Genomic DNA, 51,328 nt, shown 5'->3' with positions numbered 1-51,328 from the left:
CGGCCGAACCGCCCGGCCACCCTTCCCAGCTGGTTTAGACCAATGCTAGATCTGGTGGCGCACCGAGCCCGAACGGCTACCGAACGTCACCCACAGGAGGGGCGGCATGGCCCGCACCACCCCGCACGATCCCCCGCCGTCCGAGTCAGAGCCCCTGTACCACCGGATCGCCACGGAGCTGCTCGCCCAGCTGCGCGACGGCACCATCCCGCCCGGTGAACGGCTGCCGAGCGAACGGCGGTTGGCCGCTCACCTGGGAGTCAGCCGGGAGACCGTACGGCAGTCGCTGGAGCTGCTTCGCCGCGACGGCCTGGTCACCACCGACCGGCGCGGCAGCCACGCCACCCTGCCCGGCCTGCCGGTCGAGACCCCGGCGTCGCTCACCTTCCCGGTCGGCGCGGGCCCCGCGGCCCCGGGCGGCGTCGCCCGCGCCACCGTCACCTGGGAGGCTCCCCCGCCGGACCACGCCGAGGCCCTGGGGCTGGAGCCCGGTCGCCCGACCCTGATCCACCGCTACCGGTACGCGACCACCGACGGGCAGGGCCTGCGGAGCGCCGTGACATCGTTCTCCGCGGTGGCGCTGGCGGAGGTGGAGGAGCTGGCCCGCTACCGCGACCGCGCCGACGGCACCGCCGCCGCGCAGCTGCGCCGGGCCTACGACTGGATGCGCCGGGCCGGCCTCACCCTGCACCACCGCGACGCGATCAGCCGCCTCGCGAGCGCCCCGTCGGTACGGGTCACCCGGCAGGTGCACGACCAGTACGCCCGCCCGCTGGAGATCACCGATCTCGTGGTGGACGCCCAACGGGACGCGTTGGTCTACGAGTTCACCCTGCCCAGCCGCGCCGCGGCACCCGCCGCCGACCGCGGCCCGTCACCCGTTCGGCGGACTGCCCACGCGGGTTCCCGGAGATGACGGAGATCATCGAGACACGGCACGGCTCCCCCAGGCGACCCCCGAGAGGATCCCCATGACCACGTTCACGACCTCCGACGGCACCGAGCTCTACTACAAGGACTGGGGCGCGGGGCAGCCCGTGGTGTTCAGCCACGGCTGGCCCCTCAACGCGGACGCGTGGGACGGGCAGGCCAGGCTGGTCGCCGAGCACGGCTTCCGGGCGATCGCGCACGACCGCCGCGGACACGGCCGCTCGGGCCAGCCGTGGCAGGGCAACCACATGGACCGGTACGCCGACGACCTGGCCGAGCTGATCGAGGCACTGGACCTCACCGACGCGGTCCTGGTGGGCCACTCCACCGGCGGCGGCGAGGTGGCCCGCTACATCGGGCGGCACGGGACGGCGCGGGTCGCGAAGGTCGTGCTGCTCGGTGCGGTACCGCCGCTGATGCTGCGGACGCAGGCCAATCCGGAGGGCACACCGAAGGAGGCCTTCGACGGGATCCGCGCCGGGGTCGCGGCGGACCGCTCGCAGTTCTACTGGGAGCTGAGCGAGGCCTTCTACGGCTTCAACCGGCCCGGCGCCGCGGTGTCGGAGGGCGTGCGGCGGGCGTTCTGGATGTGGAGCATGCAGGCCGGCCTGAAGGGCGCCTACGACTGTGTCGCGCAGTTCTCGGAGACCGACTTCACTCAGGACCTGGGGCGCATCGACGTGCCGACGCTCGTCGCGCACGGGGACGACGACCAGATCGTGCCGATCGCCGCCTCGGCCCACCGGACCTCCCAGCTCGTCAAGGACGCGACGCTGAAGGTGTATCCGGGCGCCCCGCACGGCCTGGTCGGCGACTACGAGAAGGCGTTCAACGACGATCTGCTGAACTTCCTGCGCGGCTGAGCAGTAGTCGGTACCAGGGCCTAGGTCGGCAGCCGGGCCATGACCAGCCGCACCCGGGGGCTGCCGTCCGGCCGCCGCCCGAACTCCGGGAGCGGCTGGAGCTCCACTCCAAAACCGGCTGCCTCGAGTTCGCGCCGTACGTCGCCGAGGCGGAACGCGCGGTAGTACATGACGAACTCGGGCCGCCAGAGCGCGTTGCGCACCCGCATCACGGTGTCGAAGCCCAGCAGCGTCCAGTAGCCGAGCGAGCCCGGGCGGGGCGGCGCGACCAGCGGGAACGCGAAAGCGCCGCCCGGCCGCAGGACGGATCGGACCTGTGCGAACAGCCCGGGCAGTTCGCGGGGCAGGAAGTGCCCGAAGGCCCCGAAACTCACCACCAGGTCGAAGGCGGGGGCGAAGGGCAGGGCGCGGGCGTCGGCCCGGACCCAGGAGACCCGCGGGCCCTGCGGCCGCACGCGCTCCCGGGCGATGTCGAGCATGCCCGCGCTGAAGTCGACACCGGTGACGCGCTCCCGGCACACCCGCTCCAGCACCCCGACGCCCGCGCCGGTGCCGCAGCACAGGTCGAGCCCGGCGTCGAAGGGCCCCACCCGCCGCAGCGCCGACCCGACGGCGTCGAGGACCGCGCCGGATGTCCGGAAGGGCGTGTGGTCGAACTTCGGCGCGAGGAGGTCGTAGCCGCGCTCGACGGACGACAGTGCCTGGACGGCGAGTTCGCGCAGACTGGGGCCTTCGGGGCTGAACATCGGCTCAGCCTAGGGGAGCCCGCTGTTTCAGGACGGTGAGTACGCGCTCGCACCAGCGGAGGTTCTCCTCCTCGAAGCCGATGCCTCCCATCAGGGTGAGGTACGGGCCGACACGGTCGGTCTGCCGGAGGTACTCCTCCTCGCTGCGGCCCGCCAAGAGGCGCTCGCGCACCCGCCGGTAGCGGGCGAGCTTGCCGCGGGCCCAGGCCTCGCGCTCCTCGACCAGCGCACGGGTCGCGTCCGGGTCCGCGCCGTCCATGGCCTGGATCTTGATGAGGAGTTCGTCGCGGATGGCGGTGGGCCGCCGGGGCGGCGTGGCGGCGAACGCCCTCAGGTCCTCGCGGCCTGCCTCGGTCAGCGTGAACATGCGCTTGTCGGGGCGCCGTTCCTGGCGCACCACCCTGGCCTCGATCAGGCCGTCCTGCGCGAGGCGCTCCAGTTCGCGGTAGAGCTGCTGCGGGGTCGAGGCCCAGAAGTTGGCCAGCGACACGTCGAAGACCTTCGACAGCTCGTACCCCGAGGCCTCGCCCTCCAGGAGCGCCGCGAGAACGGCGTACTTGAGCGACATGTGGACACCGTATCAACGGGTGACTAGTCTACTCCACACCTACTCAACAAATTGACTAAGGCGGTTTCGATGCGTGCATTCCGTGAGGCGGTCGAGAAGCTCGACCTCGACGCCGCCGAGGCGCTGCTGGCGCCGGACGTCGTCTTCACCAGCCCGGTCGTCTTCAAGCCGTACGCCGGGAAGGCGATCACGGCCGCGATCCTGCGGGCCGTCTCCGGCGTCTTCCAGGACTTCCGCTACGTGCGCGAGATCAACGACGCGAACGGCCGCGACCACGCCCTGGTCTTCACCGCGCGCGTGGGTGACCGGGAGATCAACGGCTGCGACTTCATCCATCTCGACGAGGACGGGCTCATCGACGAATTCACGGTGATGGTGCGCCCGTTGTCGGGGGCCCAGGCCCTCGCGGCGGCCATGGGTGAGCAGTTCGAGCGGATCGCCGAGGAGGCGCGCGCCCGCTCGAACTGAGCGACACCTCCTCGGATCCGTTTCCCGCGTTCTCCCGGCGCCCGCGACCGGTTCAGGGTTGGATGTCCCCATGACGTCCGCCGAGCACGACCGGCTGATGCGGGCCAACCAGGCCAACTGGGACGCCCGCACGCCCGTCCATCTCGCCAGCCGCTTCTACGGCCTCGACCAGGACCTCGATCCCGAGCACTGGTTCGCCCCGTTCGAGTGGGAGGACCTCGGCGAGCTGGCCGGGCGTGACGTGCTGCACCTGCAGTGCCACCTCGGCACGGAGACCATCGCCTTCGCACGGCGCGGCGCCCGGGCCGTCGGCCTCGACTTCTCCGCGGCGTCCGTGGCGGCCGCCCAGGACATCGCGGCGAAGGCCGGCGCCGACGTGACGTACGTCCGGGCGAACGTGTTCGACGCCGTCGAGGCCCTGGACGGGCGGCGGTTCGACGTCGTCTACACCGGCAAGGGCGCCCTGTGCTACCTCCCCGACCTGGACCGGTGGGCGCAGACCGTCGGCCGGCTCCTGCGCCCCGGCGGCCGGCTGTACGTCGTCGAGTTCCATCCCCTGCTCAACGCGCTCGGGCCGAAGCCCGCCCCGGGCGAGGGACCCGAGCTGCTCCTGCGCCACGACTATCTGGGCGGCGCCGGGCCGGTACACCGCGACGGGACCCACACCTACACCGACGGCCCGGCCGTCGAGGGCGCCACGGACAGCTACGAGTGGATGCACGGAATGGGCGAGGTCCTCAACGCGTTGACGGATGCGGGACTCGCCGTGCGGCGGTTGCGGGAGGGCGACGAACTTCCCTGGCCGCGCTGGCCGCAGATGGTCCGTACGGAGTCCGGCTGGTGGCGCCTGCCCGAGCCCCGGATCCCGTTGCTGTACGGGCTGCTGGCCACGCGCTGAGGTAGCTCCCGGAGGTATCCGGCCCACATCCGCCGCTTTCGGTGGTACATTGCCAAGAGCACTCGTGCACGCCCCTCTTTGCGGGCGCCGGTGCCGTTCTTCATCTCTCTCCTTCATTTCCAGCACCACGACGTGTTCGTCGTATCCGAGGTGCTGTTCCCCCGCCGCCCGGAAGCGCGCCACAGGCCCTCCCTTCGCGGCACTCCCCCCTTCCCTTCGCACGTCTCATGCCTGCCGTCCGTGAAAGGACACCCACCACGATGACCACCACACTCGAAAACCAACGTGTACAGCAGCAGTCCCCCGCCCGGACCGTGTCCGGGATCCTGGACATCGACGCGAACGGCAAGGGGCACCTGCGCGGTGAGGACTGCCTGCCCACGCCCGCCGACGCCGCGGTGTCCCCCGCGCTGATCCGCCGGCACGGCCTGCGCAAGGGCGATCTCGTCGAGGGCGTGACCGGCGACCGGCGCGCCCTGACCGACGTCGCACGCATCGACGGCCGTACGCCCGGAGATCTGCGCGGCCGGCGCCACTTCCGGGACCTGACACCGCTGCACCCGCACGAGCGGCTGCGGCTCGAGCACCCCGCCGCCGGACTGGCCGGGCGCGTCGTCGACCTGATCGCACCCGTCGGCAAGGGCCAGCGCGGCCTCCTCGTGGCCCCGCCCAAGACCGGCAAGACCGTCCTCCTCCAGCAGCTCGCCGCCGCGGTCACCGGCAACCACCCCGAGTGCCGGCTGATGATGCTGCTGCTCGACGAGCGGCCCGAGGAGGTCACCGACATGCGGCGCTGCGTGCGGGGCGAGGTCTACGCCTCGACCTTCGACCGCAGCGCCAAGCAGCACATCGCGCTCGCCGACCTGGTGATCGAGCGCGCCAAGCGGCTCGTCGAGGCCGGTGAGGACGTCGTCGTCCTCCTCGACTCGCTGACCCGGCTGTGCCGGGCGCACAACAACGCGGCCGCCTCCGGTGGCCGCATCCTCACCGGGGGCGTCGACGCGTCCGCGCTGACCGGCCCCAAGCGGTTCTTCGGCGCCGCCCGGTCGGCCGAGGAGGGCGGTTCCCTCACGATCCTCGCGACCGCCCTGGTGGAGACCGGCTCCAAGGCCGACGACTTCTACTTCGAGGAGCTGAAGAGCACCGGCAACATGGAGCTCCGGCTGAGCCGGGACCCGGCATCGCGCCGCGTGTTCCCGGCCGTCGACATCACCCCGTCCGGCACCCGTCGCGAGGAACTCCTGCTGCCACCCGCCGAGTTGGCGACCGTCTACGGCCTGCGGCGCGTGCTGCAGGGCCGGGACGGGCAGGGCGGTCTGGAGACCCTCCTGGAGCGGATGCGCGAGACGCCGGACAACGCGACCTTCCTGCGGCGCATCCAGCCGACGCTGCCTGCGGGCTGACGCGACGGCTGCTCCCCATTAAGCCACCGAGCAGTCGAGGATGCGTCCGTCCACGGTGCCGATCAACAACCGGCGGAGATCGGTGAGTTCGAGAGACAGGGCCACCGTGGGGTGGCCGCCGATCCTCAGGCGGTGCCGCCACCGGACCGTACCGTCGGCGGCGTCGAGGGCCACCAGTTCGCCGGAGTTGAAGGCGACGTAGACCGTCTCGTCGTTCCCGTCGACGGCTGTTGCCGGCCGGTCGACGGAGAACTCCCAGCGGACGGCACCATCCGTGAGACTCCGCCGTACGACGAAGCCGCTGTGCGACAGGGTGCGGCCGGAGCCGTAGAACGATCCCGTGTGCACCAGCTCGCGGCTCTGCGGTGGGCCGACTTCGACGCCGGGCCCGCCGAAGACGTGCCGGGCCGGTGACTGCCAGTCGAGCGGGAACAGCCGCCGGGGCGCGTCGCCGTCCGGGTCGACCTCGACCACCCACTTGTCCTGCCACGAGGCGCGCTCCGCGCCGTCGAGGAAGAGCAGCCGGCTGCTGCGGCGGACCGGGAAGGCATGGTTCGAGGAGTCGAACTCGCCCAGGGGCACGGTCGGCCGCGGAGTCTGCGCGGCCGGCGGGATCAGGGCGACGGGCCGGGGGTGAGGTCCATAGCGCCTGTCGGGCGGGGTCGGGCGCAGCGCCAGCCAGCCGTCCCGGCGCGGGGTGAGCGTGACGGGCGAGTCGAGCGTCAGGGTGCCGAGCGTCTTGCCGTCGTCGAGGGACAGCCGGGCGACGAGCGGTGGCTCGGAGACCCATTCCCGGCCCACCCGGCGCCGCCGGCGCCGGTCGGCGTTCACCCAGACGTCGTGCTCCCGGACGACCAGTTGCCGCCCGCCCTCCCCGTCCGGGACACACCAGTCCAATCCCCCGTCCGGCAGCCACGCCTCGGCCAGCACCCCCTCCAGACAGGCCAGTACGCGCCCGTCCGGCAGGCCGCGCACGTCCCACACCTGCCGGCGGGGCGCCCAGCCGACGTCCCCGGCCAGCTCCTCGACGGTGCGGCGGACCTCGGCCGGGTCCGACACGGGCCGCTCGCACGCGACCCAGAGCCCGGTCAGCTCCCGCTGCTGCACCGAACCACGGGGCGCCGCACTCCAGTCGGGCCGCTCCACGACGACGTCGTAGGCGTGCTCGTGCGCCTCGTCGCACTCGTCGTCGTCGGTCCGGGCCACCAGGAGCCGCAGCGCCTGCTCGTCCTCCCAGCCGACCCGCAGGATCTCGCGGGGCGTGCGCATCATCGAGCGCGACCGCCCCGACGCCAGATCGATGAGGAGCAGCTCCCCCTCGAAGGCGTAGCCGCCGTCGTAGGCCCCGGTGCCGACCGCCACGAGCGGCAGTGTCGGGTGCACCGCCACGGAGTGCACGGGCCAGTGGGACTCCACGACCGCGTGGCAGCTCAGATCGTCCAGGCCGTAGACACCCACGCGATACGGCTGCCACCCGTACTGCGCGGTGCCGGCCCCCGACCACGCGAGGCGCCCCAGGTCCCCGCCCAGAACGGCGATCCCCCTCTCCGGGCTGACGGCGACGGCCGAGGGCACGCCGATCTCCGCGAAGGGATGGTCGCCGAGGACGCGGCGGGCGGTCGCGGGGTCGGGCACGGGAGATCCCCCATCCGGGTGCTGGAACGTGGAGTGCGGCCCCGTCGTCGCCGCGCGGAGCATCTCCGTTTCTACGTTGATCATATGATCATCGGATTCTCTTCCCGGGTGGCCTTGTCGGCCGGTGCGCTCTGCGTGGCGGGGCTGCTGGCGGTGACGCCCACGGCGATGGCCGACCCCGGCGGGGCGGAGCCCACTCCGCCGGGCGGCCCGAGGGCCGCGGCCCCGCACCCCTCGCTGCTGTACCGACCCGGCACCCAGGTCCGACCGCGTACCGGAGCGGCGCGCCTCCCGGAGCTCTCCGCGCTGTCCTGGCTGGTGGCCGACGCCCGGAGCGGAGAGGTGCTCGCCGCCCACAACGCCCACCGCAAGCTGCCTCCGGCCAGCACCCTGAAGACGCTGTTCGCCCTCACCGTGCTGCCCGGGCTGCCGGCGGGCGTCCGGCACACCGTCCGGGAGCGGGAGCTGCGGGGCATCGGTGCCGGCAGCAGCCTGGTCGGGGTCGCCGAGGGCCGCACGTACCGAATCTCCGACCTGTGGCGCGGTGTCTTCCTCAACTCGGGCAACGACGCCGTGCACGTCCTGGCGGAGCTCAACGGCGGCTGGCGGGTCACCGCCCAGCGGATGCAGGCCAAGGCCCGGTCCCTCGGCGCCCGCGACACCCACGTGGTGTCACCCGACGGCTACGACGCACCGGGCCAGGTGTCGTCGGCGTACGACCTGGCCGTGTTCGGCAGGGTGGGGCTGCGCAACCCCGACTTCGCCCGGTACTGCGCCACCGTCGAGGCCAGGTTCCCCGGCGGCGGCAACTGGTCGTACCCGATCCTCAACACCAACCGGTTGCTGAGCGGCGCCCAGGGGGTGAAGCCGTACCGGGGGCTGATCGGCATCAAGAACGGCTACACCTCCAAAGCGGGCAGCACACTCGTCGCGGCGGCCCGCCGGGACGGGCGCACCCTGGTCGTGACGGTGATGAACCCTCAGGAGGGCGGTGGGTCCGCCGTGTACGAGGAGGCCCGTTCGCTGCTCGACTGGGGCTTCAGGTCGGCCGGGAGGGTCGAGGCGGTGGGCTCGCTCGGCGCGCCGGGCACGTCCGTGGGGCCGGCCGTGACGACGCCTCCCGCGGTCGCGGCGGCGGTGCCGGAGGAGCACGGGTCCGTCTGGACGGAGGCGGGGATGATCGCGGGCGCAGCCGGTACAGGCGCGGCGGTCGTGGTGCTGGTGCTGCGGCTTCCGGTCCGCAGGCCCCGGCGGAGCTGACCCACCGGCAGCCACAGCAGCAGACCCAGGGTGATCCAGGCATAGGTGTTGCCGCCCAGGAACCCGTCCACGCCGGACGCGTCGTCGAACCACAGCCACACCACGCTCGTGCACAGCACGGCGTACAGGGCGCCCGCCACCCGCAGGCGCCCCGCGCGGACCAGCACGGCGAAGGAGGGCAGCAGCCACACGAGATGGTGCACCCAGGTGATCGGGCTGACGAGACAGGCGGCGAGACCGGTCAGGGCGAACGCCGCGGTCCAGTCCCCCGCCTCGACCGCCCGGCGGGCCCGCACCGCCCACACGCCGAGGACCAGCAGCACCGCCAGGGCCCACACCGCGCGGTCCGGTTCGCCGAGCCGGGCCAGGATCCCCTGCACCGACTGGTTCGAGACGTAACCGAGGCGTCCCACGCGGTTGGTGTCCCACAGCGCCTCGGTCCAGTAGAAGCGCGAGGCATCCGGGTCCACCCAGGCCGCGAGGGCCGTGGCGCCGACCGCCACGGCCGTGGCGACCGCCGCCGCGCGCCGGCGCCCGGCCACCAGCAGCAGGCCGATGAACAGTGCGGGCGTGAGTTTGGTCGCCGCCGCGAGCCCGATGCCGACGCCCGCCAGCCGTCCGCGCCCGGTGGCGAGCAGCGTCGCGTCGGTGAGGACGAGCGCCAGCAGCAGCAGATTGACCTGGCCGAAGCTGAGGGTGTCGCGGAGCGGTTCGAACAGGGCCAGCAGACAGGCGGTCAGCGCCCAGCCGAACCAGCCGTGACGCCGCCAGTACGGCCCGGCGAGCAGCCGCAGGATCACCGCCAGGGCCGCCAGATTGAGCAGCAGGGCCGCGGCGATCGCGGTGCGCAGACCCAGCAGCGCCATCGGCAGCATGGCGACCGCGGCGAACGGCGGGTAGGTGAAGCCGTACGTCGTGCCGGGCACCCGGTAGTCGTAGACGCGGCCGCCGTGGTGGACCCAGGAGTCGATGCTGCCGTAGTAGACGCGCAGGTCGAACCAGTCGCGCAGCAGCGGCACGGTCGCGGTGAAGACCGTCACCAGTGTGGCGAGGGCGAGCACCAGCAGCAGCCGGCCCCGGTCGGTGCGGGGCAGGGCCGGGGTCATGCCGCGCCTCCCAGCGCCGGGGCGAGTTGGGCCTGGTGGGCCTGCCACAGCACGACGACCGCGAGTGCGCCGCCGGAGACGGCCAGTACGAGTTGCCCCGTGTCCGCCGGGCCGCCGCTGGGCAGCACGCTCAGCGCGAGCACGCCGGTGACGGCCGCCGTGCGGTGGCGTACGGACGTGCTCGGCGCGGCGGCGGCGATGAGGAACAGGCCCCACAGGGCGTACCAGGGGCGGATCGCCGGCCCGAGCGCGGCCACCGCCGCCAGGGACAGGCCCAGCGCGTACACCGGGCTCAGGCGCAGCCGCAGCCAGATCAGCGCGATCGCGATCACGGCGGTCACGATGCCCAGCGCGTGCCAGGCGGGGACGGCCAGGGGCGCGAGATCGCTGCCGAGGTGCTCCAGCAGGGCCCGGGTGACACGGCCGAGGAGGGTGGTCAGGGCCCAGTTCTGGGGGGAGACGGGGGTGTTGAGGGCGCCGACCCAGCCGTATCCGGTGCCGGCCACGGCCGTCGCGGCGGCGGTGGTCCCCGCCGCCGCGGCGGTGGTCGTCACGAGGGCCTTCGCCGGGCTGCGGCCCGCGCGCACCTGGAGGGCGACGACGGCGGCGAGTCCGAGCACGGCGGGCGCCTTGACCAAGGCGGCGAGGGTGACGAGGACAGCGCCGAGGACCGGCCACCGGCCGAGCGCGGACACCAGTCCGACGCCGAGCATGACGGCGTCGTTGTGCGCGCCCGCGACCAGGTGCAGCAGGACGAGCGGGTTGAGGGCGCCCAGCCACAGCGCGGCGGACGGGTCGGCGCCGCTGTGCCGGGCGAGGCGGGGCAGCGCGGCCGCCATCAACGCCACGCCGGCGAGGGCGACGAGCCGCATCCCGAACAGTCCGGCGGGCAGTTCGCCGCGGGTCAGGCCCGACAGCGCCGCGGCGACGGCGAGGAACACCGGGCCGTACGGGGCACCGGTGTGCCGCCAGAGCGGGGCGACCTCGTCGGCGAGCGGACCGCCGAGCTGGGACGGTCCGTGCGCGTAGACATCGAGGTGCGCCTCGACCATCGCCCCCTGGGCGAGGTAGCTGTAGACGTCGCGGCTGAACAACGGCGGGGCGAGGAGCAGCGGGGCCGCCCAGGTGGCGAGGACGAGCAGCAGGGAACCGGGCGCCGGTGGTCGCGGCCCGCGGACCGGCCGGCCCAGCAGCAGCCAGGCCGCGATCAGCAGGACGACGCCGAAGTACACGCCGACCAGGCCGAGGGCTGCGCGGGCGGAGGCCGGGTGGAGCAGGTCCGCCACGGGCAGGGCGCCGGCCGTCTCACCGCCCAGGGCGAGGCAGGCGGTACCGGCCAGACCGAGTATCTGGCAGCGGCGGAGATCGACGGGGAAAGCCATGGCCAACACTCAGGCAGCGTGTCAACGGCGGATGGCCGGGAGGGGACGCGCCCGTCTCCGAAGGGCGGCCTGCTCGTGACCGGCCGGTGATCACGGGCCGACGCGTTTCCATCGGCGCGGCAGTCCTGCCGGCACCGGTGCACCGACGAACGGCGGCCGGCGCACCGGTTGGTCAGAACACCGACAGACCCGTCAGGGTCGTGAAGCGGTCGAGGGCCGCCACGCCCGCCACCGAGTTGCCCCGCTCGTCGAGGCCCGGGCTCCACACGCACAGGGTGCAGCGGCCGGGGACGACCGCGATGATCCCGCCGCCCACACCGCTCTTGCCGGGCAGGCCGACACGGTAGGCGAAGTCGCCCGCCGCGTCGTAGGTGCCGCAGGTCAGCATGATCGCGTTGATCTGCTTGGCCTGGCTGCGGGTGAGCAGACGGGTGCCGTCGGCGCGGATGCCGTGCCGGGCGAGGAAGCCCGTGGCGAGGGCGAGATCGGCGCAGGACGCGGCGATCGAGCACTGCCGGAAGTACTGCTCCAGGAGCGTCGGGACCGGATTGTCGATGTTGCCGTAGGAGGCCATGAAGTGGCCGAGCGCGGCGTTGCGGTCGCCGTGAGCGGTCTCGGACGCGGCGACCTCCTGGTCGAAGCCCAGGCCGGGGTTGCCGCTCTCCGCCCGCAGGAACGCCAGCAGTTCGCCCGAGGCGTCGCCGGTACGGGTGTGCAGCCGGTCGGTGACGACGAGGGCGCCCGCATTGATGAACGGGTTGCGCGGGATGCCGTTCTCGTACTCCAGCTGGACCAGGGAGTTGAAGGGGTTGCCGGAGGGCTCGCGGCCCACGTGCTCCCACAGGACGTCGCCCTCGCGGGCCAGGTCGAGCGCGAGGGTGAAGACCTTCGTGAGGGACTGGGCGGAGAACGGCTCCCGCCAGTCCCCCACCCCGTACACCGTGCCGTCCGGCTCGGCGACGGCCATGCCGAAGCTGCGCGGGTCGCGGGCGGCGAGCGCCGGGATGTAGTCGGCGGGCCGGCCGTGGCCCGGGGTCCGCTCGATCTCCTCGGCGATGCGCTCCAGGACCGGCTGGAAGGTCGACGACGACGTCATGATCACCATTCTCCCTCTGCCGGTCCCGGTGCGCTCCGGCAGGTCAGGCCGATGCCTGGCCGCTGCCTGCCAGGACCTCGGGACGCAGCAGGCCGGCGAGGGTCTCGGCGGGGAGCAGGCCCTTCTCCAGGACGAGTTCGGCCACGCCCCGGCCGGTGGCGAGGGCCTCCTTGGCGATGTCGGTGGCGGCCGTGTAGCCGATGTGCGGGTTGAGGGCGGTGACCAGGCCGATGGAGTTCTCGACGCTCGCGCGCAGTGCCTCGGTGTTGGCGGTGATGCCGGAGACGCAGCGCTCGGCCAGGGTCAGGCACGCGCTCCGCAGATGCGTGATGGACTCCGACAGGGAGTGCAGGATGATCGGCTCGAAGGCGTTGAGCTGGAGCTGTCCGGCCTCGGCGGCCATGGTGATGGTGACGTCGTTGCCGATGACCTCGAAGGCGACCTGGTTGACGACCTCGGGTATCACCGGATTGACCTTGCCGGGCATGATGGACGAACCGGCCTGCACGGGCGGCAGGTTGATCTCGCCGAGCCCGGCGCGCGGGCCGGAGGAGAGCAGCCGCAGGTCGTTGCAGCTCTTGGAGAGCTTGACCGCGATGCGCTTGAGCACGCCGGACATCTGCACGAAGGCGCCGCAGTCCTGGGTCGCCTCCACCAGGTTGGCCGCCGTCACCAGGGGCAGACCCGTGATGGCCGCGAGGTGGCGGCGGGCGGCCTCGGCGTATCCGGCGGGGGCGTTGAGGCCGGTGCCGATCGCGGTCGCGCCGAGGTTGATCTCGTGGATCAGCTGGACGGCCTCGGCGAGCCGGGCCCGGTCCTCGTCCAGCATGACGGCGTATGCGGAGAACTCCTGGCCCAGGGTCATGGGCACCGCGTCCTGCAACTGGGTGCGGCCCATCTTGAGCACGTCGCGGAACTCTACGGCCTTGTGGGCGAACGTGTCCTGCAGGACGGACATCGCGTCGAGCAGCCCACGCACCGCGAACACCGTCGCGATCTTGACGGCGGTCGGGTAGACGTCGTTGGTGGACTGGCCGAGGTTGACGTCCTCGTTGGGGTGCAGGAACCCGTACTCGCCCTTGGCGTGGCCCAGCAGTTCCAGGGCCCGGTTCGCCACGACCTCGTTGGCGTTCATGTTGGTGGAGGTGCCGGCGCCGCCCTGGACGACGTCCACGACGAACTGGTCGTGCAGCTTGCCGTCGCGGATCTCCCGGCAGGCCTCGACGACGGCCGCGGCCTTCTTCGGGTCCAGCAGGCCGAGTTCCTCGTTGGCGAGGGCGGCGGCCTCCTTGACGGCGGCGAGGGCGTCGATCAGGTGCGGGTAGGCGGAGATGGTCATGCCCGTGATGGGGAAGTTCTCCGTGGCCCGCAGGGTGTGCACACCCCAGTACGCCTCGGCGGGAACGTCACGGTCACCGAGCAGATCGTGCTCGGAGCGGGTGGCGGCGGTCATGAGGGTGAGGGTCCTCTTCTCTGAGGTACAGGGTGGAAAGCGTCCCTGAAAGGGGCGCGGGGAAATGCGCGATCAGCCACAGGGGCGCCGCAGCCGCCGGACGGGAGAACCCGGCACGTCGTCAGGCGCGGGCCGCACCGGCAAGCGGCTCCAGCGAGCGAACGGGCCGCACCCGCCCGACCTCCCGCCCACCACCGAGCAGCGGCTCACCCGCGAACTCGGCGAGCGGCTCCGGGTCGACACCGGCCCGGGCCAACGCCGCAGCGGTCACCGGCACACGGGCCCGGTTCGCGCCGTCGGCGATCTTCACGGCGACGGCCCGCCCGTCCGGCAGCGCGGCGACCTGAACGCCCTCGAAGCCGTCCTTGGACAGCAGCCCCGGCACGGCCCGCATCAGCGCGGCGACGTCCCGCCCGGAGCCGGAGGCCATCTCCGCGTGCTCGCGCATGGCGTCGGCGACCCGGGCCTCGGGCGTGCCCGGCGCCGCGCCGGTGATGCGGGCGGTGGCGCGGGCGAGGCCGTGCAGGGAGATGGAGAACAGGGGCGCGCCGCAGCCGTCGACGGTGACCTGGGCGATGCGCTGCCCGGTGAGGTCCTCGACGATCTCGGCGATGGCCTGCTGGAGGGGGTGGCCGGGGTCGAGGTAGTTCTCCAGGGGCCAGCCGTTGAGGGTGCAGGTGTAGAGCATCGCCGCATGCTTGCCGGAGCAGTTCTGGGCGAGCCGTGAGGGCAGCCGTCCCTCACGCACCCAGGCGTCCCGGACGACCGGGTCGAACGGCATGTCAGGGACGTTGCGCAGGTGGTCCTCGGCGAGACCGGCGAGTTCCAGGATGCGCCTGGTGCCGGCGAGGTGGCGTTCCTCGCCGGAGTGGCTGGCCGCCGCCAGGGACAGCAGCTCACCGTCGAGCGGCAGCCCGGCCCGGGCCATGGCCACGGCCTGGACGGGCTTGATCGCCGAGCGCGGGTAGAAGGCGGCCTCGATGTCTCCGATCTGGAGCCGGACCTCTCCGTCGGCGTCCAGGACGACGACGGAGCCGTAGTGGATGCCTTCGACGATTCCGCCGCGGATGAGGTGGGCGACGGGGGCGTGGACGGGTTCACGGACAAGGGGTGCGTCCGCGAGTGAACTGCTGAACATCACTGCCTGCTTCTCATGGAGCGGCGCGTTCCTCACGCGTCGGCTCCGGTGGTGGACTTGCGCGCGATACGGCCGCGGATGCCGAACCATCCGGCGACCAGGGTTCCGACGATCAGTGGCAGGCACAGCACGGTGGTGCGTCCCGCGCCGCCGTCGGCGTACATGAGGACCAGGACGGAGGCGAGGAAGGCCAGCGTCACGATCTCGGTCCAGGGGGAGCCCGGGAGCCGGTAGCCCGGGCGGGTCAGCTCGCCCCTCTGGGTCTTCTGCCAGAAGAGGAGGTGACAGATCATGATCATGCCCCAGGTGGCGAGGATGCCGATCGCGGCGAAGTCCAGCACGATCTCGAACGCCTCGGCGGGGACGACGAAGTTGAGTCCGACGCCCAGCACGCAGATGCCGCTGGTGAGCAGGATGCCGCCGTAGGGGACCTGGCTACGGCTCATCACGGAGGTGAACCTGGGCGCTGATCCGGCCATGGCCATGGAGCGCAGGATGCGGCCGGTGGAGTAGAGGCCGGAGTTGAGGGAGGACATGGCGGCCGTGAGGACGACGAGGTTCATCACACCGCCCGCCGCCGGGACACCGATGTTGGACAGCACCGTCACGAAGGGGCTTTCGCCGGCGGTGTACTTGTTCCACGGCAGCAGCATCGACAGCAGCACGACCGAGCCGACGTAGAACACCCCGACGCGCCACATGATCGAGTTGATCGCCTTCGGCATGATCTTCTCGGGGTTCTCGGTCTCACCGGCGGCGACGCCGACCAGCTCGACGGAGGCGTAGGCGAAGACGACGCCCTGGATGATCAGCAGCATGGGCAGCAGGCCGTGCGGGAAGATGCCGCCGCTGTCGCCGATCAGGGACGGGCCCGGGGTGTGGCCGTCGACGGGGTGCTGGGTGACCAGCAGGAAGATGCCGATGCACATGAAGACGACCAGCGCGCCGACCTTGACGATCGCGAACCAGAACTCCAGCTCGCCGAAGATCTTCACCGAGATCAGGTTGACGGTGAGCACGACCGCCAGGGCGATCAGCGCGATCACCCACTGCGGTATGTCGGAGAACATGCCCCAGTAGTGGGTGTAGGTGGCGACGGCGGTGATGTCGGCGATGCCGGTGGTCGCCCAGTTGAGGAAGTACATCCAGCCGGCGGTGTAGGCGCCCTTCTCCCCCATGAACTCGCGGGCGTAGGAGACGAAGGCGCCGGAGGAGGGCCGGTACAGCACGAGCTCGCCGAGGGCGCGCACGACGAGGAAGGCGAAGAGGCCGCAGACCGCATAGGCGATGAAGAGGGAGGGGCCGGCGTCGGCGAGGCGGCCGCCCGCGCCGAGGAAGAGGCCGGTGCCGATGGCGCCGCCGATGGCGATCATGTTGACGTGCCGGGACTTCAGGGACTTGCTGTAGCCCTCGTCTCCGGCATCGACATGGACGGAACGTTTCTGCACTTCGTTGTGCAGGGACTGCTCGCTCACGCCTCGGGTCCGCCTTCCGTGGGGGTGTCCGTGCGCGATGAACGCACGATGTCGGTGAGGGTCGTCTCGACGCGGTCGAGGTGGTGGGCCATGGCCTCCACCGCGTCGTTCTCGGAACCGTCGATCAGCGCCTCGACGATCGCCCGGTGCTCTCGGTTGGACTGCTCGCGGCGGCCGCCCAATTCGTTGAGGAAGGCCGACTGGCGGGCCAGCGCGTCCCGGATCTCCTCGATGACCCGGCGGAAGACCGGGTTCTGGGCGGCCTCGGCCACGGCGAGATGGAACAGCGTGTCCATGGCGACCCACGCGGTGGTGTCCGTCTCCCGCTCCATCCGGTCCAGGAGGTGGGCCAGGTGGTCGAGGTTCTCCGGGGTGCGGCGCCGGGCCGCGTACCCGGCGACCGGGATCTCGACGTGGCGGCGCACCTCCAGCAGGTCGCTGGCCGCGTAGTCGCCGAAGGTGGGGTCCTCCACGGTGCTGGCGACGACGAAGGTGCCCTTGCCGGTCCTGGACACGGTCAGACCCATGGTCTGCAGCGCCCGCAGCGCCTCGCGCAGCACCGGCCGCGAGACCTCGAGGGTGCGGCACAGTTCCGCCTCGGAGGGGAGCTTGTCGCCGATGGCGTACTCGCCCCGTTCGATGGCGCCGCGCAGGTACGCCAGCACCGCTTCCATGGCACTGACGCGTCGCACAGGCTGTCCGGCTGTCCGGCTGTCTGACAGGTTCACGGGAGAGATACTCCGGCCGACGGAAGGCGGCTGTCAAGGGGGCGCCGCAAAGGGGCGCGGGCAACTGCGCGACGAGCCGCGATGGCGCCGCAGACGGACGACGGCGCCGCCCGGCAGACCACTCAACTGTGCAGGACCCCCGCCCCGAGCAGCACGAACAGCAGCCCGCCCACCACGATCCGGTAGATCACGAACGCGTTGAACGAGTGCTTGGCGACGAACTTCAGCAGCCAGGCGATGGAGGCGTACGCCACCACGAACGACACGACCGTGCCGACGGCGAGCGGCGCGGCGCCCACCCCCGTGCCCAGGGCGTCCTTGAGCTCGTAGAGGCCCGCTCCGGTCAGGGCGGGGATGCCGAGGAAGAAGGAGAGCCGGGTGGCGGCGACACGGTCCAGGTCGAGGAGGAGCGCGGTGGACATGGTGGCGCCGGAGCGGGAGAAGCCGGGGAAGAGCAGGGCGAGGATCTGGGAGCTGCCGACCAGCATCGCGTCCTTGAACGAGGTGTCGTCCTCGCCGCGCTTGTGCCGGCCCGTCCGGTCCGCCGCCCACATCACGCCGCTGCCGACGATCAGGGAGCCCGCGACCACCCACAGCGAGGCGAGCGGGCCCTGGATGAGCGGCTTGGCGGCGAGTCCGACGACGACGATCGGGATCGTCGCGCAGATCACCCACCAGGCGAACTTGTAGTCGTGGTGGTACCGCTCCTCGCGGTCGCGCAGGCCCCTCCCCCAGGCGGAGACGATCCGCACGATGTCCTTGAAGAAGTACACGAGCACCGCGGCGATCGCGCCGACCTGGATGACGGCCGAGAACCCGACCACGGCGTCGTCGTCGACGGGGATGCCCATCAGCCCCTCGACGATCTTCAGATGCCCGGTGGAGGAGACGGGCAGGAACTCGGTCACCCCCTCGACGGCTCCGAGGACGACGGCCTGACCGACGCTGATGACGCTCATGGTATCCAGTTCTGCTCGGGGGCGGGAGCGGAGGGGACCGTTCTTACTACACCCGGGCGAGAACGGATCTCATGAACGCGCCTCACAGCGCCTCACAGACGCGCCAGTGCCGCCCCCGCGAAGGCCGCGGCGATCCCGGCCACCACGGTGGCGCCGACGTTGAGGGCGGCCTGCAGGCGCGCCCCGGTCTCCGCCAGCCGCAGCGTCTCGTAGGAGAACGTCGAGTAGGTGGTCAGGGCCCCGCACAGGCCCGTGCCGAGCAGCAACTGGAGGTGGGTGGCGGCTCCGGTGAGCAGGCCGAGGATCAGGGAGCCGGTGACGTTCACCGTGAAGGTGCCCCAGGGGAAGACCGAGTCGTGCCGCGCCTGGACCGCCCGGTCGGTGAGGTAGCGCAGCGGGGCGCCGACCAGGGCGCCGCCGACGACCAGCAGCCAGTTCACGACGAGTTCTTACCCTTCGTGTCCGCCCCGCCGGGCGTGTCGTCCCGGCCGGCGTACCGGATGACCTCGCAGTCGTCGAGCGTCACCAGTCCTTCGCTGACCAGTTCGTCGAGTTGCGGCAGGAACGCGCGGACCCGTGGCTCGGTGTCGACGATCACCACGGCGATCGGCAGGTCCTCGCTCAGGGAGAGCAGCCGCGAGGTGTGGATCAGCGAGGAGGCACCGAAGCCCTCGATGCCGCGGAAGACACTGGCGCCCGCGAGTCCCGCCGCGTGGGCGCGGTGGACGATCTCCGAGTAGAGGGGCTTGTGGTGCCAGGTGTCGCGCTCGCCGACGAAAACGGTCAGGCGCAGGGCCCTGCCGGTCAGCCTCGTCATCGTCGCCTGCCTTTCAGGACGCGGCGGGCCGTCCCGGCCGCGAGCCACACCGCTGTGAGCGCCGCGAGCGGGGTCGCGGCGAGGTAGGCCAGCCCGGTGCCGGGACGGCCGCCGTCGATGAGTTTCTGGATGTCGACGGCGTACGTCGAGAAGGTGGTGAAGCCGCCGAGGACACCGGTGCCGAAGAAGGGCCGGACCAGGGGGTGGGCGGTCCGGATCTCGGTGATGACCACCATGAACACGCCGATCACGGCGCAGCCCAGGATGTTGATCCCGAGGGTCGTCCAGGGCAAACCGCCCGGGGGCGCCGGCCACCAGAGGGAGGCCGCGTACCGGGCGGTCGCGCCCAGTCCCCCACCGAGCGAGACGACCGCGACGACCGGCGCCTGGGCACGCCACGGGGGCCGGTGGGGGGCTGTCGCCGCAACGCGGAGGCTTTCGGGGGATGTCATGGGGTCGTCCGTCTCCTACTCGCCGGGGCCCGGGGTCGTACGGGCGCGTGCCGTCGCAAGTAGGGACCGTTGGCGGCGTCCTTGCCGCGGTTCGGGTACGGCGGGCCCCACCGCCGCGCCGCGACGCCCGTCGCGGCCGGAGTTCAGGTTAACCCCGAGGGCGGGGCGGGGTCACTCCGAGGCGGACGGTGCAGGTCACTTCGCCGCAGGCGCCTCGCAGACCGCCACGCCGCGTTCCCAGATGCTGCCGAGGATCAGGTGCCCGCCCGCTTCGCAGACGCTGGTGGGCATGCGGTAGCCGGAGCGGCGGCGGGCAAGGTGGTGCACGACACGGCCCTCGTCGTCGAAGGCCTGGACGGCGATCGTGCCGGTGGGCCGGAACGGGGCGCGCACGGCGACGCGCGCGGCGGCGGCCCGGACGCCGGGCGCGCTGCGGTGGAACCGGGCGAGGGCCGGGACACGGGGTCCGGCGAGCGCGACCCAGATCGGGCCGTCGGGCGCGCCGCGCCAGAGGTTGTCGGGCATGCCGGGGAGGTTCTCGGCGAACGGCTCGCTCCGCCCGGCCGTCGGCCCGGTGAGCGGGACGCGCAGCAGCCGGCAGGCACCGGTCTCGGCGACGACGAGGAAGGACTCGTCCGCGCCGACGACGAGGCCGTTGGCGAACTGCAGCCCGTCCAGCACCACTTCGGGTGCGTCGGCGCCGGGGGCGAGTCGCAGCAGGCGTCCCGTACCGGTGTGTTCGACGATGTCGCCGATCCACTGCTCCAGCGGGTAGCGGCGGCTGGACACGGTGAAGTAGACGCTGCCGTCGGAGAGGGATACGGCATTGCTGCAGAAGCGCAGCGGCTCCCCCGCCACCGAGTCGGCGAGGATCCGGACCGTGCCGTCGCCGGTGTCGACCCGCAGGAGTCCGCGCTCGGCGTCGCACACCAGCAGGTCGCCGTCCGGGAGGAGTTCGAGCCCGAGCGGCCTGCCGCCGGTCTCGGCGATCACCTCGGCGCGGGCCGCGACCGGGTCTCCGAGGGCGTCGAGTCGCAGGATGCGGCCGTCGGCGACGCCGGTGAGGACGCGGCCGCGCGGGTCGGCGACCACGTCCTCGGGGCCGGGGCCCACCGCGACGTAGTGGCGGGGTACGAGTGCCGTGGGACGGTCCATTGCGCGCGTGTCCTTCACCATCGGGGGCGATACCGGTGTACCGGGTCGCCTACCAGCCCTTCTCAAACATCCGGGCGACTTCGGCGATCCGCATGTCGTCGCGGTGGTAACGCACGCGCCCGGCGGACCTGCTGGTGCGCAGCATGCCGGTCGCCTCCAGCAGCCGCAGATGGCTGACGGCGACCGGGCGCGGCAGCGAGAACCGCTCGGCGACGGCGTCCGCGGTGACACCGTCCGCCGCGGGACCGGGTTCCTTCAGCCAGGCCAGGATGCGGAGCCGCGTCTCGTCCGTGGGTGTCCTCAGCATGTCGTGCCCCTGCCTCGCGGCTTCGCCCTCTCACCGCGTCTTCCCACTGTCTCGCAGCCGACGCCGCCGCGTCCGGGCTTCGGCATCGTTGACCGATACCGAACTTCCCTGCCGGGGAGGGGATTTCGGACAAATGAGCGACGAGGGGGGCGGGGCCGGGAAGCCGGGCGGTACCCCGGGGCTCGGACCCGCACTCCATGCACGGTCATTGAACCCTGTACCGGTGTTACCGTTCCCCTATGGCGTCGAAAACGGCTGGTGGGCAGCTCGAGGATCGGTGGCGGGACATCCTGTCGGCGCACGCCCGCACGATGTGCGAGATCGACCGGGCGCTGCATCCGCACGGTCTCGGCGCCTCCGACTTCGAGGTGCTGGACATGCTCGCGACCGCGGCGCCCGAGGAGGGTGAGCAGTGCCGGGTGCAGAACCTCGTGGGGCGGGTCCACCTGAGTCAGAGCGCGCTGTCGCGGCTGATCGCCCGGCTGGAGAAGGACGGGCTGGTGACGCGGTCCGTCTGCGCGGAGGACCGGCGGGGAGTGTGGGTCTCTCTGACGTCCAGGGGCCGTGATCTGCACGCCGAGGTGCTGCCGCTGCAGCGGGCAGCCCTGTCCCGGACGCTGGGCGGAGAGCCGCCCAGGCCCGGATCGGGTCGGTCACCCCGCTAGCGCGCCAGCAGGGTGCGCACTCCCTCCGAGGTCAGCGTCAGGCGGTGCTCGGAGCTGCCGTCGATGGTGAGCGACAGGTCGTCGGCCGGCCACTGTGCGGCGAGGGCGCCGAGCGGCACCAGGCGGTAGCGGGAAACGAACGGCAGCAGCCCGGCCATCTCCACCTCGGAGGTGAACACGGGCACCACGGGTTCGCCGCCCGGCTGCTCCAGCACCGGCAGCGCCACCGCCGAGGGATTGGCGGCGTCGGAGTCGTTGGCGTCGTCGGGCACGGGGATGAGCACGTCGCTGTTGGCGAGCGCGTCCAGAGCCGCCGTGTCCTCGGTGTTCTCGGCGAGGACGTCCAAAGCCCGCTGGGCGGGCGTGGGCGTGGGGTCGTTTGCGGGTGTCTCCATGGCAGATTCCCTGGTAGCGGCGGTCGTGCGGCCCGCCCGGGCATGATCCGCCCGGGTGCGGTCCTGCTCGCGTACCCGAACGGGAACGGGGCAACCCTGGTGGATCTTCGGGGTTGGTGGGAGCACGGGGGAGATCTTGTGGGGCCGGGGTGTCCCCCGGGCGTCCCGACCGCGCCACCGTCGTCGAGGCCGTGAACCGGCTGTCGGCCGAGGGGGCGGACGGCGTGATGGCGATCGCGCCACAGCCGTGGGTGGGCCGGGCCCTGGAGGAGACGACCGGTCCGGGCACTCCCCCGGTGGTGCTGGAGAGCCCGCTCGACGACAGCACTCCCCCTGGTCACCGGCGATTCCCGCACCGGTGCCCGCAAGGCCACCGAGCACCTCCTCGCCCTCGGCCACACGACCGTGTGGCACATCGCCGGCCCGGACGGCTGGACCTCCGCCGACCACCGGCTGACGAGCCGGCGGGCGACGCTCCGGGCCGCGGGCGCCGCCGTACCGGAGCCCCTCGTCGGGGACTGGAGCGCCGACTCCGGCTACGACCTGGGCCGCCGGCCGGCCCGGCCGCCCGGAGGTCACGGCGGTGTTCGCCTCCAACGACCAGATGGCCCTCGGCCTGCTGCCCGCCCTGCACGAGTCGGGGCGCTCCGTCCCCGGGGACGTCGGCGTCGTCGGCTACGACGACATCCCCGAGGCGGCGCACTTCCCGCCGCCCCTGACTACCGTCCGTACCAACTTCGCGGAGATCGGCACCCGTTCGCTGCGCCTCCTCCTGGACCGGATCGACGGCCCGCGCGAGCGGCCCCGCACCGACACGCTCGTGCCCGTGGATCTGGTGACGCGGGCCGGCAGCGGTCCCCCACCGGTGCGCCGAGGGGCGCTCGTCAGCTGCTTTCCCCGGCGGCCCGCTGCCAGGCCCCCTCCCTCAGCAGCCGCAGCCCGTTCAGGCCGACCAGGACCGTGGAGCCCTCGTGGCCTGCGACGCCCAGCGGCAGCGGCAGGTCACCGGCCAGGTCCCAGACGACCAGTCCGGCGATGAACACCCCGGCGATCACCAGGTTCTGCACGACCAGGCGGCGGGCGCGGCGGGACAGGGCGACGGTGGCGGGGACCGCGGCGAGTTCGTCGCGCACGATGACGGCGTCCGCGGTCTCCAGGGCCAGGTCGGAGCCGGCCCGGCCCATGGCGATCCCGGTGTGCGCGGCGGCCAGGGCGGGTGCGTCGTTGACGCCGTCCCCGACGACCAGCACCTTGCGGCCCGTGCTCTCCATCTCCCGGACGGCGTCCAGCTTGTCCTGCGGCAGCAGCCCGGCGCGCACGTCGTCGATGCCCGCCTCGGCGGCGAGGTGTGCGGCGGCCCGGGGGTTGTCGCCGGTGAGGAGCACCGGGGCGCTGCCGGTGAGCCGGGCGAGGGCGGCGACCGTGGCGGCGGCGTCCGGGCGCAGCCGGTCGGCGATGCCGAGCAGCCCGGCGGGGGTGCCGTCGACGACGACCAGGACGGCGGTGCGGCCGGACTCCTCCAGTTCCGCGACCGTGCGGTGGGACTCCTCCGGTTCCGCGACCGTACCGACTTCGGCGTCCGGTTCCGTGGCCGTGCCGTCGCGGGCGTCCAGCAGCCGGGCCGGTGCGCCCACCGCGACCGTACGGCCGCCGACGACGGCGGTGACTCCCACGCCCGGCGCGGACGTGAAGTCCCGCGCATCGGGCAGGTCGAGGCCGCGCTCGCGGGCCGCGTCCGCCACCGCCCGGGCCAGCGGGTGCTCACTGGGTCGCTCGGCTGCGGCCGCCAGCGTCAGCAACTCCTGCTCGTCCAGGCCGGATCCGGGCAGCGGCCGGACGTCGGTGACCCGCGGGCTCCCCTCGGTCAGGGTGCCGGTCTTGTCCAGGGCGACCGCGTCCGCCTGGCCGAGCCGCTCCATCACCACGGCCGACTTCACCAGCACGCCGTGCCGCCCGGCGTTGGCGATGGCCGACAGCAGGGGCGGCATGGTGGCCAGCACGACCGCGCAAGGGGAGGCGACGATCATGAACGTCATGGCGCGCAGCAGCGCGTCGGTGAGCTGCGCGCCGAAGGCCAGCGGCACCAGGAAGACGGCCAGCGTCGCGGCCACCATGCCCAGCGAGTAGCGCTGTTCGACCTTCTCGATGAACAGCTGCGTGGGCGCCTTGGTCTCGGACGCCTCCTGCACCATGCGGACGATGCGGGCGATCACCGAGTCGGAGGCGTCGCGCTCGACCCGGACGCGCAGCGCGCCGGTGCCGTTGAGGGTGCCCGCGAAGACCTCGTCGCCCCGCTCCTTCGGCACCGGCAGCGGCTCGCCGGTGATGGTCGCCTGGTCCACCTCGCTCGCCCCGTCCAGCACCCGGCCGTCGGCGCCGACGCGCTCCCCGGGGCGTACGAGGACGATGTCGCCGACCGTCAACTCCTCCACGGCGACGGCCTGTTCACCGCCGCCGGGGCTCAGGCGGGTGGCCGTGGCGGGGGCCAGGTCGAGCAGCCCCCGGACGGAGTCGGCGGTGCGGGCCGTGGCCAGGGCCTCCAGCGCGCCGGAGGTGGCGAAGATGACGATGAGCAGCGCGCCGTCCATGACCTGCCCGATCGCGGCGGCACCCAGCGCGGCGACGACCATCAGCAGGTCGACGTCGAGCGTGCGGTCCTTGAGCGCCTTGAGCCCCTCCCACCCCGGCTCCCAGCCGCCCGTGACGTACGACAAGGCGTACAGCGGCCCCCATGTCCATACCGGGGCGCCGGTCAGCTGCAAGGGCAGCGCGAGCAGGAAGAGGACGGTGGCCGCGGCGGCCCAGCGCGCCTCGGGGAGGGCGAGGACACGGGTGCGCCGCCGGGGCGGGGTCCCGGGACGCTCGGGCTGTTGCCGCTCGACCGGCCGAGGCGTGAGCGTGGAGGTCATGAGGGTCCTTCAGGCGGGGGCGCGTTCGCCCTCACCATACAGGAACACATGAAGACTCATTCATGCCTTCATGCGAGGCCTCGTCACCGCACGGGCACGGCCACGTACTGGTACTCCAGGAACTCGTCGATCCCGACCCGGCCGCCCTCGCGTCCGAGTCCGGACTGCTTGACTCCGCCGAACGGGGCCGCCGGGTTGGAGACGAGGCCGGTGTTGAGGCCGACCATGCCCACCTCCAGGCGTTCGCTGACGCGCAGGCCCCGGTCAAGACCCTGGGTGAAGACGTAGCCGACCAGCCCCCAGGGTGTGTCGTTGGCACGGCGCAGGACTTCGTCCTCGTCGTCGAAGGTGAGGATCGCGGCGACCGGGCCGAAGATCTCCGTGTCCATCAGACGGCTGCCGGGATCGACACCGGCCAGCACGGTCGGCGGATAGAAGTTGCCCGGCCCTTCCGGCCTCCGACCGCCCACGAGCACCTCGGCGCCGCGCTCCACCGCGTCCGCCACGAGCTCCTCCACCTTGGCGCGTCCGCCGGCGTCGATCAGCGGGCCGACGTCCACGCCGTCGCGGGTGCCGGGCCCCACCACGAGCGCACCCATCCGTTCGGCGAGCCGGCGCCCGAACGCGTCGGCCACCGACCGGTGCACGAAGAAGCGGTTGGCCGCCGTGCAGGCCTCGCCCATGTTGCGCATCTTGGCGACCATCGCCCCGTCCACGGCCACGTCCAGGTCGGCGTCATCGAAGACGATGAACGGCGCGTTGCCGCCCAGCTCCATCGAGGTGCGTACGACGGTGTCGGCGCACTGGGCCAGCAGGATGCGGCCCACGGCGGTGGAGCCGGTGAAGGACAGCTTGCGGATCCGGCCGCCCCTCAGCAGCGGCTCGCACACCTCGCCGGCGCGGGAGGTGGTGACGATGTTCAGCACCCCGTCCGGCAGACCCGCCTCCTTGAGGATCCCGGCCAGCGCGAGGCTGGACAGCGGGGTCTGCGGGGCCGGCTTGAGGATCATCGTGCAGCCCGCCGCGATGGCCGGGCCGATCTTGCGGGTGCCCATGGCCAGCGGGAAGTTCCAGGGCGTGATGAGCAGGCAGGGGCCGACCGGGCGACGGGAGAGCAGCATGCGGTTGCGGCCGTCGGGCAGCAGGCCGCAGCCGCCGTCGATCCGCACGGCCTCCTCGGAGAACCAGCGGAAGAACTCCGCCGCGTAGGCCACTTCTCCCCGGGCCTCGGCGAGCGGCTTGCCCATCTCGGAGGTCATCAGATGGGCCAGCTCGTCGGTGCGCTCCAGGATGATCTCGTGCGCGCGGCGCAGGATCTCACTGCGTGCCCGGGGCGCGGTGCGGGCCCAGTCCGCCTGGGCCTGAACGGCCGCCTCCTCCGCGAGCCGGGCGTCCTTCGGGCCGGCGTCGGCGACGTGACAGAGGATCTCGCCCGTGGCGGGATCGTCGACGGGCATGGTGGCACCGTCCGCGGCATCCACCCAGGAGCCGCCGATGAACAGCTGGGTCAGTACCTCGGTCATGGCGTCTCTCCTGGTTGATCGGCGGCGGGGTCGAGAAGTTCGGCCATGAGATCCGCCGGGTCGCGGGGCGCGGTGGTCATCGGTCTCCGGCTCCCGACGTGCCGGCCTCGACGGCGTTCGTCCAGGCCCGCAGCCCCTCGTCGACGCCCGTCTCGTCGATCACGAGCGCCGGAATCATGCGGACGACCTGGTTCCAGGCGCCGCACAGCAGCAGGAGCAGGCCCTCGTCGACGGCGGCGCGCTGGACGCGGGCGGCGGTCTCCGGGTCGGGGCCGCCGTCCTCGGTGACGAACTCGGTGGCGAGCATGAGGCCGAGGCCGCGGACGTCGCCGATGCCCGGGGTCCGGTCGGCGACGGCTTCCAGGCCCTGGCGGAGCCGCTTGCCCATCGCCTCGGCGTTCTCGACGAGCTTCTCGTCGCGTACGACGTCCAGCGTCGCGCAGGCGGCGGCGCACGCCACGGCGTTGGCACCGTACGTGCCGCCCTGCGAGCCGGGCCACGCCTTCGTCATCAGTTCCTTGGAGGCGGCGATGCCGGAGAGGGGGAAGCCGCTGGCCAAACCCTTGGCGGTGACGAGGATGTCGGGGCTGACGCCGAAGTGGTCGTGGCCCCAGAAGCGGCCGGTGCGGCCGACACCCGTCTGCACCTCGTCGAGGATCAGGAGGAATCCGTGCCGGTCCGCCCGCTCGCGCAGGCCTTCCAGGAAGGCGCGGTTCGCGGGGACGTAGCCGCCCTCGCCGAGGACCGGCTCGACGATGATCGCTGCCGTGTCGGCGGGCGAGGAGATCGTCTGGAGGGTGTAGTCGAGCTCCTTCAGCGCGAAGCGGGTCGCGGTCTCCTCGTCCCAGCCGTAGCGGTAGGCGGTCGGGAAGGGGGTGACGACCACGCCGCTCATCAGCGGGGAGAACCCGGACCGGAAGCGGATGCCGGAGGTCGTCATGGAGGCGGCGGCGACCGTACGGCCGTGGAAGCCGCCGTGGCAGACGAGGACGTTCGGCCGACCGGTCGCCTGGCGGGCCAGCCGCAGCGCCGACTCGACGGCCTCGCTGCCGGAGTTGGTGAAGAACAGGCTGTCCAGGCCCGCCGGCAGCACCTCGCCCAGCTTGTCGACGAGGCGGCGCAGCGGCTGGTGCATCACGGTCGTGTACTGGCCGTGGATCAGCGTGCCCACCTGCTCCTGCGCCGCCGCCACGACCTTGGGGTGGCAGTGCCCGGTGCTGGTGACGCCGATGCCGGCGGTGAAGTCGAGGTAGCGGCGGCCGTCCTCACCGTAGAGGTGGACGCCCTCGCCCCGGGCCGCCACGACGGGCGTGGCCTGGCGAAGGTGCGGCGACAGTGCGGTCATGGTGTCTCCCGGCCGTACGACGAGGTGGGTTGCTCGGCTCAGCTCCGGTGTCCGAGCATCGGGGCCGCGGCGGCCGCCGACAACGCGTGATCTGTCCGGCCGGAACCCGTTGTTCGGACGGTGTGTCAACCGCCGGACCCCTCAGGCACCCTCCGTCCCACCCGTGGGCAGCTCTTGCGCAGGTCAGCCCCGCTTGTCAGAGTGACCGGGCACGCAGGGAGGCACCGTGAACCAGCACCCGCCGACGGCCGGCGGTGACACCGCCCCGGCCGGTCGCGCACCCACCGTCGCCGACGTTCTGGCCCTGCCGGTTCTGGCCGCGGGGCAGCCCCAAGTCGTCACGGGGCTGGCCCAGTTGGACCGGCCGGTGCGCTGGGTGCACATCACCGAGCTGACGGACCCGGCCTCCTTCCTCAAGGGCGGGGAGCTGGTCCTGACCACCGGCATGCCGCTGCCCGAGGACGCCTCGGGTGTCCGCCGGTACGTCGACGAACTCACCGAGGTGGGAGCGGCCGCGCTGGTCATCGAACTGGTACGGCGCTTTCACCGGCCGCCCGACGCCCTCGTGCAGGCCTGCCGGGCCCGGGGCCTCCCCCTGGTCACCCTCGCCCGGGACGTCAACTTCCTGGAGGTCACCCAGGTCGTGCACGCGCTGATCCTCGGCACCCAGGCCGACGCGATGCGGCGGACGCAGCGCATCCACGAGGCGTTCACGGCTCTGACGTTGCGCGGGGCGGGGCCGCAGGACGTGGTGCGCGCGGCGGCGGAGATGAGCGGCCGGACGGTCGTGCTGGAGAACCTGGTGCACCAGGCGCTGATCTGTGAACCGTCGGGGAGCACCGTGGAGGAGGCGCTCGGGGACTGGGAGCGGCGCTCCCGGGCGGCCGGGCCCGGCGACCGCACCGAGGTGGGCGGCCCGGAGGGGTGGCTCACCGCTCCCGTCTCCTACCAGGGGGAACGCTGGGGGCGTCTGGCGATGCTGCCGGCCGACGGGCCGGCCTTCGGCCCCGAGCACATCACCGTCCTGGAGCGGACGGCGATGGCCCTGACCGTGGCCCGGCTCATCCACTCCACGCCGTGGGAGCACACGGCCCACCGCACCGTCCTGCGGGAGCTGGCGGAGCAGCGCCACCACTCCGCCGAGGACGTCCGCGCCCGCTGCGCCGCGCTGGGCCTGCCCACGGAGGCCGGTGTCTTCCTGGCGATCCTCGTGGATCCCGGACCCGGCGGGGAGGATGCGGAACCGGAGGCCCGGCTGCACCGGGAGCTGAGGTCGGCCGGCGTCCCGGCCCTGGTCGGCGAGCTCTCCCCCGGCCGCCTCGGCGTCCTGCTCGCCCTGCGCCCCGACCGGCCCTGGCGGCCCGTGGCCGAACGGCTGAGCCGCATCGCGCTGGCCCTGGCCCCGGAGGCGATCATCGGCGTCGGCTCGGAGGTGGCGGACCTCGCCGACACCGCACGTTCCTTCCGGGAGGCGGCCCGGGTCATAGAGGCCACCCCGCCCGGCCAGGCCCTGCCAGCGGACCGTTCCTTCCACGAGCTGCCGGACATCGACCTGCGCCGGCTGCTGTACGCGCTGCGCGAGGACCTCCGGATCCAGGACTTCACGGAACGGCGGCTGAGCAGGCTCGTCGACCACGACACCCGGCACGGCACCGACCTGCTGGCGACCCTGGGCCACTACCTCGACGCCGCCGGCAACAAGACGACGGCGGCCCGGCGCGGCGGCCTGTCCAGGGAGACCATGTACCAGCGCCTGCGCACCATCGAGCGGCTCCTCGACACCGACCTCGAATCCGGCGAGCGCCGCACCGAACTCCACGTGGCGCTCACGGCGTTGCGGGTGCTGCGCGGCGCCCAGGGGCGGTGAGAGGCGGGGCTCAGGTGTCGAAGTCCACCGTCAGCTCCTCGGACACCGGGAACGACTGGCAGGTGAGGACGTAGCCGGCGTCGACCTCGGACGGTTCGAGGGCGAAGTTGCGGCGCATGTCGGCCTTGCCGTCGGTGACCAGGGCGCGGCAGGTGCCGCAGACACCGCCCTTGCAGGCGAAGGGCAGGTCGGGACGGGTCTGCTGGGCGCCTTCGAGGATGCTCCGTTCGCGGGGCAGGGCCGAGGTGGTGGAGCGGCCGTCGAGGGTGACGGTGACCTGGCTGACCGGGCCGGTGGGGCCGGTCTCGGCGTGGTGGACCTCGCGGACGGGCTCGTCGTCGGCGTAGAAGAGCTCCTGGTGGACCCGGTCGGCGGGTACGCCGAGGCCGGTGAGGACCTCCTGGGCGGCGCGGACCATGCCGTGCGGGCCGCACAGCCACCAGTGGTCGGCGGAGTCCACGTCGACCAGGGCGTCGACGAGGGCGGAGAGCCGCTCGGCGTCGAGACGGCCGGAGAGCACCTCGGCCTCGCGGGGCTCGCGGGACAGGACGTGGGCGAGCTGGAACCGCGTCGGGTAGAGGTCCTTCAGGTCGGCCAGTTCGTCGGCGAACATCACCGTGCCGGTACGGCGGTTGCCGTAGAGGAGGGTGACGCGCGAGCGGGAGTCGGCGGCCAGGACGGACTCGGCGATGGAGACCATGGGGGTGATGCCGGAGCCGGCGGCGATCAGGACATGGTGGCCGTGGGTGGTCAGGTCGGGGGTGAAGGCGCCGGTGGGCGCCATCACCTCGACGGTGTCGCCGGGGCGTACGTCCCGCACCAGCCAGGAGGAGAACAGGCCGCCCGGCACCACCCGCACGCCGATGCGCGGTGCCGTGCCGGCGGGGGCGCAGATCGAGTAGGAGCGGCGCTCGTCCCGGCCGTCGATGTCGCGGCGCAGGGTGAGGGACTGGCCGGGCGCGAAGGCGAACTCCTCGGCCAGCTCGGCCGGGATGTCGAAGCTGACGGCTGCGGCGTCCTCGCACAGCGGTTGCACGGCGGCGACCCGCAGGGGGTGGAAGACCGGACGTCGGCGGGCACGCGCGCGTGCCGCCGGGGCGGGGGCCGGCTCCATCAGGTCCTCCATCAGATCTCCTTGACGTACTCGAACGGCTCGCGGCAGGCGAGGCAGCGCCACAGGGACTTGCAGGACGTGGCGCCGAAGCGGGAGGTCTCCTCGGTGTCGGGGTGACCGCAGCGGGGGCAGGGCACGGAGCGGCGGGTCGGTGACAGCACGAGCGGGACCGGGCCGGCCGCGTGCGCGGGCGCGGTGCCGGGCGGGGCGATGCCGTGCTCGGCGAGCTTGCGCCGGCCGTCCGCCGTGATCCAGTCGCTGCTCCAGGGCGGGTCGAGGACCGTGCGGATCTCCACGCGCTCGTACCCGGCCTCGCGCAGCCGGGCGGCCACGCCGGCGCGCATCTCCGCCATCGCCGGGCAGCCCGAGTAGGTCGGGGTGAGACTCGCGACCACCGTCCCGTCCGGGGCCAGGGACACGTCGCGCAGGACTCCGAGGTCGGCCAGGGTGAGCATGGGCAGTTCGGGGTCGGGCACCTGCTCGGCGATGCGCCGGGCCCGTCGCTCGTCCAGGAGTGCCGTCACCATGTCGCCTCCGGGTGGGCGCGGGCGATCCCCTGCAACTCGGCCAGCAGCGGGGCGAGATGTTCGGTGTGCTCCCCGGTGCGGCCCGAGCCGGGCAGCGGCCGGTAGACGGGCATGGGCAGCCCGGCGGCCTCGGTGACCTGGCGCAGCACGGTGACGACCTCGTCCCGGACGTCGTACGCCGTGAACAGCTCGCCCAGGTAGGGCGCGACCTGCTCCTGTGCCCTGCGCATCCGGCGGTGCGACTCCTCGGTGCCGTCGCCGAGGCGCACGGCCCACTCGGCCGCGTACTGGCGGTGGTAGGCCAGCTCCTTCACGCCCTTGGCGGCGATGGCCGCGAGTACCGGGTCGCGGTGGTCGGTGAGCCGCTCGAAGTGCGCGAGGCGCCAGCAGGCGAACACCAGCAGCCGCACGATCGAGAACGCGAAGTCTCCGCCCGGCAGTTCGGCGAGGCGTACGTTGCGGAAGTCGCCGGCGTCGCGGAAGTAGGCGAAGGCGTCCTCGTCGCGGCCGGTGCCGTCGGCCTGGCCCGCGCGGGAGTAGAGCAGGCGGGCCTGGCCGAGCAGGTCGAGCCCGATGTTGGCCAGCGCGACCTCCTCCTCGAGCTCGGGGGCGCGGGTGGTCCACTCGGCGAGCCGCTGGGCGGAGACCAGGGCGTCGTCGGCCAGGGTGACGCAGAGGGCGGCCAGTTCACCGGCGTCCACGTCGTCGGGCACGGCGGTGTCGACGCCGTGCAGGGGGTCCTCGAAGCCGGTGCCGTAGGCCCAGCGGGTGTCGTCTTCGTGTCCCTCGGCGAGGGTCATGTAGACGTGGTCGTCGCTCATGCCCTCTCCTTCAGATGTGCGGGACGTCTTCGGGGATGTCGTAGAAGGTCGGGTGCCGGTAGACCTTGTCGGCGCTGGGCTCGAAGAACGGGTCCTTCTCGTCGCGGGTGGAGGCCGCGATGTGCTCCGAGCGCACGACCCAGATCGAGACGCCCTCGTTGCGCCGGGTGTACAGGTCGCGGGCGTGGGTGAGCGCCATGCGGTCGTCGGCGGCGTGCAGCGAGCCCACGTGGACGTGGTTCAGGCCGCGCTTGCCGCGTACGAACACCTCGTACAGCGGCCAGTCCTGCTTGTCGGCGGTCATGCCACCGCTCCCTTCCGCTCGCGGGACGCCTGCTTGGCGGCGTGGGCGGTGGCCGCCTCGCGCACCCAGGTGCCCTCTTCGTGGGCCGTGCGGCGTCGTTCCATCCGCTGGTCGTTGCACGGGCCGTCGCCCTTGATGACCCGCATCAGCTCGTCCCAGTCGGGCGTGCCGAAGTCGTGGTGGCCCCGCTCCTCGTTCCAGCGCAGCTCCGGGTCGGGCAGCGTCACGCCGAGCTTCCCGGCCTGGGGCACGGTCATGTCGACGAAGCGCTGGCGCAGTTCGTCGTTGCTGTGCCGCTTGATCTTCCAGGCCATGGACTGCGCGGAGTTGGGCGAGGCGTCGTCGGGCGGGCCGAACATCATCAGCGACGGCCACCACCAGCGGTTCACGGCGTCCTGCACCATCTCGCGCTGCTCCGGGGTGCCGCGCATCATCGTCATCAGCAGCTCGAAGCCCTGCCGCTGGTGGAACGACTCCTCCTTGCAGATCCGCACCATCGCGCGCGCGTACGGCCCGTAGGAGGAACGGCACAGCGGCACCTGGTTGCAGATCGCGGCGCCGTCCACGAACCAGCCGATCACACCGACGTCCGCGAAGCTCAGCGTCGGGTAATTGAAGATCGACGAGTACTTCTGGCGGCCCTCGATCAGCCGCTCGGTGAGGTCCGCGCGGTCGGCGCCCAGCGTCTCCGCCGCCGAGTACAGGTACAGCCCGTGCCCGGCTTCGTCCTGGACCTTGGCGAAGAGGATGGCCTTGCGGCGCAGCGACGGCGCGCGGGTGATCCACTCGCCCTCCGGCTGCATGCCGATGATCTCCGAGTGCGCGTGCTGCGCGATCTGCCGGATCAGTGTCTTCCGGTAGCCCTCCGGCATCCAGTCGCGCGGCTCGATCCGCTGGTCCCGCGCGATCGTCGCGTCGAAGTGCTGCTGGAGATCCGGCTCGGCGCCGTCCGTCCCCGCGGGGCTGGAGCGTGTCGTTTCCATCCGTCCCCCTTCCCAACCGACCATTCGTTCGGTCCATCGTAGGACACGTCGGCGCGCCTTGGTAAGACCCCTCGGCCAAGTCCTGGACCCTTGACGGGCGTCGGAGCGGCTGGATTACATGACACCGCCAGCTAACCGAATGTTCGGTCGGTTCATGAGGTGGTGCGAGAAGTGACCCATACCGCTGACGCGACGCCGCCCGCGGAGGCGATGTTCGCCGCGGACGAGGCCTCCCGCGGGCTCGGGATAGAGCTGCGGGAGCAGGGCGAGGGGACCGCCACGCTGCGGATGACCGTGACCCCGGCGATGGTGAACGGCCATGGGATCGTCCACGGCGGCTATGTCTTCCTGCTCGCCGACAGCGCCTTCGCCTGCGCCTGCAACAGCCGTGGCCCGGTGACCGTCGCGGCGGGCGCGGACATCACCTTCGTGGCTCCCGCGTACGAGGGCGACGAACTGGTCGCCCGGGCCGAGGAGCGCACCCGCTACGGGCGCAGCGGCCTCTACGACGTGACGGTCCGGCGGGGCGACGAGGTGATCGCGGAGTTCCGGGGCCGCAGCCGGAGCATCAGGAGCACGAGGCCGGAGGAGTCCTAGATGACCAGCGAGACGACGGCCTCCGGGGCCACGGCGCCCGGGGGACAGCGGCGCGGCGAGCCCCTCCCCCACGACCTGCTCGACGACACCGAGCGCCTGACGCGCGAGCAGCTGCGGGAGCTCCAGCTCGACCGCCTGCGCCGCAGCCTGCGGCATGCCTACGAGAACGTGGAGACGTACCGGAAGAAGTTCGACGCGGCCGGGGTCTCCCCCGACGACTGCCGCTCGCTGGAGGACCTCGCCCGGTTCCCCTTCACCACGAAGGCCGACCTCAGGGACACCTACCCCTTCGGCATGTTCGCCGTCCCCGTGGACCGGGTGCGGCGCGTGCACGCCTCCAGCGGCACCACCGGCCGCCCCACGGTGGTCGGCTACACGGAGAACGACCTGTCGATGTGGGCCGACCTCGTCGCCCGCTCGATCCGCGCCGCCGGCGGGCGCCCGGGCCACAAGGTGCACATCTCCTACGGGTACGGGCTGTTCACCGGCGGTCTCGGCGCGCACTACGGCGCGGAGCGCGCCGGCTGTCTGGTGATCCCGGCCTCCGGGGGCATGACCGCGCGCCAGGTGCAGATCATCCAGGACTTCCGGCCCGAGATCATCATGGTCACCCCGTCCTACATGCTCACCCTGCTCGACGATTTCGAGCGCCAGGGCCTGGACCCACGTGCGAGCAGTCTGCGCGTGGGCATCTTCGGTGCCGAGCCGTGGACGGAGGAGATGCGCCGCGAGATCGAGGAGCGGATGGACATCCACGCCGTCGACATATACGGCCTGTCCGAGGTGATCGGGCCGGGTGTCGCCCAGGAGTGCGTGGAGACCAAGGACGGACTGCACGTGTGGGAGGACCACTTCTACCCCGAGGTCGTCGACCCGATCACGGGTGAGGTGCTGCCCGAGGGCGAGGAGGGCGAGCTGGTCTTCACGTCCCTGACCAAGGAGGCCCTGCCGGTCGTCCGCTACCGCACCCGCGATCTGACCCGGCTGCTGCCCGGCACGGCCCGGCCCGCGTTCCGCCGTATCGAGAAGATCACCGGCCGCTGCGACGACATGATCATCCTGCGCGGGGTGAACGTCTTCCCCAGCCAGATCGAGGAGATCGTGCTGCGCACGCCCGGCGTCGCCCCGCACTTCCAGATCCAGCTGACCCGGCGCGGCCGCATGGACCACATGACCGTCCGCGTCGAGACCCGCCCCGGCACCGGCCCCGCGCAGCGCGACGCGGCGGCCGGGACGATCGCCAAGGCCGTCAAGGACGGCATCGGCATCACCGCCGAGGTGACGATCGTCGAACCGGAGGCCCTGGAGCGGTCCGTCGGCAAGCTCAAGCGGGTCAAGGACCTGCGCGAGGAGTAGGCGCGGCGATCAGGAGCAGCACCGTACCCCGGAGACCGGTGCCGGGGCGGGCACCGCGTGCGCCTCGTACGGGACCGGCTTGCGGATCAGCAGCAGCGCCGCGTCGTCGTGCAGGCTGCCACCCACATGGGCCAGCAGTTCGTCGTGCAGGGCGTCGAGCGTGCGGGCCGGCTCGTGGGTCACGTGACGCTCCAGCCCTTCGGCCAGCGGGTAGAAGGCCCGGCCGTGATCGCGGGCCTCGGTGACACCGTCGGTGTACAGGAGGAGCTGGTCGCCCTCGGCGAACGGGAGTTCCTGGAGGCCGGGCGTCTGACCCGCGAGGGCGCGCAGCCCGAGGGGCGGGGACGGCAGATCGGGCTCGACCGGCGTCACGTCCCCCGAGGCCCGCACCAGCAGCGGCGGCGTGTGCCCGCAGTTCACGACCTCCAGACGCCCTCCCGGCGGGTATCCGGCGACGACGGCGGTGACGAAGTCGTCGTGACCGAGGTTGCGGGCCAGGCTCCGCTCGATCCTGTCGACCACGGCGAGGAGGTCGGGTTCGTCGTGGGCGGCCTCGCGGAAGACACCGAGCACGAGCGCCGCGGTCCCGACGGCCGGCAGCCCCTTGCCCCGCACGTCGCCGACGATCAGCCGCACCCCGTGCGGGGTGGATATCAGCGCGTACAGATCACCGCCGATCCGGGCCTCCGCCGCCGCGGCGCTGTAGCGGACGGCCGCCTGGAACGGCCCGACGGTCGACGGCACCGGCCTGAGCAGCGCGTGCTGGGCGGTCTCCGCGACCGAGCGGACGGCGGCGAGCACCCGTTCCCGTCGCTCCCTCAGGCCGCTGGCCAGGCCGCTCGCGAGGGTGACGGCGACCAGGGCCGACAGCACGGCGATCAGTTCCCGGCCCGGTACACCGTCCCGGATCCCGAGTGTCACGCCGAGCGCCGCGGCGAGGAGGCCGACGCAGAGGACGCCGCGCGGCCCGTTGGTCGTGGCGGCCAGGGCGGGGCCGGCCACCAGCAGGGGCAGCCAGATCATCCCGGCTCCGCCGACGAGGTCGGCGGACACGACGAGGGCGACGACCAGGACGGGCAGGACGGGTGTTCCGGCGGCCAGCTGTGCGACGGCCCGTCTGCGGACCGAAGCCCCGGCACCGGCCACTCGATTCCTGAACGGCCGTACCGGCCGGTGGTGGACGCCATGGTTGCGGTCTTGGCTCATGTCGGTGTCCGCAGTCCTCACCTGTGCGCGGGGCACGTCCCGGAAATGTCTGACTTATCCAGAAAACGGGGTGAGCGCGGTCACCGGCAAGAAGCGGATTTTCAGATAGTGAGCGAGAGGGTCCGGGTCACGCGGCTCGCGGTCGGCAGCAGCCGCTCGCTGATCTCCGGGAGCCGGGAGAGCCGGTTCGACGGCAGCGAGACACCGAGGGAGCCGAGGGTGTCCCCGCTGTAGACCGGGACGGCGACGCAGACCGTGCCGAGGGCGTACTCCTCGAGGTCCGTGATGGCCGGGGCCAGGGGTGAGGTCTCCAGCCGCTGGAGGAGTACCGGGAGGCTGGTGATCGTCCGCGGGGTGAGATCGGCGAGGTGGTGGCGGGAGAGGTAGTCCTGGCGGGCCTCTTCGTCCAGCTCCCGCAGGACGGACTTGCCCAGTGCGGTGGCGTGCCCCGCGTCCTCGAAGCCCACCCAGAGATCGACGCGGGGGGTTCCGGGACCGTCGACGATCTCGGCGACCCGGATCTCTCCGTCCTCGTAGAAGGTGAGGTAGGCGGCCGTCGCCAGTTCGTCGCGCAGCGCGGCGAGAGTGGGCCGGACACGGCTGAGCAGCGCCTGCGCACGCCCCGTGGACTGCAGGGTCTGGAGCTTGTCGCCGAGGACGAAGCCGCCGTCGTCGAGTTTCCGCACGTACCCGTCGTGCACGAGTGTGCGCAGCAGGTGGTAGGCGGTGGCCAGGGGCAGGTTCGTCTCGCGCGCCAGCTGCTTGGCCGGCGCGCCGTTCTCGTGCGCGCTCACCGCCTCCAGCAGCCGCATGGCCCGCTGCACGGAGTTGATGAGCGTAGGGCCGTCTCGCGCACCCATAGGAACAGCGTGCGCCAGTCGCCCGGCCCGGGCAAGGGGAGACTGCACACCGGCGGTGCGACCGGGGGGGGATCGGGCGCGGCCGGCAGGCGCCACGGGCACGGCGGGCCGTTGGTGGGCGTTGGTGTGCCGCGCGGTGAGCTCTTGGCGAGCGCCCCGAGGTGGAGGGGCTGCGCGCGGGACACGCCCCTCGGCGAGCGCGCGGCGGTCGCCCCGGCATGGTCTCGGCACGTATGCGAGTGGCCTTTGAGAGCGCCCCCACGGAGTGGGGCTCCATCGCAGCCGACCAGCTGGAGAAGTCCTCCACCGACGGCGCCTACGCCCGGCAGGCCGACGCCGTCACCTCCTCCGTGCTCCGAGGCCAATGCCGCGAACGACACCGTCATCTCCCGCGCCACCGGCCCGCCCACCTGACCCTCACCCGGGTCGAGGCAGCCGGCCGGGCCCCGCAGGCGCCTCCTGCTCCCGGCGGAAGTACGGATGGACGCAGCCCCGGTGAGCCCGGTACTCCGGCGGGGCGGGCGCGTATCCGTTCCGCCGGAAGCGGATGAGCACGGCGAAACGCCGCCGTGGTCCTTCACCGCCCTCCCCCGACGGGCGACCATGCGATGTCATGGACATCTTGCTCGTCGCCAGCGCGTTCAACAGCCTGTCCCAGCGTGTGTTCGCCGAACTGTCGGACGAGGGGCACCACGTGGAGGTCGTGCTCGCCTCGCACGGCCCCGACGCCGTCCGGGCCGCCGTACGCGAGGTGGGCCCGGAGCTGATCATCGCCCCGATGCTCAAGTCGGCCCTGCCGGAGGACGTGTGGCGCGAGCACACCTGTCTGATCGTGCATCCGGGGCCACCCGGGGACCGGGGCCCGTCGTCGCTGGACTGGGCGATCGCCGAGGAGGCGTCCGAGTGGGGCGTGACGGTGCTTCAGGCCGAGGCGGCCATGGACGCGGGGGACGTGTGGGCAGACGGCACCTTCACGGTGCCACCGACGGGCAAGAGCGACATGTACCGCAACGAGGTGGCGGACGCCGCCACGGCCGCCGTGCTGCTGGCCGTGCGGCGCTATGCCGAGGGGTCCTACAAGCCGCGCCCGCAGAGCGAACCCGGGGCCCACGTCCTGTGGCGGGACTACTTCCGCCAGGAACAGCGCCGGATCGACTGGGAGAACGACAACACGGCGACGGTGCTGCGCAAGCTGCGCGGAGCCGACTCGCAGCCCGGCGTCCGGGACGAGATCTGCGGCCGCGAGGTGTTCCTGCACGGCGGGCACCCCGAGGACCGGCTGCGCGGGGAGCCCGGGGAACTGCTCGCGACCCGGGCCGGCGCACTCTGCCGGGCCACCCGGGACGGCGCGGTGTGGATCCCGGAGCTGCGCCCCCGCAAGAGCTCCGGTGACCCCGCGCCGTTCCGCCGCCCGGCGGCCTCGGTGCTCGCCGGCTTCCCGGCCCCGCCCGGCAGCGGTCCGGGCATGCCGGGGGCGTACGACCGCCCGTACTGGCTGCCCGAGATCGCCGCCCCGCTCGAACTGCCCCCGGACCGCACCACCTGGACCGACATCCGCTACCGGCAGAGCGGTCCCATCGGCTTCCTGAGCTTCTCCTTCCCGAGCGGGGCGATGAGCACCATCCACTGCCGCCGGCTGCTCGCCGCCTGGCGGTACGCCCTCACCCGCCCCACCTCGGTGCTGGTGCTCGGCGGCGCCCGCGACTTCTTCTCCAACGGCATCCACCTCAACGTCATCGAGGCGGCGGACGACCCGGCGGGCGAGTCCTGGTCCAACCTGAACGCCATGGACGACCTGGTCGAGGCGGTGCTGCGCACCACTGACCGGCTGGTGGTGTCGGCCCTGGGCGGCAACGCGGCGGCCGGCGGCGTCATGCTCGCCCTGGCCGCCGACGAGGTCTGGTGCCGCACGGGCAGCGTCCTCAACCCGCACTACCGGAACATGGGCCTGTACGGGTCGGAGTACTGGACGTACTCGCTGCCCCGCCGGGTGGGCGCCGAGACGGCCGAGCGGCTGACGGAAGAGGCGTTGCCGGTGAGCGCCGCGAAGGCCGAGCGCATCGGGCTGGTGGACCGTCTGGTGCCGGTCACGGCCCAGGAGTTCGCCCCCGAGGTCGAGCGCCTGGCCGCCGCGCTGGCCGCCGACCCGGACCTTCGGCAGCGCATCACCGCCAAGGCCACGGCCCGTCACGCGGACGAGCTTGCGCGGCCCCTCGCCGAGTACCGGCGGGCCGAACTCGCCCGGATGCGGGCCACATTCTTCGACCCTGAGGCTCCTTACCACGCACTGCGGTCCGCCTTCGTCCGCAAGCTCCCGAACGGCTCCGCCCGGCCGCTGGTCACCGGGGAGGCGCGATGAGCGCGCGGCTGCTCGTGGCGGGGGTCGGCAACATCTTCCTCGCCGACGACGCCTTCGGCCCCGAGGTGATCCGCGCCCTGGACCGGGACCCGTTGCCGCCGGAGGTGCGGGTGCGGGACTTCGGCATCCGCGGCATGGACCTCGCGTACGAGCTGCTCGGCGGCTACGACACGGCCGTCCTGGTCGACGCCGCCGTGCGGGGGCACGAGCCGGGCACGCTGTCGCTGATCGAGCCGGAGCTGCCCGACGGCTCCACGGCGGGCGCCCCGCCCGAGGCGCACGGCATGGACCCGGCGAAGGTCCTCGCTCTGGCCGCCCACCTGGGCGACGAGCCGCTCCCCCGCGTCCTGGTGCTGGCCTGCGAGCCCGAGCTGCGGGCACCGGCCGACGAGGACATCGCCCCGGGCATCAGCGCGACGGTGCGCGAGGCGGTCGGGCGGGCCGTCGCGGCACTGCACACCCTGGTGCCGGTGCTGCTCGCCGACCCGGCGGCCACGCCCCCGTTGAGCCGCCCGGACGAATCCGCCACCCTGTCCCCGGCCGGGCTGCCGGGCACGGTGGGCGGCGGCGCGGAGGATCGGTAGCGGAACGATTTCCCTACCGACCCGCGAGGAGCGGCGCCCATGTGCGATTCCGTGGACGAGGTCACCCAGGCCGTCCTGGCGAAGAACGACGGTCTGGCCGCGGACCTGCGTGAGGAGCTGGCCCGGCGCGGCGTGTGCGTGGTCAACCTGCTGTCCAGCCCGGGCAGCGGCAAGACGGAACTGCTCGGGCGGGTGCTGGCCAGAGCGGTGGAGCGGAGCCTTCCGGTGGCCGCGCTCACCGCGGACCTCGCGACCGAGAACGACGCCGACCGGCTGGCCCGGTCGGGAGCACCGGTGAAGCAGCTGCTGACGGACGGGCTGTGCCATCTGGAGGCGAGGCAGCTGCGCGGGCACGTGGAGAACTGGCTGCCCGCGGGCACGTCGCTGCTGTTCGTGGAGAACGTGGGCAATCTCGTCTGCCCCGCCTCGTACGACCTCGGCGAGAGCCTGCGCATCGTGCTCATGGCGGTGACGGAGGGCGAGGACAAGCCGCTGAAGTACCCCACGGCCTTCGGGTCCGCCCATCTGGTGGTGCTGACCAAGACCGATCTGGCCGGGCCGGCCGGGTTCGACGAGACGGCCTTCGAGACGAACGTCCAGCGGGTCAACCCGGGGGTGGAGGTGGTGCGGTCCTGTGCCCGCACCGGCGCCGGCGTCGACGTTCTGCTGGAGCGTGTGCTGGCCGTCCGGGACGGGGCCCCCGTCCACCGGCCGCCCCTGGCGCCCCGCCCGCACACCCACAGCCACACCCACACCCACACGGAGACGCACGAGGGCGCCGAAGCCGGCCTCGTCCCGTGACGGCGCCCGCCACCGGGGCGGTGCGCCGGCGCGTCACCGTGCGCGGCACCGTGCAGGGCGTGGGCTTCCGCCCGTTCGTGCACCGCCTCGCCACCGACCTGGCGCTCTCGGGCTTCGTGAGCAACACGGCGAACGGTGTCCTCATCGAGGTGGAGGGCCCGCCGGACGGCGTCGCCGACTTCTGCGACCGGCTCGCCGAAGAGCCTCCGCCGCTGGCCACCGTCACCGGCGTCGGCTTCGAGGACCTGCCCGCCACCGGCGCCGACAGCACCTTCGGCATCCGCTCCACCGACCGCTCCCCCGGCAGCACCCTCCTCCCGCCCGACACGGCGACCTGCCCGGACTGCCTGCGGGAGCTGCGCGACCCGGCCGACCGCCGGCACCGGCACCCGTTCGTCACCTGCACCCACTGCGGCCCCCGCTTCACCATCGCCACGGGCATGCCGTACGACCGGGCGGTCACGACCATGGCCGGCTTCCCGATGTGCGCCACGTGCGCCCGGGAGTACGGCGATCCCCTCGACCGCCGCTTCCACGCCCAGCCCGTGGCCTGCCCCGAGTGCGGCCCCCGGCTGCGGCTGGTGCCGGCGGACGGGAGCGGGGTCCGTCCGGCCCGGGACGCCGAAGCCCTGGCGTCGGCACGGGCGTTGCTGGCCGCCGGGCGGATCGTCGCCGTCAAAGGCCTCGGGGGCTATCACCTGGCCTGTGACGCCACCGACGCCCGGGCCGTCGACACCCTGCGCACCCGCAAGGCACGCGGCGGCAAGCCGTTCGCGGTGATGTGCGCGGACGTCGACGACGTACGGCGGATCGCCGAGCTCCCCGCGTCCGGGCGGGCCGCCCTCACCGGCTCCCGGCGCCCCATCGTGCTGCTGCGCCGGCGCGGGGAGGCGAGCGGGCTGGCACCCGGCGTCTGCCCCGGCAGCCCGCACCTCGGCGTGCTGCTGCCCTACACGCCCGTGCACACCCTGCTGTTCGGCCTGCCCGGTGATCCGCCCGGCCCGCGGGTGCTGGTCATGACGAGCGGCAACCGCTCCGGGGAGCCGATCGTCACGGACGACGACGAGGCGCTGACCCGGCTCGCCGGGCTGGCCGACGCCTGGCTCGCCCACGACCGGCCCATCGCCTCGCCCTGCGACGACTCCCTGCTGCGGGTGCGGTCCGACGGCACCCAGCAGGTGCTGCGCCGGTCCCGGGGATATGTGCCCCGGCCGCTGCGGCTGCCGGTCCCGGTGCGGCCCGCTCTCGCCGTGGGCGGCGACCTGAAGAACGCCCTGTGTCTTGGCGCGGGCGACCAGGCCTGGTTCGGCCCGCACATCGGCGACATGGGCGATCTGACGACGTTGGAGGCGGCCCGGCGGGCGGACGCGCACCTGCGGGGTCTGACCGGCGTGCGTCCCGAGGTGGTCGCCGCCGACCGGCACCCCGGGTACCACTCGACGCGGTGGGCCGCCCGACTGGCCGGGCACGCCCCGGTGCCGGTCCAGCACCACCACGCGCACATCGCCTCCGCGATGGCCGAGCACGGCATGGACGGCACCACCCCCGTGATCGGCGTCGCCTTCGACGGCACGGGCTACGGCGACGACGGCACCGTCTGGGGCGGCGAGATCCTCCTCGCCGACTACACCGGCTACCGGCGCTACGCCCGCCTCTCCCCCGCCCCGCTGCCCGGCGGCGACGCGGGCGTCGCCAACCCGTGCCGTCTGGCCCTGGCCCGGCTGTGGGCGGCGGGACTGCCGTGGGACGCGGACCTGCCGTGCGTGACCGCCTGCGCGCCGCGGGAACTGGAGGTACTCCAGCGGCAGTTGACCGGCGGAGTCGCCTGTGTGCCGACCTCCAGCATGGGCCGGCTCTTCGACGCCGTGTCGTCGCTCGTCGGCGTGTGCCATCGCGCGGGGTACGAGGCACAGGCCGCGCTGGAGCTGGAGGCGGCGGCCGCGGCCGCGTGGGGCGCCGACCGGTCCGCGTACGCCTTCGCCGAGGGGTTCGACCCGGCGCCCGTGCTGAGTGCGCTGGTCGCCGATCTGCGACGCGGCACCCCCGTCGCCGTGCTCGCGGCCCGCTTCCACCGTGCCGTCGCGCGGACGGTGGCGGAGATCTGCCGGCGCGCGCGCCAGGACACCGGACTGGCCACCGTCGCGCTCAGCGGCGGGGTGTTCGCCAACGCGCTGCTGGAGGAGGAGTGCGCGCGGCTGCTGGCAGAGGACGGCTTCGCGGTGCTGCGGCACGGCGAGGTCCCGCCGAACGACGGCGGGCTGGCCCTCGGCCAGCTGGTGGTCGCGGCGCACCTACGACAGAAGGAGTGACCCATGTGTTTGGCAGTGCCCGGCAAGGTCGTCGCCATCGACGACAGCGCCGAACCGCTCACCGGGCTGATCGACTTCGGCGGCGTGCAGAAGAAGGCGTGCCTGGAGTACGTGTCCGACGTGAAGGTGGGTGAGTACGTCATCGTGCACGTCGGCTTCGCGCTCCAGCGCCTGGACGAGGAGTCGGCCCTGGCCTCCCTGAAGCTGTTCGAGGAACTGGGGCTGCTGGAGGAGGAGTTCGGGGACGCCTGGGAGCAGGCGGCCAAGGAGGCGGGCGACACCCTCGCGGCGGAGCGTGCGGCGGCGGAGCCCCAGGACAGCGGGAGCGAGGCCCGGTGAAGTACATCGACGAGTTCAACGACCCCCAGCTGGCGCGGCGGCTGCTGGACGAGATCCGTGCCACCGCCACCCGGCCCTGGGCCCTGATGGAGGTGTGCGGCGGGCAGACCCACTCGATCATCCGGCACGGCATCGACCAACTGCTTCCCGAGCAGGTCGAGTTGATCCACGGGCCCGGCTGTCCGGTCTGTGTCACGCCGCTGGAGGTCATCGACAAGGCGCTGGAGATCGCGGCGCGGCCCGGGGTGATCTTCTGCTCCTTCGGCGACATGCTCCGGGTGCCGGGCACCGACCGCGACCTGTTCCGGGTCAAGGGCGAGGGCGGCGACGTACGGGTGGTGTACTCGCCGCTCGACGCCCTGGAGCTGGCCCGCCGCAACCCGGACCGGGAGGTGGTGTTCTTCGCGATCGGCTTCGAGACCACCGCCCCGGCCAACGCGATGGCCGTGCACCAGGCGCGCAGGCTGGGCCTGTCCAACTTCAGTCTGCTGGTGTCGCATGTGCGGGTTCCCCCGGCCGTCGAGGCGATCATGACGGCGCCCGAGTGCCGGGTGCAGGGCTTCCTGGCCGCCGGCCACGTGTGCAGCGTGATGGGGATGGCCGAGTACCCGGAGCTGGCCGAGCGGTTCCGCGTGCCGATGGTGGTGACGGGCTTCGAGCCGCTGGACATCCTGGAGGGCATCCGCCGGGCGGTCCGCCAGCTGGAGCGCGGTGAGCACCGGGTGGAGAACGCCTACCGGCGTGCCGTGCGCGAGGAGGGCAACCCGGCCGCGGTGCGCATGATCGAGGAGGTCTTCGAGGTCACCGACCGGTCCTGGCGGGGCATCGGACGGATCCCGGCCAGCGGCTGGCGGCTGACCGACGCCTTCCGCGCCTACGACGCGGAGCACCGCTTCGACGTGAGCGGGATCCGTACCGAGGAGCCCGCGGAGTGCCGGGCCGGTGAGGTGCTCCAGGGCCTGATCAAGCCGACCGAGTGTGCCGCCTTCGGCACCACCTGCACGCCGCGCACCCCGCTGGGCGCCACCATGGTCTCCAGCGAGGGCGCCTGCGCGGCCTACTACCTCTACCGCCGGATGAACGCCCCGGCGCCGCAGGCCGGCGGGACCGCGCAGCAGGAGGTGACCCCCGTTGCCTGAGCGACTCGCCGATGTGGTGGACCCGGCCAACTGGACCTGCCCCGCCCCGCTGCGCGACCAGGGGGTGGTGGTCATGGGGCACGGCGGCGGGGGCGCGCTGTCGGCGGAGCTGATGGAGCAGATCTTCACCCCTGCCTACGGCAACGCCACGCTGGCCGGCCTCGCCGACTCCGCCGTCCTCGAACTGGGGGGCGCGCGGCTGGCGTTCTCCACCGACTCCTACGTGGTCCGGCCGCTGTTCTTCCCCGGCGGCTGCCTCGGCGACCTCGCGGTCAACGGCACGGTCAACGACCTCGCGATGAGCGGCGCGCGCCCCGCCTACCTCTCGGCCGCCTTCGTCCTGGAGGAGGGCGTGGAGCTGACGGTCGTCGAACGGATCGCCCGTGCGATGGGGTCGGCAGCCGAGGCCGCCGGGGTCACGATCGCCACGGGTGACACCAAGGTGGTGGAGTCCGGGCACGGCGACGGGGTGTACGTCACGACCGCCGGGGTGGGGCTCGTGCCCGGCGGGGTGGACATCCGGCCCCAGCGTGCCCGGCCCGGGGACGCGGTCGTCGTCAGCGGCCCGATCGGACTGCACGGCGTGGCCGTCATGAGCATGCGGGAAGGGCTGGAGTTCGGGGTGGAGGTCGCCAGCGACACCGCGCCGCTGGCGGATCTGGTGGCGGCGATGCTGGCCGTCACTCCGGACATCCATGTGCTGCGCGACCCCACCCGGGGTGGCCTGGGCGCGTCGCTGAACGAGATCGCCCGCGCCTCCGGGACCGGTGTCCGGCTTCAGGAGCGGGCGATCCCGGTGCCGGACGCGGTGGCGAACGCCTGCGGATTCCTCGGACTCGATCCGCTGTACGTCGCCAACGAGGGGCGGCTGGTCGCCTTCGTGCCGCCGGCTCAGGCGGAGGAGGTGCTGGCGGCGATGCGGGCCCATCCGCAGGGTGCCGGGGCGACGCGGATCGGCGAGTGCGTCGCCGAGCATCCGGGGATGGTGGTGGTCGCCACCGGGCTCGGCGGTACGCGGGTGGTGGATCTGCCGCTCGGGGAGCAGCTGCCGCGCATCTGCTGACCACCGGACAGGACAAGCCGTCCACCGGACAGGACGAAGGGCCCCGCCGACGGATCGACGGGGCCCTTCGCCCGTTGTCTACGCCGGTACCGGCTCGATCTCGGCGATCTCCAGCTCACGGCCGCTGCGCAGGTCGCTGGAGGGCTGGTCGCAGCGCGGGCACCAGAAGAACGGGGGCATGCCCACCGGGAACTCCTCGGCGCACGGGCCGCACCAGGCCTGCGCGGGGATCTGCTCGACGACGAGGTCCGCCCCCGCGAGGGCGGTGCCGTCGCGGGCCACCTCGAAGGCGAAACCGAGGGCGTCGGGGACCACGCCCGCCAGCTCGCCGACCCGGACGGTCACCTTCGAGACGGCGTCCGTCCCGTCCGCCCGGGCCAGCTCGTCGGCCCGCTCGATGATCGCGGTCGCGATCGACAGTTCGTGCACGGCCGGCTCACGGGTAGCGGTGGCCGGCGCGGAATCCGCCGGACATCCGCCAGATCCGCATCTCGCGCCTCAGGCTGGGCCACTCCCAGGCGAGCAGGGCCAGGACCACACCGCCCGCCAGGACGGCCTCGGTCTTCAGCACCTGCTGCCCGCTCATCCCGCCCCGCCTGCGCGCGACGGGGCTGCGACGTGTTCGTTTCATTGCGGCGACTCCCTGCTCGTCCTCATCACGGTGTTCATCCCGGCGGGATGTTCGGCATGGTCTCCGCGAGGACGTCATGCCGCTTCCAGTGGATGCCGGTGGAGCGGCGCGCGTCGGCGGTGCCGTCCTCGTGGTGGCCCTTCTGCCGCTCGCGCGGGCCCTTGTTGCCCTGGTGCATGCCGGCGACGTGCCGGGGCGTGTCGGGCTTCGCCTGGGGCCGGCCCACTCTGATGTTGCCCATGGGGTGCTCTCCTTCCTCGCCTCCGACCTGCGGAGTGCGTGGCTATGGCCGCTCGGTGAGGTCCTGGAAGAACTGCTCGACGGCCGGCCAGATCCGGCCGCCGCCGGACATGCCGCGCCACTCCCGGCGTACGACGGCGATCATCCGGTAGCAGTCGTCGATCGGCACGATCCAGTGTTCGTCGAGGCCGTGGACGGTGTTCACCAGGAGCGCCTCCACGTCGGGTTCCACGGTTGCGAGCGGTGGACACGTCCCGGTCAGCTGCTGCCAGGCTGCCGTGTCCACCTCCCACCGCATGGCTCCCGCCGGGCTCGGGCCCTCGGCGGTGACGGTGCCGTCCGCCCGGGGCACGAAGAAGACCAGGCCGACGGGGACGCCCAGGACGGCCGTGTCGACCTTGGGCAGCCGGAGCCGGCGGCGGGGCACGAGCCGGTACTGGCCGTCCCCCGCCGCCGCGTCGGCGAACAGCACCGAGCAGGGGCCACAGACGCAGCGCACCTCCTCCTGGCCGGTGTCGTACAGGTGGGCGTGCTCGTCGGCGACCGGCGCGGCGCACAGGTCGCACACCTCCCGCTCGGCCGCCGCCGTGCGGTCGGCCGAGGAGCGGATGAGGCGGGCCAGGGCCCCGTCGGTGGTCACGGTGCGCTCCGGTGCGTCAGCGTGGCCAGCGGGACGAAGGCGGGGGCCGTCTCGGTCAGGGGCTCCACCGCCGTCAGCTCCGGCGCCGCGGCGAGCACCGCGGCGCGGACCGCGTCGGTGACCTCGTCACCTCCGCCGCCGCAGCCGGACCCGCATCCGCCGCCGCCCGTGGTCAGACGCACCCGGGCGACCTGCCCCTCCACCCCGGCCCACTCCACGTCGCCGCCGCGTTCCTGCACGGCGGGCCGCAGCCGTTCGACCGCGCGGGCCGCCCGGCGTTCGGCGGGCTCGGGGTGGATGTCGTGCAGCACCAGCAGGTGTCCCAGGAGCTCGTCCTCGGCCAGGCGTTCGGCCAGCTGCTCGTCCGCGCGGTCCAGGACGCGGGCCAGGGCCTCGCCGTAGACCTCGGTCAGCAGGGCCACCGCCTCGGTCGCGGTGCGGGTGGTGGGGCCGGGCGCGGACTCGAGGCTGTCCAGCGCCCGGTCGAGCCGGGCGAGCCGGGCCTCGACGTCCGGGTCCGCCAGCCGTGCCGTGGCGGTCTCAGCCATGGTTCGCCCCGTACGTCGGCGAGTGCAGGGTGGTCAGCGTCTTGCCCTTGCCGACGTACATGTGCACACCGCACGGCAGGCAGGGGTCGAAGCTGCGGACCGTGCGCATGATGTCGACGCCCTTGAAGTCGTCCGGCCCGTTCTCCTCGAAGATGGGCTGTCCCTGGACGGCGTCCTCGTACGGGCCCGGGGTGCCGTACATGTCGCGGGGGCTGGCGTTCCACGGGGTGGGCGGGTACGGGTGGTAGTTGGCGATCTTCTTGTCCTTGATCACCAGGTGGTGGGAGAGGACGCCGCGCACGGCCTCGTGGAAGCCGCAGCCGATCGCCTCGTCGGGCACCTCGTAGTTCTCGAACACCTTGGTCTCGCCCGCGCGCACGAGCCCCATGGCCTCCTCCAGGAACTGGAGGGCCATCGCGGCCGCGTAGGCGACGAAATACGGCCTCGCGCGGTCGCGTTCGATGGTGTTGCTCCACTTCGGGATGCGCCACTCCATGGTCGTCTCCGGGAGCGACTCGCCCTTCGGCAGGGAGATGCGCACGCTGTGCCCGGTGGACTTGACGTACGGGGTGTCGACGAGGCCGCTCAGCGCGGTCGACCACAGTCGGGCGAGCGGGCCGCCGCCGGTGTCGAGGGCGAGGTGGTCGCCGGTGCGCTGGTCGAACCAGCGGGGGCTCATCACCCAGCTGTACTTGTCGTCGAAATCGCGCTTCTGCGGCACCGGGACGGTGGTCTGGTTCCACGGGTGCCGCATGTCGACGGGGTTGCCGAGCGGGTCGTGGGTGACGAACGGCTGCTCGTTGACCCAGTCCTCGTAGTAGGAGCTGCCCAGCAGGATGCGCAGGCCGAGGTTGATGTCGACGAGGTTGTTGGTGACGAGTTCGCCGTCGACGATGACGCCCGGGGTGACGTACATCTGCTTGCCCCAGGTGTTCATCGTCTCGTACCGGTAGTCGACGGTCCTGGGGTCCTGGAAGGCGCCCCAGCAGCCCAGCAGGGTGCGGCGACGGCCGACCTCCTCGTAGCCGGGCAGCGCCTCGTAGAAGAAGTCGAAGACGTCGTCGTTCATGGCGACGGCCTTCTTCACGAAGTCGATGACCCGCATGAGCCGGCTGAGGTAGTCGGTGAAGACGGTCGGCTGCGGCATCGTGCCGACACCGCCCGGGTAGAGCGTCGACGGGTGGACGTGCCGCCCTTCCATCAGGCAGAACATCTCGCGGGTGATGCGGCTGACCTTCAGGGCCTCCTTGTAGACCTCGCCCTCGAAGGGGTTGAAGGCCCGCATGATCTCGGCGATGGTGCGGTAGCCGTGGATCTCGCCGCGGGGTGCGTCGGTGCGCTCGGCGCGGGACAGGAGGCTGGGGTTGGTGGACTTGACCATCGCCTCGCAGAAGTCCACGAAGACCAGGTTGTCCTGGAAGATCGTGTGGTCGAAGATGTACTCCGCCGCTTCGCCGAGGTTGACGATGTAGTCGGCCAGCGGGGGCGGCTTGACGCCGTAGGCCATCTGCTGGGCGTAGTCGGAGCAGGTGGTGTGGTTGTCGCCGCAGATGCCGCAGATCCGGGACGTGATGAAGCCCGCGTCGCGCGGGTCCTTGCCCTTCATGAACACCGAGTAGCCGCGGAACAGCGACGAGGTGCTGTGGCATTCGACGACTTCCCGGTTGGCGAAGTCGATCTTCGTGTAGATGCCCAGGTTGCCGATGATCCGGGTGATCGGATCCCAGGACATGTCCACGAGCTGTGGCGGCTTGCGGTCCGTGGGACGGGCCTCGGTGGTGGTCATCTGCGGTACTGCCCCTCGCTGTCGGTGGTGTGGGGGTGGGGGGTGTGCCCGGTGGGCTTCATCAGGCGCGCCAGTGCGGGTCGTAACCGCTGGTCAGCTTGCGCTTGTTGTGGCGCCACCTGGGCTCGTGGTTGACCAGCTCGTTGGTCATGCCGCGCAGTCGGCGGACGACGGCCCCGTACGGCTTGATGACCAAGGACGACAGGGTGCTGCCCGGGGGCTCGTCCATGAACGGCATGAACGCGTCGGGGAAGCCGGGCATCGTGCAGCCGATGCAGATGCCGCCCACGTTGGGGCAGCCGCCGATGCCGGCCATCCAGCCGCGCTTGGGCACGTTGCAGTTGACGACCGGACCCCAGCAGCCCGTCTTGACCAGGCACTTGGGCGAGTTGTAGTCCTTGGCGAAGCCGCCCTGCTCGTAGTACGAGCCGCGGTCGCAGCCCTCGTGGACGGTCTTCCCGAACAGCCACTGCGGGCGCAGCATGTGGTCCAGCGGCGGCGGGGGCGCGGAGCCGGCCGCGTGGTAGAGGACCCAGACCAGGGTCTCCATGAAGTTCTCGGGCTGGATCGGGCAGCCGGGGACGTTGACGACCGGCAGGCCGGCTTGGGAGGTGTAGTCCCAGCCCAGGTAGTCGGCCAGGCCCATGCAGCCCGTCGGGTTGCCGGACATGGCGTGGATGCCGCCGAAGGTGGCGCAGGTGCCGGCGGCGACGACCGCCCAGGCCTTGGGGGCCAGTTGGTCGATCCACCAGTTGAGGGTCTGCGGCTCGCCGGTCTCCGGGTCGTTGCCGAAGGACGTCCAGTAGCCGTCGCCCTCGATGATGTTCTGGTTGGGGATCGAGCCCTCGATGACGAGGATGAACGGGCCCAGTTCGTCGCGTACGGCCGCCCGGTAGGGCGCGAGGAAGTCCTCGCCGCCCAGGCTGGGCGAGAGCACCTTGTTGACCAGGTTGACCTTGGGCAGGCCCGGGATCAGCCCGAGCACCAGGTCCTCGATGGAGGGCTGGTCGGCGGCGGTGAGCGAGACGGTGTCACCGTCGCAGCTCATGCCCTCGGAGATCCACAGGATGGTGATCTCGTCTATCCCCTGCCGGTCCTCGGACCGTTCGGGTTCCTTGCTGACTTCGGTGGTGCTGCTGTGGGTGGTCATGTCACTCGGCCTCCGCTGCGGGGGTCTCGGAGTCGGTCGTGTGCCGCGTCGGAGCTGCGGCGGGAGCCGGTGCCGACGGCTCGTCCGGTCCGGCGGGCTCGAGGGGTTCGAGCTCGTCGGGCCGGAAGTAGTGGAAGCGGCCGTACCAGTTGTTCAGTTCGGCGGCCGGGTCGTCGTCGAGGGTGACGGCGAGGTGCACGCTGCCGTCCACGTCGTGGAACACGGCGGCGACCTCGGCGGTCCGCCCGGCCAGGAACATGTCCTGGGCGTCGGCCCCGCGTCCCCGGGGGCGCAGCCGCACGCGGCTGCCACCGCCGAGCGGGACGCCGTCGACGAGCACGGTGTCGGTGGTCGGGGAGAGACCGTCATCGGCACCCTCCTGCCACCAGGCGGGGCGGTCGGCGGATGCCGCGGGGGTGGCCCATGGC

The 51,328-nt window shown here is 72.7% G+C and carries 50 protein-coding genes and 3 pseudogenes; 18 read left to right on the top strand and 35 right to left on the bottom strand.

Annotated features, from left to right (window positions below; all coding sequences use genetic code 11):
- Positions 1–106 precede the first annotated feature (106 nt).
- Positions 107–916: a GntR family transcriptional regulator gene (locus K4G64_RS14265; protein WP_221756411.1), complete on the top strand. Its 810-nt coding sequence runs from the start codon at positions 107–109 to the stop codon at positions 914–916.
- A gap of 55 nt (positions 917–971) precedes the next feature.
- On the top strand, positions 972–1,793 hold the full coding sequence (locus K4G64_RS14260) for an alpha/beta fold hydrolase (RefSeq protein ID WP_221756410.1): 822 nt from the start codon (positions 972–974) through the stop codon (positions 1,791–1,793).
- A gap of 20 nt (positions 1,794–1,813) precedes the next feature.
- Here the strand turns inward: K4G64_RS14260 and K4G64_RS14255 are convergent, their stop codons facing one another.
- Together K4G64_RS14255 and K4G64_RS14250 are read right to left on the bottom strand one after the other, a co-directional pair.
- The gene (locus tag K4G64_RS14255; RefSeq protein ID WP_221756409.1) at positions 1,814–2,539 is read right to left on the bottom strand and encodes a class I SAM-dependent methyltransferase; all 726 of its coding nucleotides are present in this window, start codon (positions 2,537–2,539) and stop codon (positions 1,814–1,816) included.
- A gap of 4 nt (positions 2,540–2,543) precedes the next feature.
- Positions 2,544–3,107 carry a PadR family transcriptional regulator gene (locus K4G64_RS14250; protein ID WP_221756408.1) on the bottom strand — a complete coding sequence of 188 codons (564 nt, stop codon included), beginning with the start codon at positions 3,105–3,107 and terminating at the stop codon, positions 2,544–2,546.
- 69 nt (positions 3,108–3,176) lie between these two features.
- Here K4G64_RS14250 and K4G64_RS14245 point away from each other — a divergent pair, with 69 nt between their 5' ends.
- The 3 genes from K4G64_RS14245 to rho all read left to right on the top strand — a co-directional run bounded on the left by K4G64_RS14245 (position 3,177) and on the right by rho (position 5,876).
- Complete coding sequence (locus K4G64_RS14245; RefSeq protein WP_221756407.1) at positions 3,177–3,575, top strand: nuclear transport factor 2 family protein; 399 nt, start codon at positions 3,177–3,179, stop codon at positions 3,573–3,575.
- 70 nt (positions 3,576–3,645) lie between these two features.
- Positions 3,646–4,473, top strand: a complete 828-nt coding sequence (locus K4G64_RS14240; RefSeq protein WP_221756406.1) for a class I SAM-dependent methyltransferase — start codon at positions 3,646–3,648, stop codon at positions 4,471–4,473.
- A 260-nt stretch (positions 4,474–4,733) separates the two neighbouring features.
- Positions 4,734–5,876, top strand: a complete 1,143-nt coding sequence (gene rho, locus K4G64_RS14235; protein WP_221756405.1) for a transcription termination factor Rho — start codon at positions 4,734–4,736, stop codon at positions 5,874–5,876.
- An 18-nt stretch (positions 5,877–5,894) separates the two neighbouring features.
- Here the strand turns inward: rho and K4G64_RS14230 are convergent, their stop codons facing one another.
- On the bottom strand, positions 5,895–7,595 hold the full coding sequence (locus tag K4G64_RS14230) for a PQQ-binding-like beta-propeller repeat protein (protein WP_260460436.1): 1,701 nt from the start codon (positions 7,593–7,595) through the stop codon (positions 5,895–5,897).
- On the opposite strand from K4G64_RS14230, the pseudogene K4G64_RS14225 reads away from it, so the two are divergent.
- Positions 7,596–8,432: pseudogene (locus K4G64_RS14225) on the top strand (D-alanyl-D-alanine carboxypeptidase family protein); the annotation flags it as partial. It abuts the gene before it with no gap.
- 59 nt (positions 8,433–8,491) lie between these two features.
- On the opposite strand, the gene K4G64_RS40145 reads toward K4G64_RS14225, so the two are convergent.
- The 13 genes from K4G64_RS40145 to K4G64_RS14165 form a co-directional block, all read right to left on the bottom strand.
- On the bottom strand, positions 8,492–9,877 hold the full coding sequence (locus K4G64_RS40145; protein WP_260460435.1) for a glycosyltransferase 87 family protein: 1,386 nt from the start codon (positions 9,875–9,877) through the stop codon (positions 8,492–8,494).
- Complete coding sequence (mptB, locus tag K4G64_RS14220) at positions 9,874–11,259, bottom strand: polyprenol phosphomannose-dependent alpha 1,6 mannosyltransferase MptB (protein ID WP_221756403.1); 1,386 nt, start codon at positions 11,257–11,259, stop codon at positions 9,874–9,876. Before mptB ends, K4G64_RS40145 begins: the two co-directional genes overlap by 4 nt.
- A 172-nt stretch (positions 11,260–11,431) precedes the next feature.
- A complete protein-coding gene (locus K4G64_RS14215; protein ID WP_221756402.1) occupies positions 11,432–12,364 on the bottom strand; it encodes a glutaminase in 933 nt (310 codons plus the stop codon).
- A 34-nt stretch (positions 12,365–12,398) separates the two neighbouring features.
- Positions 12,399–13,808, bottom strand: coding sequence for an aspartate ammonia-lyase (gene aspA, locus K4G64_RS14210; RefSeq protein WP_221756401.1), 1,410 nt, complete (start codon positions 13,806–13,808; stop codon positions 12,399–12,401).
- 121 nt (positions 13,809–13,929) lie between these two features.
- Positions 13,930–14,946 carry an asparaginase gene (locus K4G64_RS14205; protein ID WP_221756400.1) on the bottom strand — a complete coding sequence of 339 codons (1,017 nt, stop codon included), beginning with the start codon at positions 14,944–14,946 and terminating at the stop codon, positions 13,930–13,932.
- A 32-nt stretch (positions 14,947–14,978) separates the two neighbouring features.
- Complete coding sequence (locus K4G64_RS14200; protein ID WP_221756399.1) at positions 14,979–16,421, bottom strand: amino acid permease; 1,443 nt, start codon at positions 16,419–16,421, stop codon at positions 14,979–14,981.
- Entirely contained in the window at positions 16,418–17,095 is a 678-nt protein-coding gene (locus K4G64_RS14195) for a FadR/GntR family transcriptional regulator (protein ID WP_030844483.1), read from the bottom strand. The genes K4G64_RS14200 and K4G64_RS14195 overlap by 4 nt, the downstream gene beginning before the upstream one ends.
- A 176-nt stretch (positions 17,096–17,271) precedes the next feature.
- A complete protein-coding gene (locus tag K4G64_RS14190; RefSeq protein ID WP_221756398.1) occupies positions 17,272–18,108 on the bottom strand; it encodes an undecaprenyl-diphosphate phosphatase in 837 nt (278 codons plus the stop codon).
- Positions 18,109–18,200: 92 nt separating this feature from the next.
- Positions 18,201–18,548, bottom strand: coding sequence for a CrcB family protein (locus K4G64_RS14185; RefSeq protein ID WP_221756397.1), 348 nt, complete (start codon positions 18,546–18,548; stop codon positions 18,201–18,203).
- Positions 18,545–18,925 (bottom strand): DUF190 domain-containing protein, encoded by a 381-nt coding sequence (locus K4G64_RS14180; protein ID WP_221756396.1) that lies wholly within the window; start codon positions 18,923–18,925, stop codon positions 18,545–18,547. The genes K4G64_RS14185 and K4G64_RS14180 overlap by 4 nt, the downstream gene beginning before the upstream one ends.
- Positions 18,922–19,377 (bottom strand): fluoride efflux transporter CrcB, encoded by a 456-nt coding sequence (crcB, locus tag K4G64_RS14175; RefSeq protein ID WP_221756395.1) that lies wholly within the window; start codon positions 19,375–19,377, stop codon positions 18,922–18,924. Before crcB ends, K4G64_RS14180 begins: the two co-directional genes overlap by 4 nt.
- A gap of 195 nt (positions 19,378–19,572) precedes the next feature.
- Positions 19,573–20,532, bottom strand: a complete 960-nt coding sequence (locus K4G64_RS14170) for an SMP-30/gluconolactonase/LRE family protein (RefSeq protein WP_221756394.1) — start codon at positions 20,530–20,532, stop codon at positions 19,573–19,575.
- A 49-nt stretch (positions 20,533–20,581) separates the two neighbouring features.
- Positions 20,582–20,839 carry a helix-turn-helix transcriptional regulator gene (locus K4G64_RS14165; RefSeq protein ID WP_190903904.1) on the bottom strand — a complete coding sequence of 86 codons (258 nt, stop codon included), beginning with the start codon at positions 20,837–20,839 and terminating at the stop codon, positions 20,582–20,584.
- A gap of 239 nt (positions 20,840–21,078) precedes the next feature.
- Between K4G64_RS14165 and K4G64_RS14160 the strand changes: the two genes are divergently transcribed.
- Positions 21,079–21,504, top strand: coding sequence for a MarR family winged helix-turn-helix transcriptional regulator (locus K4G64_RS14160; RefSeq protein ID WP_221756393.1), 426 nt, complete (start codon positions 21,079–21,081; stop codon positions 21,502–21,504).
- Here the strand turns inward: K4G64_RS14160 and K4G64_RS14155 are convergent.
- Positions 21,501–21,899, bottom strand: coding sequence for an SseB family protein (locus K4G64_RS14155; protein ID WP_030844525.1), 399 nt, complete (start codon positions 21,897–21,899; stop codon positions 21,501–21,503). The two genes, K4G64_RS14160 and K4G64_RS14155, sit on opposite strands and share 4 nt — an antisense overlap.
- 535 nt (positions 21,900–22,434) lie before the next feature.
- On the opposite strand from K4G64_RS14155, the pseudogene K4G64_RS41405 reads away from it, so the two are divergent.
- A pseudogene (locus K4G64_RS41405) lies at positions 22,435–22,686 on the top strand (substrate-binding domain-containing protein); the annotation flags it as partial.
- A 97-nt stretch (positions 22,687–22,783) separates the two neighbouring features.
- On the opposite strand, the gene K4G64_RS14145 reads toward K4G64_RS41405, so the two are convergent.
- From K4G64_RS14145 to K4G64_RS14135, 3 genes are all read right to left on the bottom strand, one after another.
- The gene (locus K4G64_RS14145) at positions 22,784–24,808 is read right to left on the bottom strand and encodes a heavy metal translocating P-type ATPase (protein WP_221756392.1); all 2,025 of its coding nucleotides are present in this window, start codon (positions 24,806–24,808) and stop codon (positions 22,784–22,786) included.
- Between the two features lie 83 nt (positions 24,809–24,891).
- Entirely contained in the window at positions 24,892–26,331 is a 1,440-nt protein-coding gene (locus K4G64_RS14140) for an NAD-dependent succinate-semialdehyde dehydrogenase (protein ID WP_221756391.1), read from the bottom strand.
- Positions 26,332–26,407: 76 nt separating this feature from the next.
- Positions 26,408–27,676, bottom strand: a complete 1,269-nt coding sequence (locus K4G64_RS14135) for an aspartate aminotransferase family protein (protein WP_221756390.1) — start codon at positions 27,674–27,676, stop codon at positions 26,408–26,410.
- A gap of 226 nt (positions 27,677–27,902) precedes the next feature.
- Between K4G64_RS14135 and K4G64_RS14130 the strand changes: the two genes are divergently transcribed.
- Positions 27,903–29,543: a PucR family transcriptional regulator ligand-binding domain-containing protein gene (locus K4G64_RS14130; RefSeq protein WP_221756389.1), complete on the top strand. Its 1,641-nt coding sequence runs from the start codon at positions 27,903–27,905 to the stop codon at positions 29,541–29,543.
- Positions 29,544–29,553: 10 nt separating this feature from the next.
- On the opposite strand, the gene paaE is transcribed toward K4G64_RS14130, so the two are convergent.
- Genes paaE through paaA form a run of 5 tightly spaced genes read right to left on the bottom strand, consistent with a single transcriptional unit; the run spans position 29,554 to position 33,292 of the window.
- Positions 29,554–30,669, bottom strand: a complete 1,116-nt coding sequence (gene paaE, locus K4G64_RS14125) for a 1,2-phenylacetyl-CoA epoxidase subunit PaaE (RefSeq protein ID WP_260460434.1) — start codon at positions 30,667–30,669, stop codon at positions 29,554–29,556.
- Entirely contained in the window at positions 30,669–31,184 is a 516-nt protein-coding gene (gene paaD / locus K4G64_RS14120; RefSeq protein WP_221756388.1) for a 1,2-phenylacetyl-CoA epoxidase subunit PaaD, read from the bottom strand. Before paaD ends, paaE begins: the two co-directional genes overlap by 1 nt.
- On the bottom strand, positions 31,178–32,005 hold the full coding sequence (gene paaC / locus K4G64_RS14115) for a 1,2-phenylacetyl-CoA epoxidase subunit PaaC (protein WP_221756387.1): 828 nt from the start codon (positions 32,003–32,005) through the stop codon (positions 31,178–31,180). The genes paaD and paaC overlap by 7 nt, the downstream gene beginning before the upstream one ends.
- Before the next feature lie 10 nt (positions 32,006–32,015).
- Positions 32,016–32,309 carry a 1,2-phenylacetyl-CoA epoxidase subunit PaaB gene (gene paaB, locus K4G64_RS14110; protein WP_030844556.1) on the bottom strand — a complete coding sequence of 98 codons (294 nt, stop codon included), beginning with the start codon at positions 32,307–32,309 and terminating at the stop codon, positions 32,016–32,018.
- A complete protein-coding gene (paaA, locus tag K4G64_RS14105) occupies positions 32,306–33,292 on the bottom strand; it encodes a 1,2-phenylacetyl-CoA epoxidase subunit PaaA (protein WP_221756386.1) in 987 nt (328 codons plus the stop codon). Before paaA ends, paaB begins: the two co-directional genes overlap by 4 nt.
- Before the next feature lie 210 nt (positions 33,293–33,502).
- Here paaA and paaI point away from each other — a divergent pair, with 210 nt between their 5' ends.
- Positions 33,503–33,889 (top strand): hydroxyphenylacetyl-CoA thioesterase PaaI, encoded by a 387-nt coding sequence (gene paaI, locus K4G64_RS14100; protein WP_221756413.1) that lies wholly within the window; start codon positions 33,503–33,505, stop codon positions 33,887–33,889.
- A complete protein-coding gene (gene paaK / locus K4G64_RS14095) occupies positions 33,890–35,245 on the top strand; it encodes a phenylacetate--CoA ligase PaaK (RefSeq protein ID WP_221756385.1) in 1,356 nt (451 codons plus the stop codon). It begins immediately after the preceding gene.
- A gap of 9 nt (positions 35,246–35,254) precedes the next feature.
- Here paaK and K4G64_RS14090 read toward each other — a convergent pair whose 3' ends face one another.
- Positions 35,255–36,451, bottom strand: a complete 1,197-nt coding sequence (locus tag K4G64_RS14090) for a PP2C family protein-serine/threonine phosphatase (protein WP_221756384.1) — start codon at positions 36,449–36,451, stop codon at positions 35,255–35,257.
- Between the two features lie 101 nt (positions 36,452–36,552).
- Complete coding sequence (locus tag K4G64_RS14085; protein WP_221756383.1) at positions 36,553–37,311, bottom strand: IclR family transcriptional regulator; 759 nt, start codon at positions 37,309–37,311, stop codon at positions 36,553–36,555.
- Between the two features lie 613 nt (positions 37,312–37,924).
- Between K4G64_RS14085 and K4G64_RS14080 the strand changes: the two genes are divergently transcribed.
- From K4G64_RS14080 to hypE, 7 genes are read left to right on the top strand one after another with little or no spacing between them, the layout of a single operon-like run.
- Positions 37,925–39,670, top strand: coding sequence for an enoyl-CoA hydratase-related protein (locus tag K4G64_RS14080; RefSeq protein ID WP_221756382.1), 1,746 nt, complete (start codon positions 37,925–37,927; stop codon positions 39,668–39,670).
- Positions 39,667–40,254 (top strand): hydrogenase maturation protease, encoded by a 588-nt coding sequence (locus K4G64_RS14075; protein WP_221756381.1) that lies wholly within the window; start codon positions 39,667–39,669, stop codon positions 40,252–40,254. The genes K4G64_RS14080 and K4G64_RS14075 overlap by 4 nt, the downstream gene beginning before the upstream one ends.
- Positions 40,255–40,293: 39 nt before the next feature.
- Complete coding sequence (hypB, locus tag K4G64_RS14070) at positions 40,294–41,055, top strand: hydrogenase nickel incorporation protein HypB (RefSeq protein WP_221756380.1); 762 nt, start codon at positions 40,294–40,296, stop codon at positions 41,053–41,055.
- Complete coding sequence (gene hypF / locus K4G64_RS14065) at positions 41,052–43,364, top strand: carbamoyltransferase HypF (protein ID WP_221756379.1); 2,313 nt, start codon at positions 41,052–41,054, stop codon at positions 43,362–43,364. The genes hypB and hypF overlap by 4 nt, the downstream gene beginning before the upstream one ends.
- Positions 43,365–43,367: 3 nt before the next feature.
- Positions 43,368–43,703, top strand: a complete 336-nt coding sequence (locus tag K4G64_RS14060) for a HypC/HybG/HupF family hydrogenase formation chaperone (protein WP_221756378.1) — start codon at positions 43,368–43,370, stop codon at positions 43,701–43,703.
- Complete coding sequence (hypD, locus tag K4G64_RS14055) at positions 43,700–44,842, top strand: hydrogenase formation protein HypD (protein ID WP_221756377.1); 1,143 nt, start codon at positions 43,700–43,702, stop codon at positions 44,840–44,842. Before K4G64_RS14060 ends, hypD begins: the two co-directional genes overlap by 4 nt.
- Positions 44,835–45,905 (top strand): hydrogenase expression/formation protein HypE, encoded by a 1,071-nt coding sequence (hypE, locus tag K4G64_RS14050; RefSeq protein ID WP_308122362.1) that lies wholly within the window; start codon positions 44,835–44,837, stop codon positions 45,903–45,905. Before hypD ends, hypE begins: the two co-directional genes overlap by 8 nt.
- A gap of 78 nt (positions 45,906–45,983) precedes the next feature.
- On the opposite strand, the gene hypA is transcribed toward hypE, so the two are convergent.
- From hypA to K4G64_RS14010, 8 genes and pseudogenes are all read right to left on the bottom strand, one after another.
- The gene (gene hypA, locus K4G64_RS14045) at positions 45,984–46,334 is read right to left on the bottom strand and encodes a hydrogenase maturation nickel metallochaperone HypA (RefSeq protein ID WP_221756376.1); all 351 of its coding nucleotides are present in this window, start codon (positions 46,332–46,334) and stop codon (positions 45,984–45,986) included.
- A 7-nt stretch (positions 46,335–46,341) separates the two neighbouring features.
- The gene (locus K4G64_RS14040) at positions 46,342–46,536 is read right to left on the bottom strand and encodes a hypothetical protein (protein ID WP_221756416.1); all 195 of its coding nucleotides are present in this window, start codon (positions 46,534–46,536) and stop codon (positions 46,342–46,344) included.
- 34 nt (positions 46,537–46,570) lie between these two features.
- Entirely contained in the window at positions 46,571–46,777 is a 207-nt protein-coding gene (locus K4G64_RS14035) for a hypothetical protein (RefSeq protein ID WP_221756375.1), read from the bottom strand.
- Between the two features lie 42 nt (positions 46,778–46,819).
- The gene (locus K4G64_RS14030) at positions 46,820–47,416 is read right to left on the bottom strand and encodes a DUF5947 family protein (protein WP_221756374.1); all 597 of its coding nucleotides are present in this window, start codon (positions 47,414–47,416) and stop codon (positions 46,820–46,822) included.
- Complete coding sequence (locus tag K4G64_RS14025; RefSeq protein WP_221756373.1) at positions 47,413–47,964, bottom strand: NifU family protein; 552 nt, start codon at positions 47,962–47,964, stop codon at positions 47,413–47,415. The genes K4G64_RS14030 and K4G64_RS14025 overlap by 4 nt, the downstream gene beginning before the upstream one ends.
- Positions 47,957–49,750, bottom strand: coding sequence for a nickel-dependent hydrogenase large subunit (locus tag K4G64_RS14020; RefSeq protein ID WP_221756372.1), 1,794 nt, complete (start codon positions 49,748–49,750; stop codon positions 47,957–47,959). The genes K4G64_RS14025 and K4G64_RS14020 overlap by 8 nt, the downstream gene beginning before the upstream one ends.
- Positions 49,751–49,811: 61 nt before the next feature.
- On the bottom strand, positions 49,812–50,900 hold the full coding sequence (locus tag K4G64_RS14015) for a hydrogenase expression protein HypE (RefSeq protein WP_221756371.1): 1,089 nt from the start codon (positions 50,898–50,900) through the stop codon (positions 49,812–49,814).
- Between the two features lies 1 nt (position 50,901).
- Positions 50,902–51,328, bottom strand: a pseudogene (locus K4G64_RS14010) (hypothetical protein); the annotation flags it as partial.

Source organism: Streptomyces sp. WAC04114 (assembly GCF_019733245.1).
GTDB lineage: Bacteria > Actinomycetota > Actinomycetes > Streptomycetales > Streptomycetaceae > Streptomyces > Streptomyces massasporeus_A.
This window is presented reverse-complemented; position numbering and strand designations above follow the sequence as displayed.

Excerpts from the sequence above, each read along its gene's own strand:
- K4G64_RS14160 (WP_221756393.1), top strand. The coding sequence starts at position 21,079 with ATGGCGTCGAAAACGGCTGGTGGGCAGCTCGAGGATCGGTGGCGGGAC.
- K4G64_RS40145 (WP_260460435.1), bottom strand. The coding sequence starts at position 9,877 with ATGACCCCGGCCCTGCCCCGCACCGACCGGGGCCGGCTGCTGCTGGTG.
- paaK (WP_221756385.1), top strand. The coding sequence starts at position 33,890 with ATGACCAGCGAGACGACGGCCTCCGGGGCCACGGCGCCCGGGGGACAG.
- K4G64_RS14155 (WP_030844525.1), bottom strand. The coding sequence starts at position 21,899 with ATGGAGACACCCGCAAACGACCCCACGCCCACGCCCGCCCAGCGGGCT.
- K4G64_RS14205 (WP_221756400.1), bottom strand. The coding sequence starts at position 14,946 with ATGTTCAGCAGTTCACTCGCGGACGCACCCCTTGTCCGTGAACCCGTC.
- paaA (WP_221756386.1), bottom strand. The coding sequence starts at position 33,292 with ATGGAAACGACACGCTCCAGCCCCGCGGGGACGGACGGCGCCGAGCCG.
- paaD (WP_221756388.1), bottom strand. The coding sequence starts at position 31,184 with ATGGTGACGGCACTCCTGGACGAGCGACGGGCCCGGCGCATCGCCGAG.
- K4G64_RS14145 (WP_221756392.1), bottom strand. The coding sequence starts at position 24,808 with ATGACCTCCACGCTCACGCCTCGGCCGGTCGAGCGGCAACAGCCCGAG.
- paaI (WP_221756413.1), top strand. The coding sequence starts at position 33,503 with ATGTTCGCCGCGGACGAGGCCTCCCGCGGGCTCGGGATAGAGCTGCGG.
- K4G64_RS14090 (WP_221756384.1), bottom strand. The coding sequence starts at position 36,451 with ATGAGCCAAGACCGCAACCATGGCGTCCACCACCGGCCGGTACGGCCG.
- K4G64_RS14025 (WP_221756373.1), bottom strand. The coding sequence starts at position 47,964 with ATGGCTGAGACCGCCACGGCACGGCTGGCGGACCCGGACGTCGAGGCC.
- K4G64_RS14020 (WP_221756372.1), bottom strand. The coding sequence starts at position 49,750 with ATGACCACCACCGAGGCCCGTCCCACGGACCGCAAGCCGCCACAGCTC.
- K4G64_RS14240 (WP_221756406.1), top strand. The coding sequence starts at position 3,646 with ATGACGTCCGCCGAGCACGACCGGCTGATGCGGGCCAACCAGGCCAAC.
- K4G64_RS14165 (WP_190903904.1), bottom strand. The coding sequence starts at position 20,839 with ATGCTGAGGACACCCACGGACGAGACGCGGCTCCGCATCCTGGCCTGG.
- K4G64_RS14135 (WP_221756390.1), bottom strand. The coding sequence starts at position 27,676 with ATGACCGCACTGTCGCCGCACCTTCGCCAGGCCACGCCCGTCGTGGCG.
- mptB (WP_221756403.1), bottom strand. The coding sequence starts at position 11,259 with ATGGCTTTCCCCGTCGATCTCCGCCGCTGCCAGATACTCGGTCTGGCC.
- crcB (WP_221756395.1), bottom strand. The coding sequence starts at position 19,377 with ATGACATCCCCCGAAAGCCTCCGCGTTGCGGCGACAGCCCCCCACCGG.
- K4G64_RS14195 (WP_030844483.1), bottom strand. The coding sequence starts at position 17,095 with ATGGAAGCGGTGCTGGCGTACCTGCGCGGCGCCATCGAACGGGGCGAG.
- aspA (WP_221756401.1), bottom strand. The coding sequence starts at position 13,808 with ATGACCGCCGCCACCCGCTCCGAGCACGATCTGCTCGGTGACCGTGAC.
- K4G64_RS14250 (WP_221756408.1), bottom strand. The coding sequence starts at position 3,107 with ATGTCGCTCAAGTACGCCGTTCTCGCGGCGCTCCTGGAGGGCGAGGCC.
- K4G64_RS14190 (WP_221756398.1), bottom strand. The coding sequence starts at position 18,108 with ATGAGCGTCATCAGCGTCGGTCAGGCCGTCGTCCTCGGAGCCGTCGAG.
- paaB (WP_030844556.1), bottom strand. The coding sequence starts at position 32,309 with ATGACCGCCGACAAGCAGGACTGGCCGCTGTACGAGGTGTTCGTACGC.
- K4G64_RS14170 (WP_221756394.1), bottom strand. The coding sequence starts at position 20,532 with ATGGACCGTCCCACGGCACTCGTACCCCGCCACTACGTCGCGGTGGGC.
- K4G64_RS14085 (WP_221756383.1), bottom strand. The coding sequence starts at position 37,311 with ATGGGTGCGCGAGACGGCCCTACGCTCATCAACTCCGTGCAGCGGGCC.
- K4G64_RS14260 (WP_221756410.1), top strand. The coding sequence starts at position 972 with ATGACCACGTTCACGACCTCCGACGGCACCGAGCTCTACTACAAGGAC.
- K4G64_RS14140 (WP_221756391.1), bottom strand. The coding sequence starts at position 26,331 with ATGACCGAGGTACTGACCCAGCTGTTCATCGGCGGCTCCTGGGTGGAT.
- rho (WP_221756405.1), top strand. The coding sequence starts at position 4,734 with ATGACCACCACACTCGAAAACCAACGTGTACAGCAGCAGTCCCCCGCC.
- K4G64_RS14255 (WP_221756409.1), bottom strand. The coding sequence starts at position 2,539 with ATGTTCAGCCCCGAAGGCCCCAGTCTGCGCGAACTCGCCGTCCAGGCA.
- K4G64_RS14230 (WP_260460436.1), bottom strand. The coding sequence starts at position 7,595 with ATGATCAACGTAGAAACGGAGATGCTCCGCGCGGCGACGACGGGGCCG.
- paaC (WP_221756387.1), bottom strand. The coding sequence starts at position 32,005 with ATGAGCGACGACCACGTCTACATGACCCTCGCCGAGGGACACGAAGAC.
- paaE (WP_260460434.1), bottom strand. The coding sequence starts at position 30,669 with ATGGAGGACCTGATGGAGCCGGCCCCCGCCCCGGCGGCACGCGCGCGT.
- K4G64_RS14265 (WP_221756411.1), top strand. The coding sequence starts at position 107 with ATGGCCCGCACCACCCCGCACGATCCCCCGCCGTCCGAGTCAGAGCCC.
- K4G64_RS14040 (WP_221756416.1), bottom strand. The coding sequence starts at position 46,536 with ATGAAACGAACACGTCGCAGCCCCGTCGCGCGCAGGCGGGGCGGGATG.
- hypB (WP_221756380.1), top strand. The coding sequence starts at position 40,294 with ATGTGCGATTCCGTGGACGAGGTCACCCAGGCCGTCCTGGCGAAGAAC.
- K4G64_RS14245 (WP_221756407.1), top strand. The coding sequence starts at position 3,177 with ATGCGTGCATTCCGTGAGGCGGTCGAGAAGCTCGACCTCGACGCCGCC.
- K4G64_RS14075 (WP_221756381.1), top strand. The coding sequence starts at position 39,667 with ATGAGCGCGCGGCTGCTCGTGGCGGGGGTCGGCAACATCTTCCTCGCC.
- K4G64_RS14035 (WP_221756375.1), bottom strand. The coding sequence starts at position 46,777 with ATGGGCAACATCAGAGTGGGCCGGCCCCAGGCGAAGCCCGACACGCCC.
- K4G64_RS14215 (WP_221756402.1), bottom strand. The coding sequence starts at position 12,364 with ATGGTGATCATGACGTCGTCGTCGACCTTCCAGCCGGTCCTGGAGCGC.
- K4G64_RS14015 (WP_221756371.1), bottom strand. The coding sequence starts at position 50,900 with ATGACCACCCACAGCAGCACCACCGAAGTCAGCAAGGAACCCGAACGG.
- K4G64_RS14180 (WP_221756396.1), bottom strand. The coding sequence starts at position 18,925 with ATGACGAGGCTGACCGGCAGGGCCCTGCGCCTGACCGTTTTCGTCGGC.
- K4G64_RS14080 (WP_221756382.1), top strand. The coding sequence starts at position 37,925 with ATGGACATCTTGCTCGTCGCCAGCGCGTTCAACAGCCTGTCCCAGCGT.
- K4G64_RS14060 (WP_221756378.1), top strand. The coding sequence starts at position 43,368 with ATGTGTTTGGCAGTGCCCGGCAAGGTCGTCGCCATCGACGACAGCGCC.